This window comes from Pantoea eucrina (genome assembly GCF_002095385.1).
In the GTDB taxonomy this organism is placed as follows: domain Bacteria; phylum Pseudomonadota; class Gammaproteobacteria; order Enterobacterales; family Enterobacteriaceae; genus Pantoea; species Pantoea eucrina.
On sequence record NZ_MIPP01000035.1, the window covers coordinates 1 to 42153 of the forward strand.

Below are 42153 nucleotides of genomic sequence, written 5' to 3' on the forward strand. Positions count from 1 at the left end.
CCCCTACGGGGGCTAGGGGATGGGCGCATGAATGCGCCGCCTACGGGGGGCGGGGGATAAATGTAGGGGGCGCATTTATGCGCCCCTGACATACCTACGGGGCGTACCCTTGTGCGGGCAGAAGCTGACCATCCAGCCATGCTTTGCCTTCGCGCATCACCAGCCGGCCATCCATAAACCAGCTAATGGCCAGCGGATAGATGGCATGCTCCTGATGCTGCACGCGCGCCGTTATCTCGGCTTCATCATCACCGGGAAAAATCGGTACCCGCGCCTGCAGAACGACCGGACCACCATCCAGCTCATCGGTGACAAAATGCACCGACGTGCCGTGCTCTTTATCGCCGTTCTCCAGCGCCTGGCGATGGGTATGCAGGCCCGGATACTTTGGCAGCAGGGAAGGGTGGATATTCAGCAGGCGATCGTGATAGTGCGCAACAAAGGCGCTGCTGAGGATGCGCATATACCCTGCCAGCACCACCAGATCGGGCTCAAAGGCGTCGATCTCCTGCATCAGCTGGCGATCAAAAGTTTCGCGATCGGGGAAGTCGCCGGGCGACAACGCCAGGCCCGGCACGCTCGCCTGCTGCGCGCGCGTCAGGCCGTAAGCGCTCTCTTTATTACTGAAAACGGCAGCAACGCTGCCGTTGATCCGCCCGCTGGCGCAGGCGTCAAGGATGGACTGAAGATTGCTGCCGTTGCCGGAGATCAGTACAACCAGTTTTTTCATGAATTGATAACCACACGCTCTGCGGAATCAGACGCCTTAATAACGCCGATTTTCCACGCCTGCTCACCGGCATCCTGCATCAGCTGTACCGCTTTGTCTGCTTCATCCGGGCTGAGGGCAATCACCATGCCGACGCCGCAGTTAAAGGTGCGATACATCTCATGGCGGCTGACGTTCCCCGCCTGCTGCAGCCAGCTGAACACCGCCGGCCACTGCCAGCTCTGCTCATCCAGTACCGCCTGCGTATTGTCAGGCAGCACGCGCGGAATGTTTTCCCAGAAGCCGCCGCCGGTAAGGTGGGCAATGGCGTGCACATCAACCTGCTCAATCAGGCTCAGGATATTTTTTACATAGATGCGGGTCGGGGCCAGCAGGTGATCGGCCAGCGATTTACCTTCCAGCTGCTCGCGTTCCGGATCGGTGGCGCTGACTTCCAGAATCTTGCGTACCAGCGAATAGCCGTTGGAGTGCGGGCCGCTTGCCCCCAGGGCAATCAGGACGTCACCATCCTGAACTTTACTGCCGTCGATGATCTCCGATTTCTCCACCACGCCGACACAGAAGCCAGCGACATCATAATCTTCGCCGTGATACATGCCCGGCATTTCCGCCGTCTCTCCGCCTACCAGCGCACAGCCTGACTGCAGGCAGCCTTCGGCAATACCGGTGATCACCGCAGAGGCGGTATCAACGTCCAGTTTGCCGGTAGCGTAGTAGTCGAGGAAGAACAGCGGCTCGGCGCCCTGTACCACCAGATCGTTCACACACATCGCAACCAGATCGATGCCGATACTGTCGTGACGCTTAAGATCCATCGCCAGGCGCAATTTAGTACCGACGCCATCCGTTCCCGAAACCAGCACCGGCTCGCGATATTTCTGCGGCAGCGCACACAGCGCGCCAAAGCCGCCCAGTCCACCCATCACTTCCGGGCGGCGGGTTTTCTTTACTACGCCTTTAATACGGTCAACCAGATCGTTACCAGCATCAATATCAACACCGGCGTCTTTGTAGCTGAGAGAGGTTTTGTCGGTCACTGCGGAATCCCCACGCGATTGCGATTGGTGGCAAAAATTAAGCGCGGCAATTCTAACAGCGCAGGCAAACGTTTGCGAGTCTGATCTCACGCCCGATATTCGTTATGTCAGATTTTCGCGATTCCGCTATTCTCAGGACAGGCAGCCATCCCCCTGCGCAATCCGCTGTGGCGCAAAAGCAAAAAGGCGGTATAATCCGGCGATTTTTTTTTAGCTCAACTCAATTCCGGGAGAATAATCATGAAAATCGTGGAAGTCAGACACCCGCTGGTTAAACACAAACTGGGCCTGATGCGTGAGCATGATATCAGCACCAAACGCTTTCGCGAGCTGGCCTCGGAAGTGGGCAGCCTGCTGACCTATGAAGCCACCGCCGATCTTGAAACCGAACGCGTAACGATTGAAGGCTGGAACGGCCCGGTTGATGTTGATCAAATCAAAGGTAAAAAAATTACCGTCGTTCCTATTCTGCGTGCCGGTCTTGGCATGATGGAAGGGGTACTGGAGCACGTGCCGAGCGCGCGTATCAGCGTGGTGGGTGTCTACCGCGATGAAGAGACGCTGGAGCCGGTGCCCTATTTCCAGAAGCTGGTCTCTAACATCGAAGAGCGCATGGCGCTGGTCGTCGATCCGATGCTGGCGACCGGTGGCTCAATGATTGCCACCATCGACCTGCTGAAAAAAGCGGGCTGCAGCAGCATCAAGGTGCTGGTACTGGTAGCGGCCCCGGAAGGCATTGCCGCGCTGGAGAAAGCGCATCCGGACGTTGAGCTGTACACCGCGTCAGTCGATCAGGGGCTGAATGAGAAAGGCTATATCATTCCTGGTCTCGGCGATGCCGGCGATAAGATCTTCGGAACGAAATAATGTTTACTCCGGGCTATGTTGCTGGTCGCTCTGCCCCCGGGCAGTGCCCGAAACCATTGCCTGCGCCGGTACGCTCCGCGCTGGCTGCGAACCTATTGCCGCCAGCAACGCCCGGCCTGCACCTGCAGGCAGAATATGCATTAGCATTTTTTAAAAAATAGTATTTGAGCAGCCGACCAGAGAGTCGGCTTTTTTTTAACAAAAAAACAGTAATTAACCGCCTGTCATACAGGAAGGGAAGGGGATACGATGACGAGACGTGCCATTGGGGTGAGCGAACGCCCGCCGCTGCTGCAAACCATTCCACTCAGCCTGCAGCATCTGTTTGCGATGTTTGGTGCCACGGTGCTGGTGCCGATCCTGTTTCATATTAACCCGGCGACCGTGCTGCTGTTCAACGGCGCTGGTACGCTGCTCTATCTGTTTATCTGCAAAGGTAAAATTCCTGCCTATCTCGGCTCCAGCTTCGCCTTTATTTCACCGGTACTGCTGCTGCTGCCGCTGGGTTACGAAGTGGCGCTGGGCGGCTTTATCCTCTGCGGTCTGCTGTTCTGCATTGTGGCGCTGATTGTGAAAAAAGCGGGCACCGGCTGGCTGGACGTGATGTTTCCACCCGCCGCGATGGGCGCTATTGTCGCCGTGATCGGGCTGGAGCTGGCAGGCGTGGCGGCCAATATGGCGGGCCTGCTACCGGCGGAAGGTATGGCACCGGACAGCACCACCGTACTGATCTCCATGGTGACGCTGGCGGTTACGGTGTTCGGCTCCGTGCTGTTTCGCGGTTTTCTTGCCATCATCCCGATTCTGATTGGTGTGCTGGTGGGCTATGCGCTCTCATCGATGCTGGGCATTGTTGACTGGCGCAGCGTGGAAAACGCGCCCTGGTTTGCGCTGCCAACCTTCTACACGCCGCGCTTTGAGTGGGCGGCCATGCTGACCATTCTGCCTGCCGCGCTGGTGGTGATTGCCGAGCACGTCGGGCATCTGGTCGTGACGGCAAACATTGTGAAAAAAGATCTGATCCGCGATCCGGGGCTGCACCGCTCTATGTTCGCCAACGGCCTCTCAACCATGTTCTCCGGCTTTTTTGGATCAACGCCCAATACCACCTATGGCGAAAACATCGGCGTCATGGCGATCACCCGCGTTTACAGCACCTGGGTTATTGGCGGGGCAGCGATTTTTGCCATTCTGCTCTCCTGCGTGGGCAAGCTGGCGGCAGCGATTCAGGCGATCCCGGTGCCGGTGATGGGCGGCGTATCGCTGCTGCTGTATGGCGTGATCGGCGCCTCCGGTATTCGCGTGCTGATTGAATCAAAAGTGGACTACAACAAAGCGCAGAACCTGATCCTGACCTCGGTGATCCTGATCATCGGCGTGAGCGGTGCCAAAGTCCATATCGGTGCGGCAGAGCTGAAAGGCATGGCGCTGGCCACGCTGGTCGGCGTTGCGCTGGCGCTGATTTTCCGGGTTATCAATATCTTACGTCCGGAAGAGGTGGTGCTGGAGGCGCAGGAGCAGCAGGATCGCTAAGCGCGGTCGCCGGGCAGGGACGCCTGGTTCATCTCTGCAGAGGATCGTGATAAACTTGCGCCGTTTTCTGCCCGCTCACTTGCTGAGGTACTTCTGAACACGCCGGCACAGCTCTCACTGCCACTCTACTTACCTGATGATGAAACCTTTGCCAGCTTCTGGCCAGGGGACAATCCGTCGCTGCTTGCCGCACTGCGCGGCGCACTGGCGCAGCAACACGGCAGCTATCTCTACTTCTGGTCGCGCGAAGGCGGTGGACGCAGTCACCTGCTGCACGCGGCGTGCGCTGAAATGTCTGCCCGCGATGAAGCGGTAGGCTATGTGCCGCTGGATAAGCGGACCTGGTTTGTGCCGGAGGTGCTGGAAGGCATGGAGAATCTGGCGCTGGTTTGCATCGACAATATTGAGTGTATCGCCGGGGAAGCGGAGTGGGAGATGGCGATATTTGACCTCTATAACCGCATTCTGGAAACCGGTAAAACCCGCCTGCTTATCACCGGCGATCGACCGCCGCGCCAGCTCAGTCTTGGCCTGCCCGATCTGGCCTCCCGTCTCGACTGGGGACAAATCTATCGTCTGCAGCCGCTCTCAGATGAGGATAAATTACAGGCGCTGCAGCTGCGTGCCGGGCTGCGCGGTTTTGAACTGCCGGAAGATGTCGGGCGTTTTCTGCTGAAGCGTCTCGATCGTGAAATGCGCACGCTGTTTGAAACGCTGGATCGTCTCGATCGCGCCTCTATCAGTGCCCAGCGCAAACTGACGATCCCGTTTGTTAAAGAGACGCTCGGACTCTGACGTTATCCTTTCTGATACTGCCGGAAACGCCGCTGCAGCTCACGCAGCTGATCGATACGCGCGTCATAACGCGCCTGCTTCAGGCTGCCAAGCGGCACCTGTGCGCTGGCGCTCCCCAGTGCGGTAATGGCCTGATCGAGCTGGCCGCTGAGCGCCAGGCTCTCCGCCCGCGCTGACAGCTCTTCATCGCGTAATCCCTGCGCCGCCGACGCCTGCGCCAGCAGATCCCAGGCGTTAAGATCGTCCGGATGGGCAAAGGTATAGCGGTTAAGAATGCGGCTGGCGCTGGCGGGCTGTTTCGCTTCCACATAAGCGTTAGCCAGGTTGAGCTGCAGCACCGGATTAGTGCCGCCGCCGCGGGCGCTGCTCAGCATGGCGATCGCCTGCTGCGGCTGGTTGAGCCCCAGATCGATATCGGTCATCAGATCAAGGAACCAGACGTTGTCCGGCTGTTTCGCCAGCAGCGGCGCCAGCGTACGTTTAGCATTCGCAAAATCTTTGGCCTGCAGAAACTGCACCGCTTTGCCATACTGCGCGGCCTGCTGTTCACGCAGATTGCCTTTCGCATACTCATTCAGCAGATCGTCGGTGAGCTGATTGCGGCCGGTAGGATACATGCCAAGCACACGCACCTTCGCCATATAGAAATCCTGCGACGACTGTACCACCACCGGACGCATCTGGTTTGCGCGGTTGCGCGCGTCAGAGAGACGGCTGTCAGGCAGCGGGTGCGTCAGCAAAATTTCCGGCGGGCGGGAGGAGAAGCGCGTCTGGTCGGCAAGCTTTTCCAGGAAAGCGGGCATCGCCTGCGGATCAAAACCGGCACGCTGCAGCACCTGAATGCCGATGCGATCCGCCTCCTGCTCATTGCCCTGCGTAAAGCTGATAATGCCCTGCTGGGTGCCCGCCAGCGTACCGGTCAGCGCCGCCATTCCCGCCTGCGGATTTGCCATCGCCAGCAGAATAGAACCCAGCGCGCCAACCCAGGTCAGCGGCGCGCTGCGTTTCTGCTCCTCCATGGCGCGCGCCAGATGGCGCTGCGTCACGTGTGAAATCTCATGCGCCATCACCGAGGCGAGCTGGCTCTCATTATCGGTATAGCGGAACAGTGAGGCGTGCAGCACCACGTTGCCGCCAAAAAAGGCAAAGGCGTTAAGCTCGTCATTCTGGATCAGGAAAAAGTGAAACGGCGTGCGCACTGAACCGGCGTGCGCGACCAGACGCTGCCCCAGTTCATTAATGTACTGGTTCAGCAGCGGATCCTGAATCAGTGGCGCACTGGCCCGCAGCTGGCGCACGTAAAAATCGCCCATCTGCAGTTCCTGATTAATCGATAGCGTGGAACCCGCCGTCGTGCCGATATCGGGCAGATTATCACTGAGGTCGGCGCGTGCGCTGAAGGCGGGCGTCAGCAGCAGCGCAGGAATGAGGGTAGCCAGTACAGAGATACGCAGTCGGTTTAACATGCCTCGATCCTGATGATGCTCATCTGTCGCCGGACAGAAGAGAGGGTAAATGTTCGATGTGAATCGGGTTTTCTGCTCTGTCGCTATCTTAACCGCAGGCCGCCGGGTTGCAAAGAGAGCGGTCGCAGAAGCGCAAAACAGAGCGTGCAGAGCGATGAGTCGCTGATTTGCCGCAAAAAACTGAACAGTAATGCAGCGACAGGCATAAGGTTATGCTGCGATAAATTCAAAGTTACGTAAAGTTGCTCAAAAATATTGAATCTGGCATGGATTTTTCCAGGTATTCTCTGAAAAACAGGGCTGGCCTGGCCTTAACTATCACTCTGTTCCATCAGCTTTTTTTATCATCAGCGCGGGATAAAAACGGACCTTAACAGAAATTAATGGTCAGGATTGATCCGTTCGTCAACCCGTGCAGTAAGCATAAGTAAACCGATTTCCCGGCCAGCCTATTCTGCAGCGCTGCCGCGATGACCATCGAATTCCCTGTTTAATCAGCACTGCTAATTATGTTGCGCGCAACTAAAGCGTGATGACACCGCGCCGGTCAGTCACGCCGTTCCGCATGCGCTGTGGTATAGATAAGGCACTTTTTTTCCCCCTATGAACTGTTAATACACGTGCCGTGTATGCCGGAGAGTATGTATGCGTTCAGCAGTAAGCTATGCCCTGATTGCTGTTCTGGGAGGCGTGGTCGGAGCAGGAATAATTAAAGGAGACGACCTCTATCAGCGTGTAGCGAAACATTTTACCGCTGAGCCTGCCGATCCCGAAGGATTCTGGAGCACGCCCGCCATTGAAGGCTATGGCAAAATTCATTATGAAGCGGATGCCGCATTTAAGCCGGCGGCCGGCCTGAGCAATAAGGTGGTTTTCCAGCTCACCAAAAATGAGGGTGACATCAAACGTCCTAACCTCGGGCTGGAGCGGGTTGCGCGCGTGGTTAACCTCTACGTTGCCTCCGGCGTTCCTGTTGATCAGCTGGAATTTGTTGTCTCTATGACCGGTGATGCGACGCCTGCCACGCTGGATGACAGCCACTTCAGACAGTTTTATGGCGTCGATAACCCTAATCTGCCGCTGATCAATGCGCTGAATAAGCTGGGCGTAAAAGTGTCCGTATGCGATCAGTCTGTTGCCTTTCACCACTATCCCAACGCCTGGATCGATCGTTCCGTGATCCATGCGCTCTCCAGCCCGACTACGGTCTCCACGCTGGAAAATCAGGGCTATGCCCTTTTGCAGATGTAATCGTTTCGGTTAAGGAGAAACAGAATGCGTGTAGCGTCTTATATTGTTATCGCCGCGCTGGCAGGATTTGTCGGCGGCAATGTGTTACAGCTTCCTGAGCTGGTGGATAAGGTCAGCGGTAAATTCGCCGATAAAAAAGCGGAGCCTGCTGACTTCTGGAGCACGCCGGCAATCGCCGGCTATGGCAAAATTCACTTCGTGAATACGCCTGACTACAACCCGGCAACGACGCCGGGGCTGAGCAATAAAATTGTGTTTCAGATCAACCGCAGCGAAGGCGATATTCACCAGGCTAACCTGGGCCTGGAGCGCGTGGCACGCGTGACCAACCTCTATTATGCTGCGGGCGTGCCGCTTAATCAGCTAAACTTTGTGGTCTCTATCAACAGCGATGCCGTACCGGCTGCGCTGAACAACGAGCAGTTTCATAAGGCGTACGGTTTTGATAACCCGAACCTGAAACTGATCGATGAGCTGAAAAAAGCGGGCGTTAAAGTCACTATCTGCGACCAGTCCGTGGCGTTTCACCAGCTGCAGCGTGACTGGATCGATACCCGCGTGACCCATACGCTCTCCAGCGGCACGACGGTTGCTACGCTGCAGAATGAAGGATACGCCTTTTTGATGCTGTAACATGCGCTGACAGCGGTGCAGGCCGCTGTCACTTCTCTGCCTCCCTCCGTAAACCGATCCAGCGTAAAACAGAGTTCTGTTGCCAGAGCAGCAGGATGATCCGTGCTGAAACGACCTGAGCGGTGTACACTTATGTGTCTCTCATAACAACAAGTGACCCCCTCAATCACCACAGCGTCAGGCACGAAATCTATGAAGCAACCTATCCGCGCGGCAGCGTTATGCTGATGCGAATCCGGCCCAAAACTGACCTGCGGACGCTGATCGCGCTGCTGGCAATAATCAGTATTGTCATTACGCTGGCGAACACGCTTTATGCGACCTGGCGCGTGCAGCGTATGGTGCTGATTGAAACCACGCTGGAAGCCAATCGCGCCTATGCGACCAAGCTGGCGACCACCACGGAACTTTTCTTTCAGCAGGCACAGTCGCAGCTGCACTTCAGCGCTAATCTGCTGGGTCAGGCGTTTGATGATGAAGCACTTGCGCAGCAGGAAGTGAATCGCCTGCGCGAGCAGACCAGCAGTTTTAACTCCGTTGCGGTGGTGGACAGTAATGGCATCGTTAAAGCGATTTCACCGGAATCCCTGACGCTGAAAGGCATGCAGCTCACCAGTCAGGCGTCACGGGAAGCGCTGTCGCAGCGGCAGCCGCTGGTCAGCCGGGCAGTGATTTCAGCCGCAAACAACCTGATCGTGTTTGTTTCATGGCCGATCTGGAACAGCGAAGGGCGCTATCTGGGGTACGTGGGCGGCACGCTCTATCTGAAGAAAAAAAGCATCCTGAATGCGCTGCTGGGCGAGCAATATTATCGCGACGGGACGCAGGTCTTTGTTCTGGACCGCAATAATCAGGTGCTTTATCACCAGAACAGCCAGCTGGTGGGTAAAAGCGTGCCGGCGATTATCAGCGAACGCGAGCGGGCGGAGCGCAGCAGCGGTACCGCGCAGATCACAGAGAACAGCAGCAATAAGCTGATTGGCTACGCTGTGGTGCCCGGTACCGGCTGGATGGTCGTGGCGCTTAAGCCTGCGGCACTCACGCTGGCGCCGCTTTCCGGTCTGCTGCTGAACGTGCTGAAAAACTCGGTGCCGTTTGCGCTGCTGACGCTGCTGGTAGCGATTGTGCTGGCGCGGCTGATCGCGCTGCCGCTCTGGCAGCTGTCGCGGAAAGCCAGCCAGATGGATACGCAGGGGGTGTCGGCAGAGATCGGCGGCATCCGTGCGTGGTACTTTGAGGCGGCGCAGGTAAAGCGGGCGCTGCTGACCGGTATCGGACTGGTACAGGATAAAATCGGCCGGCTTAACTCAGAAGTACAAAGCGATCCTCTGACGCAGCTGCTCAACCGGCGGGGATTGCACGCCGTGCTCGACTATTTTGAGGCGATGCAGCAGCCATTTGCCGTGCTGGCGCTGGATATCGACCACTTTAAGCGGGTAAATGATAATTTTGGCCACGGCGCGGGTGATAACGTCATTAAGCAGGTGGCGCAGACGTTACGCAGTAACGCCCGTCAGACGGATGTGGTCTGCCGTAACGGCGGCGAAGAGTTTCTGATGCTGCTGCCGGCTACCACGGTCGAAGAGGCGCGGGTTATCGCCGAGCGGGTGCGCGTCAGCATTGCGGAGAGCTGGATCGATCCGCCCGGCCATATCACGCTCTCGGTGGGCATCGCCTGCTGGCAGCCGCAGCAGGGCACGCAGGAGGAGAGTCTCCGGCAGGCGGATGCGGCGCTCTATCAGGCCAAGCACGCCGGACGAAACTGTGTGATGATTGCCGGCCATAACGCACTGGTCAGCAGTATTATGCGCTGATGTGCGGATCGATAAGCGGGCGGCAGCGTGCCGTGCCGGGGCAGTAAAAGGATAAGGTTGATGTTGTCTCTGTTGTTTCATTGGTACAAGCGTCGCTTCAGCGATCCGCAGGCGATTGGCCTGCTGGCGATCCTGCTGGCGGCGTTCTGCATTCTGTTTTTCTTTAGCGGGCTGCTGGCGCCGCTGCTGGTGGCGCTGGTGCTGGCTTATCTGCTGGAGTGGCCCGTAGTGCGGCTGCAGCGTATCGGCTGCAGCCGCAGCTGGGCAACCAGCATCGTGTTAATACTCTTCGCCGGCATTCTGCTGATTATGGTACTGATAGTGGCGCCGGTTGCCTGGCAGCAGGGCATTAACCTGACGCGCGATCTGCCCAACATGCTCAATAAACTCTATGTCTCAGCGGCTGCACTGCCACAGCGTTTTCCGGCACTGGTAGATGCAGGCATTATCGATATCATCGTAGAGAATCTGCGCAGCCGCCTGACTGGCCTGGGTGAATCCCTGGTGCGCTATTCACTGGCCTCGCTGGTCGGTCTGATGACGCTGATGATCTATCTGGTGCTGGTCCCGCTGATGGTGTTTTTCCTGCTGAAAGATAAAGAGCAGATGCTGAACGCAGTACGGCGCGTGCTGCCGCGTAATCGCGGGCTGGCGGGCACGGTATGGAAAGAGATGAATCAGCAAATCACCAACTATATTCGCGGCAAAGTGCTGGAGATGGTGGTGACAGGCGTCGTCAGCTGGATCGCCTTTTTAGTGCTGGGGCTCAATTACGCGCTGCTGCTGGCGGTGCTGGTGGGCGTTTCGGTGCTGATCCCTTACGTGGGCGCGCTGGCCGTTACGCTGCCGGTCATTGGCGTCGGGCTGTTTCAGTGGGGGCTTAGCAGCGATTTCTGGACGCTGATGGTGGTGTATCTGGTGATCCAGGCGCTGGATGGCAACGTACTGGTGCCGGTGCTGTTTTCAGAAGCGGTAAATCTGCATCCGCTGGTGATTATTCTCTCCGTGGTCATTTTTGGCGGACTGTGGGGCTTCTGGGGCGTATTTTTTGCTATTCCGCTGGCCACGCTGGTAAAAGCGGTTGTACGCGCCTGGCCGGAAACCACGCCGGAACGGCAGATCGCAGAGTAAGAAATAGCGGGAAGCGGTGCGCAGCAAAGGCGCACCGCTTTTGATCAGGCAGACTTCACGTAATCAAGCACGATATCGTGATGGTCTGCGGTTTTAAAGCTGTCGAACACCTTTTCCACTTTACCATCCTGACCAATCAGGAAACTGATGCGGTGGATGCCGTCGTAGCTTTTGCCCATAAATGACTTCTCACCCCAGACGCCAAACTGCTCGCACACCTGGTGATCTTCATCAGAAAGCAGCGTGAAATTCAGCAGCTCTTTCTCAACAAAACGGGACAGTTTTTCCGGCTTGTCGGTGCTGATACCCAGTACCTCTACGCCCGCTTTTTTCAGCTCGTCCATGTTGTCACGCAGGCCGCAGGCTGAGTAGTACAGCCTGGCGTCATCGCTTTCGGGTAGAAATAGACCAGAACACGCTGTCCCTGGAAGTCGGCCAAATTTACTTGTTCGCCATCCTGATCGGGCAAGCTAAATTTCGGTGCGGTATCACCGGCTTTCAGTGGATTCATCACAACTCTCCGTTTTTTGTTCATGCTGCGGGTATGACACCCGGCAGTGCCTGCTGGCTGGCCGGACGTTTACCTCAGGGTTATTTCACAACACGTTATGCTGCTGCAACAGAGTGTGTGGCGAAATAACCCGGAGCCTGATTACAGGACATTGCTGCTGTCGTCGGTGACACTATAGAGGCGAATTGAGCCTTGTGCATGCAGTTCTTCACACAGCTGATTAAACGCCTGCTCTATCGGTGCGCTTACCCGGTTTGCCGGACTGTGTGCTGTCATCTGAATATAGAGTACCGGCTGTTCATTGTCCTGAGCCGGGTTAATACGCGACACCAGCTCAGCGATGTTCAGCTGATGTTTATCAAGCAGATCGGTAAAGCGCTCAATAATGCGTGGCGAATCGGGCACTTCTACCTGAATCCGGACCGTCACTGGCATCGGTGGCGTCGCGCGCGCGTTTGTCCGCTTCATTACGATCAGCAGCTCCAGCTCAGCGCCTTTCATCGGCAGCGTGGATTCAATCAGCGTAATGGCGTTCCAGCTGCCGGAAAGCAGCATAATAAAGGTGAACTCATCGCCGAGCATCGCCAGACGGCTATCTTCTATATTGCAGCCGCAACTGCTGACGTGGCGGGTAATGGCGTTAACGATACCCGGACGATCGACGCCAAGAGCAGTGATGACCAGATGATGCGGCTGTGGCTGCGACAAAATGAGTTTTCCTGTACGTTCGCTAATAACTATAAGGTAAACATAAAAAAAACTGCTGACAAGCGCGGGAATGGGCTGGCTCGCTTGCTTTTCTTTGAAGGTAAAACGTAACATGAGGCACTTGTTTGTCGAGGGGATAGCCCATGTTCACCGGAAGTATTGTTGCACTCATTACGCCTATGAATGACCAGGGCCAGGTTTGCCGCCCGAGTCTGAAAAAACTGATTGATTATCATGTCGCCAGCGGAACCGCAGCGATCGTTTCTGTTGGCACCACCGGCGAATCTGCAACGCTCAGCCATGAAGAGCATGGTGACGTGGTGATGCAAACCCTGGAGCTGGCCGATGGCCGTATTCCGGTTATCGCCGGAACGGGCGCTAACGCCACTGCCGAAGGGATCTCTCTGACAAAACGCTTTACCGGCACCGGCGTGGTCGGCTGCCTGACCGTGACGCCTTATTACAATCGTCCGACTCAGGAAGGGCTTTACCAGCACTTCAAAGCGATTGCGGAAAGCACCGATCTGCCGCAGATGCTCTATAACGTTCCGTCGCGTACCGGCTGCGATATGCTGCCGGAGACCGTGGCGCGCCTGGCTGAAATTAAAAATATTATCGGTATTAAAGAAGCGACCGGGAACTTATCGCGGGTTTCACAGATCCAACAGCTGGTTGGTGACGAGTTCATTATTGTCAGCGGCGATGATGCCACTGCGCTGGATTCCATGCAGCTGGGCGGCAAAGGCGTCATTTCTGTCACCGCTAACATTGCGGCGCGTGAAATGGCTGAACTCTGTGCGCTGGCGCAGGAAGCAAATTTGCCGAAGCGCGTCACCTGAATCAGCGTCTGATGCATCTGCACCAGACGCTTTTCTGTGAGCCCAATCCTATTCCGGTAAAATGGGCCGCAAAACAGCTGGGATTGATCGCGGATGACACGCTGCGCCTGCCAATGACGCCGCTGACCAGCGCGGGCCAGGAAAAAACGGCGCAGGCACTTATCAAAGCGGGTCTGCGTTAATTTAGGGAGAATCAATGAGTTTTTCAGTTAAGCGCTCGACGCTGGTAACGGTAGCAGGTCTCTCCACTCTGATGCTGCTGACAGCCTGTTCCAGCGATCAGCGTTACAAGCGCCAGGTAAGCGGCGATGAGTCCTATCTTCAGACGCCTGAACTGCGCGATCTGAACGCGCCGGCAGGGGCAATACTGCCGATACAGAACGGCGACTATGAGGTTCCGCATCGCGTAGCTAATGGCGCGCTGGGTAAAGCACTCGATATTCGTCCGCCGGCACAGCCGCTGGCGCTGATGAACGGTACGCGCGCGCAGTTCACCGGTAATACTGGCGTACTGGCGCTGGAAAGCAGTCGCGGTTCTATCTGGTCACAGGTGGTCAACGTGGTGCAATCCTACAAGTTCCCGATTGCCCAGCGTAACGATGCCGGGCAGCAGCTCACCACCGACTGGGTGCAGTGGAACCGCGCAGATGAAGATAATCAGTATCGCGGCCGCTATCAGATCAGCGTGCAGAATCAGGGGTATCAGCAGGTCCTGACGGTGCGTCTGCTTGAGCTGCAGCAGCAGGGTGAGACGGTAACGTCACCGGCACAGGTTCAGCGCTATACCGGCCAGATGCTCAACGATCTCAGTACCGGTCTGGATAAGATCGATACTGCCAGTCAGGATGCTGCCGCCGGACGTGCGACCGGACAGATCGACGTCCAGAGCGGTGCAGATGAAACCGGCCTGCCGCTGCTGATCCTGCGCTCGCCGTTTAACGTCACCTGGCAGCGACTGCCGGCGGCGCTGCAGCGTGCTGGCATGGAAGTGACGGATGACAACCGTTCGCAGGGCAGTCTGAAAGTGACCTATAAGCAGCCGGGCAGCAGCGCGTTTGACGCGATTGGCGCCAAAGATCCGGAGCTGCCGAACGGTGACTATAAGCTGCAGGTCGGCGACCTTGATAACCGCAGTAGTCTGCAGTTTATCGATCCTAAGGGTCACGTGCTGACCCAGGCGCAGAACGATGCGCTGGTGGCCGTCATGCAGGGCGCACTGAATAAATAATTGTGTAAAGGCCGGAGATTCTCCGGCCTTTTTGTTTTGATTTTGGCATAATGGCGCCCGGCGAGGTAAACGATTGCGTCACGCAGTCGTCGCGCGGTGGAACACCGCTGAACACGGGTTATTTCATGTCTGGAGTTAACAAGATGCAAAAGCGAGCTGAGTTGTATCGCGGTAAAGCGAAAACCGTATACAGTACCGACAATCCGGATTTGCTGGTACTTGAGTTCCGCAACGATACATCAGCAGGAGACGGGGCACGAATCGAACAGTTTGATCGTAAAGGCATGGTAAACAACAAGTTTAACCACTTTATTATGACCAGACTGCAGGAATCGGGCATTCCTACTCAGATGGAAGCGCTGCTGTCTGATAACGAAGCGCTGGTGAAAAAGCTGGAGATGGTGCCGGTAGAGTGCGTGATCCGCAACCGCGCGGCCGGATCGCTGGTCAAACGCCTTGGGGTGGAAGAGGGCATGCTGCTCAGTCCGCCGCTGTTTGATCTCTTCCTGAAAGATGACGCCAAACATGATCCCATGGTCAACGAGTCTTACTGCGAAACCTTTGGCTGGGTCAGTAAAGCGAACCTGGCGCGTATGCAGGAGCTGACGTATAAAGCCAACGAGGTGCTGAGCAAACTGTTTGATGATGCCGGTCTTATCCTGGTCGATTTCAAGCTGGAGTTTGGTCTGTTTAACGGCGAAGTCACGCTGGGCGACGAGTTCTCACCCGATGGCGCGCGTTTGTGGGACAAAGAGACCATGGACAAAATGGATAAAGACCGTTTCCGTCAGAGCCTTGGCGGCGTCGTGGAAGCGTATGAAGCTGTAGCACACCGCCTCGGGGTCAAACTCGACTAAACCGCATTACGCGGCAGGTGCTATCGGGTCGTCTCTGCAGACGGCCCTTTTTTATATCCGTCATCTGCCTGCCTGCAACGCTGGTGATTATGCCTGGCGCCATCTAAAATCATGCCTATCTGAAGATAAATAAACAGGAGCAGGCCATGCGCTGGCAAGGGCGTCGTGAAAGCGACAATGTGGAAGATCGTCGCGGCGAATCATCAGGTTTTGGCGGTGGCGGGCGACAGATCCGGCTGCCGCGCGGGAAAGGCGGCATTATCCTGCTGGTCGTTGTGGCGGTGGCCGGATATTACGGCTATGACCTTACCGGACTGCTGGGCGGCGGTGGCAGCGCACCGGTGCAGCAGCGCCAGGTGGACTCCGCGCAGGATAACGAGGCGGCGAAATTTACCTCGGTGATCCTCGCGACAACCGAAGATACCTGGGACAAGCTGTTTAAGCAGATGAACAAACAGTATGTGCCACCAAAACTGGTGATGTATCGCGGCGTGACGCGCACCCACTGCGGAACCGGCCAGGCGGCGATGGGGCCGTTTTACTGTCCGGCTGACCAGAGCGTCTATATCGACCTCTCTTTCTATGATGAGATGAAAACCAAACTCGGCGCAGGCGGCGACTTTGCGCAGGGCTACGTCATTGCGCATGAGGTGGGTCACCATGTGCAGAAGCTGCTGGGTATTGAGCCGAAAGTACGTGAAATGCAGCAGGGCGCCAGTGAGAAACAGGTGAATCAGCTGTCGGTGAAAATGGAGCTGCAGGCGGACTGCTTTGCCGGCGTCTGGGGCCACTATATGCAGCAGCAGAACATTCTGGAAGTGGGCGATCTGCAGGAAGCGCTTAACGCGGCCGAAGCGATTGGTGACGACCGCCTGCAGCAGCAGAGCCAGGGGCGCGTAGTGCCGGACAGCTTTACGCACGGCACATCTGAACAGCGCTATACCTGGTTTAAACGTGGTTATGACGGCGGCGATCCGGGCCAGTGCAACACCTTCGCCACTAACTGATGTCCTGTGCGGTTATCACGGCGGCGATGCAGCAGGCAGGCATCCGCCGCTTAGCGGTTATAGCAGGTGATGCAGAGTGGGCGCGCGAGCAGGCCGGTCTATGGCAGCAGGCGCTGCCGGGTGACTGGATCACGCTCAGCAGCGCCTGCGACCTGACGCCGCACGTTGCCCCGACAGCGCTGCGAACGCTGCTGGGACGTGAATTTACCCATGCGCTGTTCGATGCGCGGCACGGCTTTCACGCTGAGGCTTTTGCCGCGCTGGCCGGTACGCTGCGCGCCGGCAGCTGGCTGCTGCTGCTGACGCCGCCGTGGGAGAGCTGGGCGACAGTTGCCGATGCGGACAGCCTGCGCTGGGCCGATGTCGCAGAGCCCATCGCCACGCCCCGTTTTATACATCGCCTGCAGCAGCTGATGCTGAAAGATGACGAGGTGCTGCTGCAGCGCCAGCATCTGCCGGTACGTCAGCCGGCCGCAGGTGTCTGGCCGCGCTGGCAATGCCAGGCGCCACAGCAGCAGGCGGCTATTCTTGCTCAGCTGCAGGCGATCGCTTCCGGGGTGGCGGTGGTTACCGCACCGCGCGGGCGCGGCAAGTCGGCGCTGGCCGGCATGCTGGCACGTAATACAACGCACGCGCTGGTCACCGCTCCGGCGAAGGTGTCAACAGAGGTGCTGGCGCAGTTTGCCGGCGAGCAGTTTTCCTTTATGGCCCCTGATGCGATCCTGCAGCAGCCGATCGATCCGCTGCCTGCATGGCTGATCGTTGATGAGGCAGCCGCGATCCCGGCGCCGCTGCTGCAGCAGCTGGTTGCACGCTTTCCGCGTGTGCTGCTGACCACAACCGTGCAGGGGTACGAGGGCACCGGACGCGGTTTTTTGCTGCGCTTCTGCGCCACCCTGCCTGGCGTTCACTATTTCACGCTGGATGAGCCCCTGCGCTGGTGCGCTAAGGATCCACTGGAGCAGTGGCTCAACCGCGCGCTGCTGTTTGAAGAAGCGGACCGCGCCGCGCCGGCATCAGAAATCACGTTATACCGAGCGATGCCGGATGCGCACCCCGCCGCGCTGGAGGCGGGCTATCGTCTGCTGGCGAGCGCGCACTATCGCACTTCGCCGCTCGACCTGCGCCGCCTGCTGGACGCGCCGGGGATGCAGCTCTGGCTGGCTGGCGCAGCAGAGAGCGTGGCCGGTGCCTGTGGCTGGTTGAAGAGGGCGGACTGGATGCAGAACTGGCGCAGGCTGTCTGGGCCGGCACGCGTCGCCCGCGCGGTAATCTGGTCGCGCAGTCACTGGCGGCACACGCCGGTTTCAGCGCGGCGGCGACGCTGCGCTCTCTGCGTATCAGCCGCATTGCGGTGACGGCCGCCCGCCGTCAGCAGGGCATTGGCCGGGCGCTGGTTTCACAGGCGCGTCACCAGGCCGCCGGCTGTGATTTTCTCTCGGTGAGCTTTGGTTACACGGCGGCGCTGTGGCGCTTCTGGCACGCCTGCGGCTTTACGCTGGTGCGGGTCGGATCGCAGCGTGAAGCGAGCAGCGGCTGCTACGCCGCGATGGCCATCTGCGCACTGACGCCGGCCGGGAAACTGCTGCAGACGCAGGCGGCGCAGCGTCTGGCGCGCGATGCTGTCTGGCTGAACGATCTCATCGATTTACCGCTGCCGGACGGAGCGGGGCTGTCGCAGGATATTAATGAAGAGGATGTGGTGCTGCTGGCAGGTTTTGCCTGGGCACAGCGCCCGTTCGAGGCGAGCTATGCGGTGCTGCAGCGGCTGGTGCGCATACAACCACAGCCGTTAATGCAGGCCATACTGCTTCAGAAACAGACGCTGAGCGAGGCGGGCAGCAGCGCTGGTCTCAGCGGCCGCAGGGCGGTGGTACAGCGGCTGCGTCAGGAGACGGCTGAGGCGCTTGAACGGCTCGATCCGCAGGCAGCGCAGGCCTGGCAACAGCGGCTGACGTTGTTGCAATAAATCAGCGCTCTTGTTCAAATTTTCCCGGTATCACTCTGCTGGCTGCGGCGTATAGTGAATACAGGAGGTCAGTATGGCTTTACGATATGTAGTTGTTCAGCAGCCGGCGCAGGCTGCTCAGCTTTTTTTGCTTTACCACGGCGCTGATGATAACCCTGATGCGATGGCACAGATTGGCACCTGGTTTGCTCAGGCGTTTCCGGACGCGCAGGTGGTGTCAGTAGGTGCGCCTTATACCGGTAGTGTGCCGCAGGGCCGCCAGTGGTTTATGGACTATCCCGCTCAGGATCGCTCGCCGCAGCAGTGTGTCGATGCGGTCATGCCGCTATTTATCGAGTCTGTCCGGCACTGGCAGCGTACTGCTGGCGTCCGGCCCGAAGCGACGGCGCTGGTCGGGTTCTCGCAGGGCAGCACCATGGTTCTGGAGGGCGTAAAAGCGCAGCCGGAGCTGGCGGGACGGGTGGTGGCGTTTAGCGGGCGCTATACCACGCTGCCGGAACGCGCCAGCAGGCGTAATACCATTCATCTTATTCACGGCGATGATGACGAACAGGTACCGCTACAGCATGCTGAAGCGGCGAACCAGCGTCTGACCGAGCTGGGCGGCGATGTGACGCTGGATGTGGTGAACGATCTGCCGCATGCGATAGATGAACGCAGCATGGCGCGGGCGCTGCATCATCTGCGCTATACCATACCGCGCCGCTATTTTGATGAAGCATTGAGCGGCGCCAAACCCAACGACGACGACGTTGTGATGTTTTTATAGGGGGCGGGTGGCATTAATGCCGCCCCTACAATTTCGTAGGGGGCGCATTTATGCGCCCCTGGGTATTTACGCGTCCATCGCCCATTTGCGGCCAGGGCGGCATGAATGCCGCCCCTACAATAACCCGTAGGGGGCGCATTTATGCGCCCCTGGTGTATTCATGCGCCCCTGATGTTTTTACGCGCCCCTGGCCTATTTTTTCTTTGGCCAGTCATCTTCATCATCCCACTTATCGTTGAAATCACGATGCGGGGGTAAATCCGGCCGGTTATCCATATATTTCTTATGATCGATGCGCTTGAGATCTTTATAGACGTTCATCAGTACGCCCACCATCAGCACAATCACCAGGATCCACCAGTACTCTTTTAACCACTCCATGCCCCGTCTCCTTGTTTATATGCGGTCAGGCGATCAGCTGCTCCATAATGCGCTGATACATGCGGCTCAGCAGCTGCAGATCTGACGCTTTGACGCACTCATTGATTTTATGAATTGTGGCGTTAACCGGGCCAAGCTCCACTACCTGCGCTCCCATACGGGCAATAAAGCGTCCGTCAGAAGTGCCGCCCGTGGTCAACAGCTGCGGCTTAATTTCATTATAGTGCGTTACGGCGTTTACCACGGCATCGACCAGCCTGCCGCGTGACGTCAGGAAGGGCTGTCCGGAAACGGTCCACTCCAGCGTATAGCGCAGCTGATGGCGGTCCAGCAGTTCTGTCACGCGATCTTTAATCATCTGATCGGTCAGCTCGGTGCTGAAGCGAAAGTTAAACTGGACAAAAAATTCGCCAGGAATAACGTTATTGCTGCCGGTACCCGCCTGCACATTCGCAATCTGCATGCTGGTTGGCGGAAAGAATGCGTTGCCCTGATCCCACTCGGTGGCCACCAGCTCATTCAGCGCCGGCATGGCACGGTGTACCGGATTATCCGCCAGGTGCGGGTAGGCGACATGGCCCTGCACGCCGTGCAGCGTCAGGTTTGCGGTCATTGAACCGCGCCGGCCATTTTTCACCACATCCCCGACGATCTCTGTACTGGAGGGCTCACCCACCAGGCAGTAATCCAGGCGTTCATGACGCGCCATCAGGCGCTCCACCACTTTGACCGTGCCGTTGACCGCGCTGGCCTCTTCATCGGAGGTGATCAGAAACGCCAGGCGGCCCTTGTGCTGCGGATGCGCAGCGACAAAACGTTCAGCGGCGACCACCATCGCTGCCAGCGAGCCCTTCATATCGGCGGCACCGCGCCCAAACAGCATGCCATCGCGGATAGTGGGCTCAAACGGCGGGTTGATCCAGCGGTTTGCATCACCGGGCGGAACGACATCAGTGTGTCCGGCAAACGCCAGGGTTTCACCGTGACCGCGCGTGGCCCAGACGTTCAGCGTGTCATTAATATGCATCTGCTCAATCTGAAAACCGATCGCCTCCAGGCGGGCGATCAGCAAGGCCTGACAGCCCGCATCATCCGGACTTAGCGAAGGGCGACGGATGAGCTGCTGAGCCAGCTCAATAACCGGACAGAACATGTTATGACTTCTCCTGAATAAAAGCGTGGTAAAGATCGGCGCTGTAGCCCGGCAGCAGGCTGCCATCGGGGGCGGCAAGCAGCGGACGTTTAATGATGGCAGGCTGTGCCAGCATCACGGCGCTGGCGCTGGCGGCATCCTTAATCTCGGCACGTTCTGCTTCCGGCAGCCTGCGCCAGGTGGTACCGCGCGTATTCAGCAGGGCTTCATAGCCAAGCCGATCGATAAAGTGCTGCAGCAGCGCGGCATCCAGTCCATCCGCGCGATAATCGTGAAACCGGTAGTCGATGCCGGACACGGTTAGTGCATTGCGCGCTTTTTTTACGGTGTCGCAATTTTTGATTCCGTACATCACCCACTGCGCTGTCATAGCTGTTTCCCGTTCTGCAAAAAAATCTGCGCGCGAGTTTACCACAGCGGGGTGCGCGCGGTGAGCGTCAGTGGATATTGCCTGCATTTTTCATCATCTGCGGCCTTTAATCGAAAACGCTAATCAGGACCAGTAAGCGCTTTCATTCTGAGCGCAAACTGCCCGCTGTCTTATTATCAGGCCGGTAAGGATTATCTTAATCACGGAATTGTGCTACAGGATGAAAAAACATTATTTTTCATTCTGAACAGAAGCTTGCAGAAATGTGCGTTACGGCACAAAAAAGAAAAATTGCAGCTTTTCCCCGCGTCTGCCGATAGTGATAAGAGGTGGAAACGTATTCACCTGCAGAAAAAAGCGGCGTACAATTGCCATCACAATAAGAGAGGTTGTTATGGTTGAATATGAACTGGGGAACTGGAAAGAATTTATCGAAGCGATGTTACGTAAGTAACGCGTGACGAGGAAAGCAGGGCGTTTCCCCCCTTGCTGCGATTCTGACCACACACATCAATAGAGCCGCCGGGAGCCTCTCCCGGCGGCTTTTTTCATGCCGGCTAAACGTGCGATTTCTCACGCAGCGGAAAGCGACGCCGGACCAGCACAAAGAACAGAGGTACAAAGAAAATAGCCAGCAGCGTGGCTGTCAGCATACCGCCCAGAACGCCAGTCCCTACCGCATGCTGACTGCCTGAACCCGCGCCGCTGCTGATCGCCATCGGCAGAACGCCAAACATAAAGGCAAGCGAAGTCATTAATATCGGACGCAGGCGCTGACGCGAGGCTTCCAGAGTGGCCTCCTTTAACTCACGGCCTTTGCTGTTGATCTCATTCGCAAACTCCACGATCAGAATCGCGTTTTTCGCCGAAAGCCCGATCACCGTCAGCAGCCCGACCTGAAAATAGACATCGTTTTCCAGTCCGCGCAGCCATGTTGCCAGCAGAGCACCGACAACACCCAGCGGCACAACCAGCATCACCGAAAAGGGAATAGACCAGCTTTCATAGAGCGCAGCGAGACACAAAAACACCACCAGCAGCGAAATAGCATAGAGCGCCGGGGCCTGCGCGCCGGATAATCGTTCCTGATAAGATGCGCCGGTCCACTGGAAGCCTACCCCGAGCGGCAGCTGCGCCACCAGCTTCTCCATCTCATCCATGGCGGTTCCGCTGCTGACGCCGCTGGCCGCTTCGCCAACAATTTCCAGCGAGGCGTAGCCGTTATAGCGCTCCAGGCGCGGTGAGCCGGTTTCCCAGCGGCTGGTGGCAAACGCAGAGAAGGGCACCATGCCGCCGCTGCTGTTGCGCACGTACCATTTATTGATATCGCCGGGCAGCATACGAAACTCCGGTGCCGACTGCACATAGACCTTTTTAACCCGGCCGCGATCGAGAAAATCATTCACATAGGTCGATCCCCAGGCGGTAGAGAGGGTCTGGTTGATGGTGTCCAGCGAGACGCCGAGCGCCTGCGCTTTGCGCTGGTCGATATCGATCTGCAGCTGCGGCGTATCGTCCAGGCCATTATGCCGCACGCGCGACAGCGCCGGATCGGCTGACGCCAGCGCCAGCAGCTTATCGCGCATCGCCATCATCTGCGTGTGCCCGATACCGCTGTGATCCTGCAGCTGCAGATCAAAGCCCGAGGAGCTGCCCATGCCGCTGATGGCCGGGGGGCTGCTGGCGACCACGCGTGCTTCAGCAATCGCGGCAAATGCGCGGGTAGCGCGCTCAATAATGGCAAAAGAGGTGCGGTCGTCACCGGGACGTTGATCCCAGGGCGTGAGGCGGACAAACAGCCGCGCCACGTTCTGACCGTTGCCGCCAGGCCCGGATCCAATGGTGGCAAACACGGACGTGACGTTCTCTTTTTCCGCCGTAAGGTAGTAACGTTCAACTTTCTCAACCACGCGGGAGGTCTGCTGCAGCGTTGAACCCGGCGGCAGCTGAATCTGCGTCATAAATACGCCGCGATCTTCCAGCGGCAGAAAAGAGGTCGGCAGACGCAAAAAGAGAAAAGCCATCAGGCCGATCAGCGCGGCATAGAGCAGCATCCAGCGGCCACTCTGGCGCAGCAGTCGCGCAACGCCCCGTTCGTAGCGCTGAGTGCTGGCGTTAAACGCGCGGTTAAACCAGCCGAAAAATCCGCGCTGACCGTGATGTTCACCCTGTTTCAGCGGCTTAAGCAGCGTGGCGCAGAGGGCGGGCGTCAGGATCATCGCCACCAGTACTGACAGCACCATAGCGGAGACAATCGTAATGGAGAACTGGCGATAAATGGCACCCACCGTGCCACCAAAAAAGGCCATCGGGACAAAGACCGCGGAGAGAACCAGCGCAATGCCCACCAGCGCCCCCTGTATCTGCCCCATCGATTTGCGCGTGGCGGCCCGTGGCGATAACCCTTCCTCGCTCATGATGCGCTCAACGTTTTCCACGACCACGATCGCATCATCAACCAGCAGGCCAATGGCCAGCACGACGGCAAACATGGTCAGGGTATTAATACTGAAGCCGCAGATATAGAGCACGGTAAACGTACCCAGCAGCACCACCGGCACCGCGATAGTGGGGATCAGCGTGGCGCGAAAATTCTGCAGAAAGAGATACATCACCAGAAACACCAGCAGGATCGCTTCCAGCAGCGTTTTGACGACATCTTTTATTGAGGCCTTAACAAAAGGCGTGGTTTCAAATGCGATTTTCGCTTCAAGGCCGGGGGGAAAATAGTGCGCCAGCTCCGCGACGCGGGCGCGGACCAGCCGGTCAGTATTCATCTCATTCGCGCCGGAAGCCAGCTTTACACCCAGACCTGATGCGGGCTGACCGTTATAGCGACTCAGGTAGTCATATTTCTCTGCGCCCATGGCGATGCTGGCAACATCACCCAGCGTGACAACTGCACCGCTGCCGCTGCTTTTTAAGGTAATGGCGCGAAACTGCTCCGGCGTCTGCAGCATGGACTGCGCGTTGACCGTGGCATTCAGCGCCTGCTTCTCTACCGACGGCAATCCGCCGACCTGGCCAACGGCGACCTGGGTATTTTGTGACTCAATCGCCTGAATGATATCGGCGGTCGTAAGCGCATAGCGCGTCAGTTTGACGGGATCGAGCCAGATGCGCATAGCGTACTGTGACCCATAGGCATCCACCTGACCGACGCCATCGATGCGGCTGAGCGGATCCTGGATGTTACTGGCAACGTAATCAGCAATATCCTGCTTATCCATGCTGCCATCGGTGGAGACAAACGCAATCATCAGAATGTTGCTGTCGCCGGTTTTATTAACGTTAACCCCCTGCGCCTGAACGGCGGCCGGAAGTTTGCGCAGCGCGCTCTGCAGCTGGTTCTGCACCTGCTGACGCGCCTCATCGGGATCGGTACCGGCGAGAAAGGTCAGCGTAATCTGCACCTGGCCGGTATTGCTGCTGTTGGAGGACATATACATCAGGTTATCGATGCCGGTCATATTCTGTTCGATAACCTGCGTAACGGTATTCTCCAGCGTCTGGGCAGAGGCGCCGGGATAATTGGCCGTGATGCGGACATTGGGCGGAGCAAGATCCGGATACTGTTCAACCGGAAGCGAGGTGATAGCCAGCGTGCCGCACAGACAGAGTAAAATCGCCAGAACCCAGGCAAATACCGGGCGGTCGATAAAAAAGTCCGACATAACTCTGTTACTCCTCAGCGGCAGCTTGTCATTATTATATGAGCAGCGCACGGCTGGCGCGCTGGCAGGCTAGGCGGGCACACTCTGCAGGCGCCTGCCCGCTTTACTTTACGCGGTGTAAATCAGAGAAACGTGGAGTAATTATGGAAGAAATGTAAATGTTGCGTGGCCGGACGGCTCAACCGGTGCCGTACTGCTTTACCTTTCCCGGCAATACAGACATTAATCTGGCTAAACATTAAACAGATTTACCGACCGCCTGGCCTGGTTTGCACAGGCTTGCCAATACTTCTCCTGTCACCCGCTATTTTCTGCCACTCAGGAGATCCTTATGAAACGAGCTACTACCCTCTTTGGTGCGGCCCTGCTTGCCACCGCAAGTTTTTCCACGCTGGCTGCTACGCCGCTGAGCGAGGCGGATGCCCAAAACATGCAGCCTGCAGGCACCATATCGGTCAGCGGCGTGCGCGGCACGCTGGATGACGCCACCCGCCAGCTGTCGCAAAAAGCGGAAGAGATGGGCGCCACACACTTTCGCGTCATTGGCGCGCAGAATCCTGGCGACTCCAGCCTCTGGAACGGCAGCGCTGAAATCTATCGCTAATGCGTTACCCGGGAGCTGCGCAACCGGGCATTTCCCGGCCCGATTTTCTGCTTTTCTGACGCCATCCTGACCGGTCACGCTGCTGACCGGTTTTTTTTGTGCGTCACGACCGATTCTTACAAATCAGATCGTGCGTCCAGCCAGTATATTTTGCTTCGTTCATGCAGAACGGGTAGGATTCATCGCCGTAATTTCCCGGGTCGCCACGCGCATCGTTCCACTGCTCAGGCACCGGTTTTTTACTCCATTTCGCACCGCAGGCGCAAACGATTGGTCAGCCGGTGATTGATGGTCAGGACAAACAGGAAAGCTATGAAACATACTAAAAAAACGCCCGACGAACAGCGTGCTGCGAGAAGGCGCTGGCTGAACTCTCACGATACCGGTTACCACAAAGCGATGGGTAACCGACAGGTACAAATGATCGCCATCGGCGGTGCTATCGGCACCGGTCTGTTCCTCGGCGCAGGCGCACGCCTGCAGCTGGCAGGTCCGGCGCTGGCACTGGTCTATCTGGTGTGCGGCATCTTCTCTTTCTTTATTCTCCGTGCGCTGGGCGAGCTGGTACTGCATCGCCCCTCAAGCGGCAGCTTTGTCTCCTATGCGCGTGAATTCCTCGGGGAAAAAGCGTCTTATGTAGCGGGCTGGATGTATTTCGTTAACTGGGCGATGACCGGGATTGTCGATATCACCGCCGTGGCGCTTTATATGCATTACTGGGGCGCGTTTGGCGACGTACCGCAGTGGGTATTTGCGCTCGGCGCGCTGGCCATTGTCGGCACCATGAACATGATTGGCGTTAAGTGGTTCGCCGAAATGGAGTTCTGGTTTGCGCTGGTCAAAGTGCTGGCAATTGTGATCTTCCTGATTGTTGGCGTGGTGTTTCTCGGTACCGGCAAACCGCTCGACGGCAACGCGACCGGCTTCCATCTGATCACCGATAACGGCGGTCTCTTCCCGCATGGCCTGATGGCCGCGCTGGTGCTGGTGCAGGGAGTGGTATTTGCCTTTGCCTCGATTGAGCTGGTAGGAACCGCGGCCGGCGAGTGCAAAGATCCTAAAACCATGCTGCCCAAAGCGATCAACAGCGTGATCTGGCGTATTGGCCTGTTTTATGTGGGTTCCGTGGTGCTGCTGGTGCTGCTGCTGCCGTGGAATGCCTACCAGGCGGGACAGAGTCCGTTTGTGACCTTCTTCTCGAAGCTGGGCGTTCCCTATGTCGGCAGTATTATGAACATTGTGGTACTGAGCGCGGCGCTCTCCAGCCTTAACTCCGGTCTCTATTCAACCGGCCGTATTCTGCGATCCATGTCGATGGGCGGCTCAGCGCCGCAGTTTATGTCGAAGATGAGCAAGCAGCAGGTGCCGTATGCCGGTATCCTGGTCACGGTTGCGGTTTACATCGTTGGCGTGGTGCTGAACTACTACGTGCCGTCGCAGGTGTTTGAGATTGTCCTGAACGTTGCCTCGCTGGGGATCATCTCTTCCTGGGGCTTTATCGTGGTCTGCCAGATGCGTCTGCGCAAAGCGATCAAAGAGGGCAAGGCTGAGGATGTCAGCTTTAAGCTGCCGTGGGCGCCGTTCACCTCCTGGCTGACGCTGCTGTTCCTGCTCAGCGTGCTGGTGCTGATGGCGTTTGACTACCCTAACGGCACCTACACCATTGCATCCATTCCTCTGATCGCCGTACTGCTGGTACTGGGCTGGTTTGGCGTACGCAAGCGCGTCCAGGCAGAGGCGATGAAAGAGCATGAGGTGCACGCGGATGAGAGCAGCGATGCGTCACCGCAGCTGGCGGACGAAAGCGGACGCTAAACCTTTCTCTGTAGCGTAACGGGAGCCTGGCTCCCGTTTTTTTTACCCGCCGCTGCGCAGGTAATTCAGATAGTTTTCCCCGCCGCTGCCGCCTATCATTTCAGCCTCTCTCAGCAAAGCAGCGGAGCGCTCATGGCATTCACTATCAACGTCATTAAAAATAAAATCCTGTCTGAAAACTGGTTTGTGCTGCGCAATTACACCTACGAGCTGACGCGCAGTAATGGCGAGGTGGTGCGGCACAAACGTGAAGTCTACGATCGCGGTAACGGCGCAACCATCCTGCTCTACAATCGTGAAAAAAACAGCGTGGTGCTGACCCGGCAGTTTCGCATCGCCACTTACGTTAACGGCAACGAAAGCGGTGAGCTGATTGAAGCCTGCGCCGGGCTGCTGGACGACGACACGCCTGAAGATTGCATCCGTAAAGAGGCGATTGAGGAGACGGGCTATCAGGTGGGGAAGGTTGAGAAACTCTTTGCTGCCTACATGTCACCCGGCGGCGTTACGGAACTGATCCACTTCTTTGCTGCAGAATATAGTGAAGCGATGCGTGCCAGCAGCGGCGGTGGCGTTGAAGATGAAGCGATAACCGTGCTGGAGCTGTCGTTCCCGCAGGCGCTGGCGAGGGTAAAAGATGGGCGCATCTGTGACGGTAAAACCATTATGCTGCTGCAGCATGCGCAGCTTGCCGGATGGCTGAAGCCGTAATCAGGGCGCAGTGATGCGCCCCCGCGGCGAGCCTGCATGGCTGAATATCTGTGCCTGAAGCTCAGTTACGCCACCGCGTTCTCTATCTCCCCGACCACGCACTCCGGATGCGCCTGCAGTCGTGCCAGCGCCTCGGCATAGGAGGGCATTGAGTCGGCTGCGCCAGCGCGCTCAACGCAGAGCGAGGCAAACGCTGCGGCAAACCGCGCCGCCTGCGGCAGATCGTCGCCTGAGGCGAGACGCGCGGCAAGCGCACCGTTAAATGCGTCACCCGCGCCGGTGGTATCGCGCGGCTGCGCCGGAAAGAGCGGAATACGCTGCTGCCGGTCAGGCGTGGAGAGCAGGGCTCCCGCCATGCCCAGCGTAATAATGACCTGGCGCGCGCCTTTGCGGTGCAGCACGTCGGCGGCACGGCGCGCGCTGGCGAAATCGGTTACCGTTACGCCGCTGAGCTGGGTCGCTTCGGTGCTGTTCGGCGTCAGCAGATCGACCTTTGCCAGCAGCGCATCGCCAATCTTCTGCCACGGTGCCGGGTTAAGGATGACAAAGGTGCCGCTGGCGCGGGCGTTGTCGATCATACGCTGGATAGCGCTGAGATTATTCTCCAGCTGCACCAGCAGAATATCGGCAGCGGCGACCGTAGGCTGGCAGCGCGTCACCTCGGCTGCGGTCACGGTGGTATTAGCGCCCGGATAGACTGAAATCATATTCTCCGCGTCGTCGCCCGCGACGTAAATCAGCGCATTGCCGGTTGGCTTCTCTTTACAGGTAAACAGCGTAATGGCATCGAACCCGGTTTTTTCCAGATGACGGCGGGCAAACAGGCCAAAATCGTCATTGCCTACTTTGCCGATGTAGTGCACCCGCGCACCTGCGCGCAGCGCCGCCGTGGCCTGATTAGCCCCTTTGCCGCCTGCGCCCATCATACTGTGATGCGCCGTCAGCGACTCACCCGGCAGCGGAAAGCGGCGCATCACCGCCACAATGTCGAGATTAAAGGAACCAAATACACACACTTTTCCTTTCATCATACGCTCCTGAACAGGCGTTCGGCGGCCAGACAGGCACCGCGGCAGCCCGTGTAGTCGGTTGAGTGGCTGAAGATAATCTTCAGATTTTCACGGGTAACCGGCGGCCGCAGATGCTGCTGGATCTGGCTGCGCAGCTGCGCCAGCGGAAAATCAGCCATCGCCAGTACGCCGCCCCCGAGGATCAGGTACTCCGGATCGAGAATATTCATTTCGGTCGCGATAAGTTCAGCCAGCCGCCGGACAAACGCCTGCAGTTCCGGCTGTTCGCCGTGGCGGGTAAACAGCGCCGGCATCGGCGTATCGGCGGCGTTTTGTGCGGCCCAGCGGCTCAGCCAGTGGCCCGACGTCAGCGTTTCTGCACAGCCGTGGTTACCGCACGGGCAGGGCAGGGTGTTGCCCGCCACCGGAATATGCCCCAGCTCGCCGGCACCACCATGCTCGCCGTGATAAAAGCCACCGTTGAGCCACAGGCTGTTGCCCATGCCAGTGCCGGGATAGAGACCCACGGCGTTGTCCGGCAGCTGCTCCAGCTGCAGCAGATCCCACAGCATCAGATGGTTCACATCTTTGTCCATCGCCACCGGCACGCCAAGCAGCGCGGTGAGGCGCGACGCGACCGGCTGGCCATCCAGCGCCTGAATAAAGGGCAGCGAAATCACCAGCTGCCGGTCGCGGCTGAGAATACCCGGCAGACCCAGCATAATGCCGCTTACCGGCTGCTGCTCCAGCGTGTCGCGGATGAGCTGAGCAAGCGCCAGCAGCGCGTCGGGCTGCTGCGCCCAGCTGGCGGTGGCGACTTTGCGAAAGCTGCTCCAGACGCCATCCTCTTCCATCAGCTGCAGCCGCGTACCGGTGCCGCCGATGTCAATACCGAGCCAGCGTGGTTTCATGCGGACACCTGCGTCAGCCCCTGGGCTTCATCAATGCTGTCGCGCATCATCTCCCACGCGGTCGCCAAATCATCATGAATATTGAACAGGCCGGATGTGCCGACAATCAGCACTTCTGCACCGGCCCCAATCAGCTGGTTATAGGTGCGGGTGTTGCAGGAGCCGTCGATCTCAACCAGATAATGATAACCGTGCTGCTGTTTAAGCGTTTTCAGCTCGCGCACTTTCTCCACCATCTCCGGAATAAAGGGCTGACCGGCGTAGCCAGGGTCCACCGTCATCACGGTGATTTTATCCAGCAGGTGAATATAGTGCTGGATAAAGGAGACCGGCGTGGCGGGATTCAGCACAACACCCACTTTTTTACCAAAGCTGCGGATCAGATTGATCACGCGGAAGGCGTCGCGGTTAATAGTTTCTGCATGCGGGCAGATGTAGTCAGCCCCCGCTCTGGCGACCGCCTCGATAAAGTCGGTCGGCTCTTCCACCATCAGATGCACATCAATGGCCACGCGGGTATAGGGCCGGATCTGTTCAATAAAGAAAGGGGAGAGCGTGATGTTTTTAACGTAGTGACCATCCATGATATCTACGTGAAGAAAGTCAGCGCGCGAATCGAGAACCTGCAGCTGGTGCTTGATCTCCATCAGGTTCATACACATCAGTGACGGGGAGATTTGAATACGCATCATACTTCCTTCTTTTCAGTCAGAGGATTAAGCACCGCGGCCAGCTTGCTGAGCTTTACCGCACGGTGTTCGTTGAGTCGGGTTTTGAGTTGTTTAAAGGCGAGTACCACAATCAGCACCGCACCCCACATCGCCAGACTGACGTGCTGGCTGATATTCATCAGGTTGAAGCCGGTTGAGAGCACCTGCAGCGCAATCAGCGCCAGCACGACGCCGGTGACGCGACCAAAGCCGCCGTTGGGATCGGTGCCGCCGAGGATAATCGCCAGTACCGTCAGCAGCAGGTAGGCGTCGCCGTAGCCCATGCGCGCGGAGTTAAAGCGCGCCATCATAATCAGGCCCGCGAGCACGCAGAGCAGGCTGGAGATCACGTAAACCAGCATCACCATGCGGTGGGTGTTAATGCCGCTAAACCAGGTTGCGTTGATGTTGCTGCCGCCCATATAGATACATTTGCCGGCCCGGGTTTTACCGAGAAACAGCGCCAGCAGCGCGGCGGCGATGAGGAACACCCAGAGCGGCAGCGGCATCCCCAGCAGCGTATCAGCGCCCAGCGCCTGCACCACCGGCGGCATGCCGCTGACGGCTGCGCCTTTGGTCAGCCAGATACCGATCCCGTTCAGCGTCATCATCGTAGCCAGCGTCACCAGAATCGGATGCGCGCCGATGCGCGTGACCATCAGGCCGGTGATGACGCCGATGGCGGCGGCAATCAGCATGGCGCCGATAATGGCGATAACCAGCCACAGCAGCTGCAGCGCCATCCCGGCACCGGCAGGCAGGGCGCTCATCAGCGTCCAGGCGATAAACAGCGCGGTCAGGTTGGCGGTGGCAATAATGGCGAGATTCAGGCCGCCGCTGAGAATGGCGATAAACATCGCCAGAGTCAGTAATCCCAGTTCCGGCAGCTGAAACGCCATGCTCATAAAGGTGGAGTCGGTCAGGAAGCGACCCGGCAGCATCAGCGTAAAGGTCGCCAGCGCCAGCGCGATCAGCAGCATCAGACCAAGGTTGGTGCCGTCAGGGCGCAGTGCAGTCAGTGATTTCATCATCAATGCCCTCAGTCACACGAAACTGACATCAGTTTCTTTGCGTTTTTTGTAGTGCGTTACGGCGATCGCAATCATGATGACGCCGCCTACCACGATGTTCATGAAGTAGTTCGACACGCCTACCAGGTTAAGACCGTTCTTCAGGATGGCGATCAGAAAGACCCCCATTAGCGTGCCGCTGACCGTGCCTTTACCGCCCATCAGACTGGCGCCGCCCAGCACCGTTGCCGCCAGCACATCAAGCTCGCCGCCGACCAGTGCATTAGGCACCACTTCGCCCATGCGATAGACCTGTACCAGGCCGCCAACCGCCGCCATTGCGCCCAGCCAGCCGTAGGCAAAAACGTGGATCAGGCCGACGCGGATGCCGATACGTCGCGCAGACTCTGCGTCGCCACCCACCGCATAAAGCTGGCGCCCGAGGTTGGTTTTGTTCAGCAGCAGTGCCGTCGCCGCTGCAATGATCAGCATGGTGGCCAGCGGTAAACCGACCTGAAAGCTCTCGCCCTGCCAGCTGAACGGCAGCACGTTACGCAGGGTGATCCACCACTCCGGCAGCGAATAGAGGCTGCGGCCGCCGGTCACCCACATCAGCAGGCCGAACAGCAGCGACTGCATGCTGATAGTGATGATGATGGAGACCACCCGCAGCGTGGTGATCAGCAGCGCATTGATCACGCCAAACAGCGTGCCGCACACGATCGCCAGCACAATGCTGAGCAGCGCGTTATCAAACTGAAACTGCACAAACAGGGACGCAAGCAGGTACTGCACCACTGAGGCAACGGCGGCAAAAGAGATATCGATCCCGCCGGTCACCAGCACTACAAACAGGCCCAGCGCAAAGATGCCGGTGACCGCGTAGCTCTCCGCCAGATCCAGCAGGTTCTGTACGGTAAGAAACTGATCGCTGGTCACAGAGAAAAACAGAATGAACGCCAGCAGCACCCAGGCGAGCCAGCCCTGGCTGGAGTGCGGACGTAAACGGGAAAAATCAGGCATTGATCACCTCCGCCAGCTGCTGCTGCTCGACGCTATCGGGTTGATATTCGGCATGAATGGTGCCATCGCGGAAGTGCAGGATACGGTCGCAGTTGTACCAGACCTCCGGCACCTCATCAGAGATCAGGATGATCGACAGGCCCTCTTTCGCCAGCTCATGGATCAGCTGATAGATGCTGGCTTTGGCACCGACGTCCACGCCAACGGTAGGCGAGTCGAGGATCAGAATACGCGGCTGCGTCAGAACCCACTTTGCCAGCACAATTTTTTGCTGATTACCGCCGGAGAGGGTAGATATGGCGAGATTCGGGTCGGCGACGCGCACGCCGAGCTGCTGGATCCACTGCAGGATCAGTTTGTTTTTACGGTACTCATCGATCAGGTGAAAGCGGTTCTGCAGTTTGTCGAGGATCGGCAGCACCATGTTGTCGGCCACCGACTGCTGCTGCACCAGCCCCAGCGTCAGGCGATCTTCTGACACATAGCCAATGCCGGCTTTGATCGCATCTTCATGACCGCGAAAGCGGACCGGTTTGCTGTCGAGCCAGATTTTGCCGCTGTCGGGACGCGTCATGCCAAACAGCGACAGCGCCAGCTCGGTACGTCCGGAGCCAAGCAGACCGCACAGCCCCAGTACTTCGCCCTCATAAAGTTTAAAGCTGACGTCACGGTACTGACCGGCACGGGTAAGATTATCTATCTCCAGGATCACGCGCTCGCTATTACGCGTCGGCGCTTTCAGCTGGTAGTCGAGCTTCAGGCCGGTCATCAGCTCGGTCAGATGATGCGGCGTCATCTCCCGGGCGGGCCAGCAGCCCATTTTGCGGCCGTCGCGGATCACCGTGACGCGGTCGGAGATCTCCAGCACCTCATCAAGCCGGTGGCTGACAAAGACCACGCAGATATTTTTATCTTTCAGATAGCGCACGGTGCGCAGCAGCTGATTGACCTCGGTACGGGTCAGCGAGGCGGTTGGCTCATCCATGATCACCAGGCGCGCATCGGCGACCAGCGCGCGGCAGATCGCGACCTGCTGGCGCTGGGCAATCGAAAGCGCCGCGACTTTCGCATCCAGATCGAGGTCAAATTTCAGCTCGGTTATAATGCTGCGCGCGCTTTCACGCAGGCGCGCGCTGCGGTGCCAGCGCAGCAGACCATTGAGGTTATGCTCAAACGCAATATTCTCCGCCACGCTCAGGTTGGGGAACAGCGAGAGGTCCTGATAGATGACCTGAATACCGAAATCACGCGCCTGTTGCGTGGTCAGGCGCGGCAGTGCCGGGCCATCGCCCAGCGTAATATGGCTGCCGCTGTCCGGGGCGTGCACCCCGGAAATGACTTTGATCAGGGTGCTCTTGCCACAGCCGTTGGTGCCAGCGAGACAGTGCACTTCGCCTGCCAGCAAGGTCAGGGAGATATCGCTCAGCGCGCGGTTGCCACCAAATGTTTTCGACAGATTCTCGAGCGCAATTAGCGTCTGTGGAATGACCTCTTGCATATCAGAGCCCCATTTTTACCAGTTTTGGCAGGTTGTCTTTATCCAGACTCTCTGTGTTGTTGCCGAGAATGGTATGCGTCGCTTCATCCACTTTGACTTTGCCCAGTCCTTCAATCGTCATACCGTCGGTGATCGGCTCTTTCTTCTGCATCATGTCGGCGATACGCACAAAGACTTCACCTGCGGTTTCCGGATTCCAGATGTAGCCGCCTTTGATGGCGTTACGCTGCACCAGCGAGGCGCCCTGACCCGGACTGAAGGAGCCAATGACGCAAACCTGGTCAATTTTTTTGCGGTTCATGACGGCGCGCCCGGCACCAATCGGCCCCTGTGAACCAAACGCCATAATGCCTTTCAGATCGGGATATTTAGACATCAGCTCGTTGGTGGTACGGATGGAGTCATCCAGCGATTCGCCGACGCCAAATTTGTCGGTGACCAGCTGCATGTTGGGATAGTGCTCTTTCTGATAATTGAGCGCGGCATCGGTCCACTGCTGATGCAGCGGTACGGTGAGGCTGCCCACGTACATGGCGTATTTGCCCTCGTCGTGCATGCACTTCGCCAGCGCTTTCATGTGATTGATTCCGTGGGTTGCAGCGTCAACCAACTCAAAATCCCAGTTGGCACCCTGCTGGCCGGGTGACTCATGCGTAATCACTTCGATACCGGCGTCCCGCGCCCGTTTCAGTACCGGCTCCAGCACTTTCGGATCGTTGGGTACCACGCCGATGATGTCGACTTTCTGCGCAATCAAATCTTCAATGGCGCGCACCTGCAGCGCCGGATCGGCTGCGGTAGGGCCGACCATCCATGCATCAATGCCGCGCTTCGCCGCCTCGCTTTTAATGCCCGCTTCCATGGCGTTAAACCAGGGAATACCCCCGATTTTAACGACGATACCCATGCGTAATTTATCAGCGGCCTGCGCGCCGGTGGCGGCAAACAGGGCAAGCAGAGAACAGGCGATAAGATGTTTTTTCATACAGACTCCTGGTTAATTTTTAATTAGCTGCATGGACTGATGACGCTGAGAACAGACAATGACGTTAACGCCATTCCACGCCAGTTCCTGCTCCAGCTCTTTATCTTTTAATTGGTCAGTTATCAGAAAATCGACATCACGGTAGTGACAAACACGGGCAAAAGAGGGGCGCATAAATTTACTGCCATCCAGTAACAGATGTTTTCTTTCAGCGGCCAGTAACATTTGTTGTTTTAAATGCGCGTTATTCTCATTGCCTTCACGTAAATATCCGTCATTACCTAAACTGCTACAGGAAAAAAAGATCTTATTAATCTGAAATTCACGCAGCGGCTGCTCAGCCACCACGCCGTGAAAATCCTCATCGCGGTCAGAATATTCTCCGCCGAGGCAGATAGTGCGAATGCTGCCGCGCGCCGCCAGCGTCTGCACGATGCGTAGCGAATTGGTTAGCACGGTTAACTCGATATCGGGCAACTGCCGCGCCAGATACCAGCAGGTGGTACTGCTATCGAGCAAAATACAGTCACCCGGCGTGATAAAATCGAGCGCGCGCTTGGCAATGCTCATTTTTGCATCGACATGCTCATTAATACGCTGCCGAAAAGATAATTCGTTTTCTCTGACAGCTCTGTTATTTCCCTGAATGCTGGCGTTCTGTTTTTTTACCGGAACAGCACCACCATGACTGCGCTGTAATAATCCTCTTTTTTCCAGCTGGCTTAAATCACGCCGTATGGTTTCCTGCGAAACCTGGCATAGCGTGACCAGCTCTGAGACAATTACGCGGCCATTTATATTAAGTTCGTTAATAATTCTTTGCTGTCTCTCAATCGGCAACATACTTATCCTCCGATGGCTATAAATTACTGGAAGCGGGCACGGGAAAATGTGGACTGGGCAGGAGTCCACGGTGGTAAAAAAAGAGGCCCGTTATTGAGTGATATAAGTTCAGTTATTAATGTAATGCTTAACGCTTATTTGCACGTAATGTTGATGTGGCTCACATAATTAACCCCTGAAGCGTCACTGTTAAAACAGATCCGATCGCCAGCTTATTAATCCATAGCTACCATAGCATGACTGTTTATGACCGTTTATGCGGGATTGACCGTTTCAGACTGCGCCCTGATAGTCAGGGGAATCTGATTGAGCCGCCGTCAGGCGCAGTGGATGATGGGACCGCAGCGTACAACCTGTCCGTACGATGATGAATCGCTGATTTAATAAGCAGTTAATTCTGCTTTTCAGGCCGCTTCACACTTCCAGCCTGCTGATAACGCACGCAGTGCGCTATGATTTTCTTTCCAGAAATTCGGGGACCGGGTTGTTAATGTCGTATTGGATAAAGTCACTGCTCTTGAGCTCTCTGGCAGCCAGCGCCAGCGTGCAGGCTGAACCTCTGCAGAAGTCTTTTTCTGACTGGCAGCTCACCTGTAACAATGCGGCTTTTTGCGTGGCGCGCAGCTTTCCCGGCGACAATGGTCTGGTGATGACGCTGTCGCGCCACGCCGGCGTCGACGATCGTCCGCTGCTGCGTATCGACTACGGCAGCGCCTATACCGGCGCGCTGCCGGGCGGCCCGCTGAAAGATAATCTGCTGCTGGATCAGCGTCGCCTGAAGCCCGACCTTAAACACTGGACGGTTGAGCCGCACCATCTTGCTACCAGCAACGCTATCGCGATTGATGAGTTTCTGGGACAGACGCTGGACGCGAGCACACTGCAGCTGACGTACCAGGCCAAAGCGGTGGTTCCGCTGCGTGGCCTGAAAGCTGCGCTGCTGCTGATGGATGATGTGCAGGGGCGCGTAAACGGGACCAGCGCATGGGTCAGGCGTGGGGCGCAGTGGGATCTCCCGCCACCGCCGTCGCTGCCATCGCTGCCGTCATCAGCACCGCCGCCCGCGCCGCTGACGCAGGAGGAGACCAGCGGATTGATCGACTATGGAACCTGGCGCATCACCACCGATAGCTGCTCACTGGATCCGCTGCGGCGCGAGGTGAGCGTCGCGCCGCTGACCGACAGCAAAGCGCTGCTGCTGGTCAGCTGTGAAACCGGTGCCTACAACGTTATCGATCTGGCGTTTGAAGTGACGCGCAGCCAGCCCTACGTATCACGCGGGCTGACGCTGAATCTGCCTTTTGTTCCCCCGACGCGCAGCGACACGCAGCTGGAGCTGGTAAACGCAGAGTTTGATGCCAGTAATGGCCTGCTCTATACCTTCAGTAAAAATCGCGGGCTGGGTGATTGCGGTACGGCAACACGCTGGCAGTTTGATGGCAGCGCGTTTGTTCTGGCGGAATATGCGGAAGAGCAGATCTGCGACGCCTGGCACAGCAGCGACGACTGGCCCACGCTGTGGGTAAGCCAGCCGGCGCGCTGAGCGACTTTCCGGGTGTCAGGGGATCGCGCCGATCATCATCGGCGAACCCGTCTTATTGCCCGCCAGCTCTGTCAGCAGATTATTCACGCCGTCGCTCATGGGCGTAAAGCGGCTGAGCGGTGAGCGGGTGACGACCACAAACACGCCAAGGTTATGCTGCGGAATCATCGCCATATAAGTAATGAAGCCGCCGGCACCGCCGGTTTTCTGAATGATACCGGGCCGGCCCGCTTTGGGGGCCATATAGACCCAGCCCATACCCAGCGCATCGGCACGTCCGGGTACATCCATCCCTTCAACTTTAGTCAGCTGATCGCGCCGGTAGATCAGCGTCTGCAGGCGATCGATCTGCGGCGTGCGGTGGCTTACCGCTGAGTCGAGGAACTGCTGCATCCAGCGCGCCATATCATCAGGGGTAGAGTAGACGCCGCCGCTGCCGATCGCCGCCAGAGTATTATTACAGGGGCTGGCCCCTTTTTCCGGCACCATCAGGCGCTGGCACTGGTCCGGTGAGGGTGTAAAGGTGGTGTCCTTCATCCCCAGCGGGCGCGTGACTAACCGCTGCAGCAGCGCCGGATAGGGCGTGCCGCCCGCTTTCGCCAGCGCGTCAGCCAGCAGGTCAAACCCGAGGTTGGAGTAGGCCGCCTGAGTGCCGGGCGCGGCTTTCAGCGTGGCGTTGCCCAGCCACTGCCAGCGATCGCTTTTGGTTGGCCAGACAAACACCGGACGGTGCGGTTTACCGCCGGGCTGTTCGCGCGGCAGCGAGCCGGTGTGGGTGGCGAGGTTGATCAGGCGGATCGTCTGGCCGTTATAGGCCGGAACGCGCGCCCCCGGCGGGGCGTAGCGGCTGAGCGGGTCATCCAGGCGGATCTGCCCACGCTCGGCCATTTTCACCATCACTTCGCTGGTCATCAGCTTGCTGAGTGACGCGATGCGGATAACGGAATCCTGCTGCGGCCGGACATTATTACCGGGACGGGTTTCACCAAAGCTGGTAAAGACGCGCTGATTGCCGTCGATGGCGACCAGCGCCATGCCGGTTGCGCCGCTGGCGTAAAAAATATGTTCGGCATAGCGATCAACAATCTGCGATGCCAGCAAAGGATTAGGTGAGACCTGTGCCATACCGCTGACAGGCAGCACGGAGACCATCAGGGCCAGTAAAAATGAAGTCGGTTTTTTCAACGGGAGTGCGTCCGCTATCAGAATCGGAAGAAAACCTATAGTAATCAGTTTGCGCAGAGCGGGAAGGGGAAAACGCGATTTTTTTTGTATAGAAAGTGCTAAAAAACGGCCCTCACCGTTATCGGGTGAGGGCCGCGGGGCTTATGCCGGTTTCAGCAGCGATTCCGCCTGGCTTACCACGTTTTCAACGGTAAAGCCGAAGGCCGGGAACAGCTTGCCGGCCGGCGCGGATTCACCAAAGGTGGTCATGCCGACGATTTTGCCGTCGATACCGACATATTTGTACCAGTAGTCGGCGATACCTGCCTCAACCGCAACGCGGGCGCGTACGGTAGTAGGCAGTACAGATTCGCGGTAGGCGCTATCCTGCTTGTCGAACACATCGGTGCTGGGCAGTGACACGACCCGGACCTTGTGGCCATCCGCGCTGAGTTTCGCTTCCGCTCCCAGCGTGATCTCCACTTCTGAACCGGTGGCGATCAGAATCACATCCGGCGTGCCGTCGCAATCCTTCAGGATATAGCCGCCGCGCGCGATGTTTTCGACCTGCGCCTGGCTGCGCTCGGGCTGCAGCAGGTTCTGACGGGAGAGGATCAGCGCGGTCGGGCCGTGATGACGCTCCACGGCTGCTTTCCATGCCACCGCGGTTTCGACCTGATCGCACGGACGCCAGGTGCTGAAGTTAGGCGTCAGACGCAGGCTCGCCAGCTGCTCGACCGGCTGATGCGTCGGACCATCTTCGCCCAGACCGATAGAGTCATGGGTGTAGACCATGATCTGGCGCGCTTTCATCAGCGCAGCCATACGGGCGGCGTTACGCGCGTACTCAACAAACATCAGGAAGGTTGCGGTGTAAGGAACAAAGCCGCCATGATGCGCGATGCCGTTTGCAATCGCGGTCATCCCGAACTCACGCACGCCGTAGTGAATATAGTTCCCGGCCGCATCCTCTTTGATCGATTTTGAACCTGACCAGATGGTGAGGTTACTCGGTGCCAGGTCAGCCGATCCGCCCAGGAATTCCGGCAGCAGTTTGCCAAAGGCTTCCAGTGTATTCTGTGACGCCTTGCGGCTGGCGATTTTCTGCGGATTCGCCTGCAGGTCGCGGATAAAGTCAGCGGTTTGGCTTTCCCACTCCGCCGGCATTTCGCCGTTAAGACGACGGCTAAACTCCTGCGCCAGCTGCGGATGCGCCTGCTGGTAAGCGGCAAACTTCTCATCCCAGGCTTTTTCGTGCGCGGAACCCGCTTCTTTTGCATCCCACTGCTGGTAGATATCCTGCGGGATTTCAAACGGCGCGTAATTCCAGCCGAGCTGCTTACGCGTCAGCGCAATCTCTTCGTCGCCCAGCGCCGCACCATGTGACTCCTCTTTGCCCGCCTTGTTTGGCGAACCAAAGCCGATAGTAGTGCGGCAGATAATCAGCGACGGCTTATCGGTGACGCTCTGCGCCTCTTTAATCGCGGCGGCCACGGCGTCGGCGTCGTGACCATCAATGCCTTCAGCGCTGCCGATCACGTGCCAGTTATAGGACTCAAAGCGTTTGTGCGTATCATCGGTAAACCAGCCTTCGGTTTCACCATCGATAGAAATGCCGTTGTGATCGTAAAAGCCGATCAGCTTGCCGAGGCCCAGCGTACCCGCCAGCGAACAGACTTCGTGTGAGATGCCTTCCATCAGGCAGCCGTCACCCATGAACACATAGGTGAAGTGGTCGACAATATCGTGTCCTGGCTGGTTGAACTGCGCGGCCAGCGTACGCTCAGCAATCGCCAGACCCACCGCATTCGCCAGACCCTGGCCGAGCGGGCCGGTGGTGGTTTCGACGCCTGGCGTATAGCCAATTTCCGGATGTCCCGGCGTTTTTGAATGCAGCTGACGGAAGTTTTTCAGCTCTTCCATTGGCAGATCGTAACCGCTGAGATGCAGCAGGCTATAGAGCAGCATTGAGCCGTGGCCGTTAGAAAGGATAAAGCGGTCACGATCGGCCCAGGCCGGGTTAGTGGGGTTATGTTTCAGGAAGTCGCGCCATAACACTTCCGCGATATCGGCCATGCCCATCGGCATACCTGGGTGACCGGAATTTGCTTTCTGTACCGCATCCATACTCAACGCGCGAATCGCGTTAGCCAACTCTCTGCGTGAAGACATAGGGTTCTCCCTTGTAGTGAAGCATCAGCGGGTCCGCCTCGGCTCGCCCGCACTCAACGGTGGTGCAATCAGAGGCGTGCAGCCAGCACATCTTCCAGTTTCTGCTGGTCAACGGCGAACTGGCGGATACCTTCAGAGAGTTTTTCAACCGCCATCGGATCCTGGTTGTGCTCCCAGCGGAACTCCGCTTCTGACAGCGAGGCTGGCTGATGGAAACCTTCGGTAGAAGGCTCCAGCTTGCGCTCAACCGGCGCGTCGCTGTTCGCCAGCTCTTCCAGCAGGTTAGGGGAGAGGGTCAGACGATCGCAGCCCGCCAGTGCCAGAATCTGCTCAACTTTGCGGAAGCTGGCGCCCATGATCACCGTGCTGTAGCGATGCTTTTTGTAGTAGTCATAGATGCGACGCACAGATTTCACGCCCGGATCTTCATCCACAACATAGGGGTCCATTGGCTTACGCGTGTTGTACCAGTCATAAATGCGGCCCACAAAAGGTGAGATCAGATAGACGCCCGCTTCTGCACAGGCGCGCGCCTGCGCAAAGGAGAACAGCAGCGTCAGGTTGCACTTAATGCCGTTTTTCTCCAGCTCTTCAGCCGCTTTGATCCCTTCCCAGGTTGAGGCGAGCTTGATAAGAATACGTGAGCGGTCGATACCGTGCTCTTCATACAGGCGTACCAGCTTTTCTGCTTTGGTCACGCACATACCGCGATCGAAAGAGAGGCGGGCGTCAACTTCAGTTGAAACGCGGCCCGGCACGCTTTTCAGGATTTCCATGCCGAGGTTGACAGCCACTTTGTCGCTGGCGTTGATAATCTGCGTTTCTTTGCTGCCACCCTGCTTTTTCGCATAGTCGATGGCGTCATCAATCAGGTGTTTATAAGCGTCAAGACCGGCAGCTTTCAGGATCAGAGAAGGGTTGGTAGTGGCATCTTCCGGATTATAATGACGAATGGATTCGATATCGCCACTGTCCGCCACCACGGTGGTGAACTGTTTTAGTGCGTCTAGCTGGTTCATCGCTTAACTCCTTGATTAGCAATATTGTGGGCAAAAGAATGCCGGGCAACCGTCGCCTTGTCTGCGCCCTTTGCTGGGGATAGTGGTTCCACACAGTGCTACAGACGCCCGCTGATTAAAATGCGTTTTCTCTGATTATGGCGTGGCGGAGAGAGAGGCGGCGTAATCGGTTCAGCCATGTTTTGCCATCTTCAAGCATAGCAGCTTGCGCCAGAGATGCAGGCGAGGCGGTAAGTTTGCCGTCAGCTGCGGCGGTAGCCTGTGCTCCGGCACGGCGATCGGGCAGAGGACGCCTGGCCGCGTCCTCTGTACTCCCCGATTTAGCGCCAGCTGCGTGCTGCTGCGCCGGGGCGCATGTTAAGCGCTGGTTCCGTTCGCCGTCAGCTGCGGCGGCAGCTTTTGCTCCGGCGCG

General features: G+C 57.6%; 35 protein-coding genes and 3 pseudogenes. 18 read left to right on the top strand and 20 right to left on the bottom strand.

The features are described from left to right. Positions 1-94: 94 nt before the first annotated feature. Positions 95-730: a phosphoribosylglycinamide formyltransferase gene (gene purN / locus HA43_RS14165; protein ID WP_094111934.1), complete on the bottom strand. Its 636-nt coding sequence runs from the start codon at positions 728-730 to the stop codon at positions 95-97. Next, positions 727-1767, bottom strand: a complete 1041-nt coding sequence (gene purM / locus HA43_RS14170) for a phosphoribosylformylglycinamidine cyclo-ligase (protein WP_039379553.1) — start codon at positions 1765-1767, stop codon at positions 727-729. Before purM ends, purN begins: the two co-directional genes overlap by 4 nt. Before the next feature lie 240 nt (positions 1768-2007). Between purM and upp the strand changes: the two genes are divergently transcribed. The 3 genes from upp (at position 2008) to hda (ending at position 4962) form a co-directional block, all read left to right on the top strand. Further along, positions 2008-2634, top strand: a complete 627-nt coding sequence (gene upp / locus HA43_RS14175; RefSeq protein WP_039379551.1) for a uracil phosphoribosyltransferase — start codon at positions 2008-2010, stop codon at positions 2632-2634. A gap of 249 nt (positions 2635-2883) precedes the next feature. After that, the gene (gene uraA, locus HA43_RS14180) at positions 2884-4167 is read left to right on the top strand and encodes a uracil permease (RefSeq protein ID WP_094111935.1); all 1284 of its coding nucleotides are present in this window, start codon (positions 2884-2886) and stop codon (positions 4165-4167) included. A 93-nt stretch (positions 4168-4260) separates the two neighbouring features. Beyond that, entirely contained in the window at positions 4261-4962 is a 702-nt protein-coding gene (hda, locus tag HA43_RS14185) for a DnaA inactivator Hda (protein WP_211049497.1), read from the top strand. A gap of 2 nt (positions 4963-4964) precedes the next feature. Here hda and bepA read toward each other — a convergent pair whose 3' ends face one another. Then, positions 4965-6428 (bottom strand): beta-barrel assembly-enhancing protease, encoded by a 1464-nt coding sequence (bepA, locus tag HA43_RS14190; RefSeq protein ID WP_094111936.1) that lies wholly within the window; start codon positions 6426-6428, stop codon positions 4965-4967. Positions 6429-7073: 645 nt separating this feature from the next. Here bepA and HA43_RS14195 point away from each other — a divergent pair. From HA43_RS14195 to HA43_RS14210, 4 genes are all read left to right on the top strand, one after another. Beyond that, positions 7074-7679 (top strand): DsrE family protein, encoded by a 606-nt coding sequence (locus HA43_RS14195; RefSeq protein WP_094111937.1) that lies wholly within the window; start codon positions 7074-7076, stop codon positions 7677-7679. Between the two features lie 24 nt (positions 7680-7703). Continuing rightward, the gene (locus HA43_RS14200; RefSeq protein WP_094111938.1) at positions 7704-8312 is read left to right on the top strand and encodes a DsrE family protein; all 609 of its coding nucleotides are present in this window, start codon (positions 7704-7706) and stop codon (positions 8310-8312) included. 221 nt (positions 8313-8533) lie between these two features. Then, positions 8534-10126, top strand: coding sequence for a sensor domain-containing diguanylate cyclase (locus HA43_RS14205; protein ID WP_094111939.1), 1593 nt, complete (start codon positions 8534-8536; stop codon positions 10124-10126). 60 nt (positions 10127-10186) lie between these two features. Next, the gene (locus HA43_RS14210) at positions 10187-11257 is read left to right on the top strand and encodes an AI-2E family transporter (protein ID WP_094111940.1); all 1071 of its coding nucleotides are present in this window, start codon (positions 10187-10189) and stop codon (positions 11255-11257) included. A 44-nt stretch (positions 11258-11301) separates the two neighbouring features. Here the strand turns inward: HA43_RS14210 and bcp are convergent. Both bcp and HA43_RS14220 read right to left on the bottom strand, forming a co-directional pair. Continuing rightward, positions 11302-11768, bottom strand: a pseudogene (gene bcp / locus HA43_RS14215) (thioredoxin-dependent thiol peroxidase). A gap of 141 nt (positions 11769-11909) precedes the next feature. Next, positions 11910-12476 carry a glycine cleavage system transcriptional repressor gene (locus HA43_RS14220; RefSeq protein ID WP_039379528.1) on the bottom strand — a complete coding sequence of 189 codons (567 nt, stop codon included), beginning with the start codon at positions 12474-12476 and terminating at the stop codon, positions 11910-11912. A 143-nt stretch (positions 12477-12619) separates the two neighbouring features. On the opposite strand from HA43_RS14220, the pseudogene dapA reads away from it, so the two are divergent. From dapA to ypfH, 6 genes and pseudogenes are all read left to right on the top strand, one after another. Next, a pseudogene (dapA, locus tag HA43_RS14225) lies at positions 12620-13497 on the top strand (4-hydroxy-tetrahydrodipicolinate synthase). A gap of 14 nt (positions 13498-13511) precedes the next feature. Next, entirely contained in the window at positions 13512-14543 is a 1032-nt protein-coding gene (bamC, locus tag HA43_RS14230; protein WP_071667912.1) for an outer membrane protein assembly factor BamC, read from the top strand. A 143-nt stretch (positions 14544-14686) separates the two neighbouring features. Then, positions 14687-15400 carry a phosphoribosylaminoimidazolesuccinocarboxamide synthase gene (gene purC / locus HA43_RS14235; RefSeq protein WP_094111947.1) on the top strand — a complete coding sequence of 238 codons (714 nt, stop codon included), beginning with the start codon at positions 14687-14689 and terminating at the stop codon, positions 15398-15400. Between the two features lie 146 nt (positions 15401-15546). Next, positions 15547-16407 (top strand): KPN_02809 family neutral zinc metallopeptidase, encoded by an 861-nt coding sequence (ypfJ, locus tag HA43_RS14240; RefSeq protein WP_039379523.1) that lies wholly within the window; start codon positions 15547-15549, stop codon positions 16405-16407. Next, positions 16407-18376: pseudogene (locus tag HA43_RS14245) on the top strand (tRNA(Met) cytidine acetyltransferase TmcA). The gene ypfJ and the pseudogene HA43_RS14245 overlap by 1 nt, the downstream one beginning before the upstream one ends. A 73-nt stretch (positions 18377-18449) precedes the next feature. After that, positions 18450-19145: an esterase gene (gene ypfH / locus HA43_RS14250; RefSeq protein WP_094111941.1), complete on the top strand. Its 696-nt coding sequence runs from the start codon at positions 18450-18452 to the stop codon at positions 19143-19145. Between the two features lie 192 nt (positions 19146-19337). Here the strand turns inward: ypfH and HA43_RS14255 are convergent, their stop codons facing one another. From HA43_RS14255 to HA43_RS14265, 3 genes are read right to left on the bottom strand one after another with little or no spacing between them, the layout of a single operon-like run. Next, entirely contained in the window at positions 19338-19526 is a 189-nt protein-coding gene (locus HA43_RS14255) for a YpfN family protein (RefSeq protein ID WP_039379517.1), read from the bottom strand. A gap of 25 nt (positions 19527-19551) precedes the next feature. After that, entirely contained in the window at positions 19552-20679 is a 1128-nt protein-coding gene (gene dapE / locus HA43_RS14260; protein ID WP_039379515.1) for a succinyl-diaminopimelate desuccinylase, read from the bottom strand. Between the two features lies 1 nt (position 20680). After that, a complete protein-coding gene (locus tag HA43_RS14265) occupies positions 20681-21049 on the bottom strand; it encodes an ArsC family reductase (RefSeq protein WP_094111948.1) in 369 nt (122 codons plus the stop codon). 394 nt (positions 21050-21443) lie between these two features. Between HA43_RS14265 and ypfM the strand changes: the two genes are divergently transcribed. Then, a complete protein-coding gene (gene ypfM / locus HA43_RS19450; RefSeq protein ID WP_113655867.1) occupies positions 21444-21503 on the top strand; it encodes a protein YpfM in 60 nt (19 codons plus the stop codon). Between the two features lie 103 nt (positions 21504-21606). Here the strand turns inward: ypfM and acrD are convergent, their stop codons facing one another. Then, the gene (gene acrD, locus HA43_RS14275; protein ID WP_094111942.1) at positions 21607-24723 is read right to left on the bottom strand and encodes a multidrug efflux RND transporter permease AcrD; all 3117 of its coding nucleotides are present in this window, start codon (positions 24721-24723) and stop codon (positions 21607-21609) included. A 331-nt stretch (positions 24724-25054) separates the two neighbouring features. Here acrD and HA43_RS14280 point away from each other — a divergent pair, with 331 nt between their 5' ends. The 3 genes from HA43_RS14280 (at position 25055) to nudK (ending at position 27853) form a co-directional block, all read left to right on the top strand. After that, the gene (locus HA43_RS14280; RefSeq protein ID WP_071667916.1) at positions 25055-25327 is read left to right on the top strand and encodes a YdgH/BhsA/McbA family protein; all 273 of its coding nucleotides are present in this window, start codon (positions 25055-25057) and stop codon (positions 25325-25327) included. Between the two features lie 312 nt (positions 25328-25639). Further along, entirely contained in the window at positions 25640-27142 is a 1503-nt protein-coding gene (gene ansP, locus HA43_RS14285) for an L-asparagine permease (RefSeq protein ID WP_039379509.1), read from the top strand. A 132-nt stretch (positions 27143-27274) separates the two neighbouring features. Continuing rightward, positions 27275-27853, top strand: coding sequence for a GDP-mannose pyrophosphatase NudK (gene nudK, locus HA43_RS14290; protein ID WP_039379507.1), 579 nt, complete (start codon positions 27275-27277; stop codon positions 27851-27853). A gap of 65 nt (positions 27854-27918) precedes the next feature. Here the strand turns inward: nudK and HA43_RS14295 are convergent, their stop codons facing one another. Genes HA43_RS14295 through HA43_RS14330 form a run of 8 tightly spaced genes read right to left on the bottom strand, consistent with a single transcriptional unit; the run spans position 27919 to position 35843 of the window. Continuing rightward, on the bottom strand, positions 27919-28881 hold the full coding sequence (locus tag HA43_RS14295) for a ribokinase (RefSeq protein ID WP_039379505.1): 963 nt from the start codon (positions 28879-28881) through the stop codon (positions 27919-27921). Then, on the bottom strand, positions 28881-29774 hold the full coding sequence (gene alsK, locus HA43_RS14300; protein WP_094111943.1) for an allose kinase: 894 nt from the start codon (positions 29772-29774) through the stop codon (positions 28881-28883). The genes HA43_RS14295 and alsK overlap by 1 nt, the downstream gene beginning before the upstream one ends. After that, entirely contained in the window at positions 29771-30463 is a 693-nt protein-coding gene (gene alsE, locus HA43_RS14305; protein ID WP_065648729.1) for a D-allulose 6-phosphate 3-epimerase, read from the bottom strand. Before alsE ends, alsK begins: the two co-directional genes overlap by 4 nt. Next, on the bottom strand, positions 30463-31512 hold the full coding sequence (locus tag HA43_RS14310) for an ABC transporter permease (RefSeq protein WP_039385603.1): 1050 nt from the start codon (positions 31510-31512) through the stop codon (positions 30463-30465). The genes alsE and HA43_RS14310 overlap by 1 nt, the downstream gene beginning before the upstream one ends. A 15-nt stretch (positions 31513-31527) precedes the next feature. Continuing rightward, a complete protein-coding gene (locus HA43_RS14315; RefSeq protein WP_039379498.1) occupies positions 31528-32517 on the bottom strand; it encodes an ABC transporter permease in 990 nt (329 codons plus the stop codon). Continuing rightward, a complete protein-coding gene (locus tag HA43_RS14320) occupies positions 32510-34015 on the bottom strand; it encodes a sugar ABC transporter ATP-binding protein (protein ID WP_039379496.1) in 1506 nt (501 codons plus the stop codon). The genes HA43_RS14315 and HA43_RS14320 overlap by 8 nt, the downstream gene beginning before the upstream one ends. A gap of 1 nt (position 34016) precedes the next feature. Then, on the bottom strand, positions 34017-35000 hold the full coding sequence (locus tag HA43_RS14325; RefSeq protein WP_039379493.1) for a substrate-binding domain-containing protein: 984 nt from the start codon (positions 34998-35000) through the stop codon (positions 34017-34019). 12 nt (positions 35001-35012) lie between these two features. Continuing rightward, entirely contained in the window at positions 35013-35843 is an 831-nt protein-coding gene (locus HA43_RS14330; protein WP_094111944.1) for a DeoR/GlpR family DNA-binding transcription regulator, read from the bottom strand. Positions 35844-36333: 490 nt separating this feature from the next. Between HA43_RS14330 and HA43_RS14335 the strand changes: the two genes are divergently transcribed. After that, positions 36334-37386, top strand: a complete 1053-nt coding sequence (locus HA43_RS14335; protein WP_094111945.1) for a DUF1176 domain-containing protein — start codon at positions 36334-36336, stop codon at positions 37384-37386. A gap of 15 nt (positions 37387-37401) precedes the next feature. Here the strand turns inward: HA43_RS14335 and ampH are convergent, their stop codons facing one another. From ampH to tal, 3 genes are all read right to left on the bottom strand, one after another. Beyond that, positions 37402-38571: a D-alanyl-D-alanine-carboxypeptidase/endopeptidase AmpH gene (gene ampH, locus HA43_RS14340; RefSeq protein WP_039379485.1), complete on the bottom strand. Its 1170-nt coding sequence runs from the start codon at positions 38569-38571 to the stop codon at positions 37402-37404. 141 nt (positions 38572-38712) lie between these two features. Then, on the bottom strand, positions 38713-40722 hold the full coding sequence (tkt, locus tag HA43_RS14345) for a transketolase (protein WP_039379483.1): 2010 nt from the start codon (positions 40720-40722) through the stop codon (positions 38713-38715). A gap of 68 nt (positions 40723-40790) precedes the next feature. Then, the gene (tal, locus tag HA43_RS14350; RefSeq protein WP_094111946.1) at positions 40791-41741 is read right to left on the bottom strand and encodes a transaldolase; all 951 of its coding nucleotides are present in this window, start codon (positions 41739-41741) and stop codon (positions 40791-40793) included. Between the last annotated feature and the right edge of the window lie 412 nt (positions 41742-42153).

What these genes read in the sequence shown, in the direction of transcription:
- alsE (WP_065648729.1), bottom strand. Translation starts at nt 30,463, where the DNA reads ATGCGTATTCAAATCTCCCCGTCACTGATGTGTATGAACCTGATGGAG.
- HA43_RS14205 (WP_094111939.1), top strand. Translation starts at nt 8,534, where the DNA reads ATGCTGATGCGAATCCGGCCCAAAACTGACCTGCGGACGCTGATCGCG.
- HA43_RS14320 (WP_039379496.1), bottom strand. Translation starts at nt 34,015, where the DNA reads ATGCAAGAGGTCATTCCACAGACGCTAATTGCGCTCGAGAATCTGTCG.
- HA43_RS14265 (WP_094111948.1), bottom strand. Translation starts at nt 21,049, where the DNA reads ATGACAGCGCAGTGGGTGATGTACGGAATCAAAAATTGCGACACCGTA.
- bamC (WP_071667912.1), top strand. Translation starts at nt 13,512, where the DNA reads ATGAGTTTTTCAGTTAAGCGCTCGACGCTGGTAACGGTAGCAGGTCTC.
- upp (WP_039379551.1), top strand. Translation starts at nt 2,008, where the DNA reads ATGAAAATCGTGGAAGTCAGACACCCGCTGGTTAAACACAAACTGGGC.
- HA43_RS14295 (WP_039379505.1), bottom strand. Translation starts at nt 28,881, where the DNA reads ATGAAAGGAAAAGTGTGTGTATTTGGTTCCTTTAATCTCGACATTGTG.
- HA43_RS14315 (WP_039379498.1), bottom strand. Translation starts at nt 32,517, where the DNA reads ATGCCTGATTTTTCCCGTTTACGTCCGCACTCCAGCCAGGGCTGGCTC.
- uraA (WP_094111935.1), top strand. Translation starts at nt 2,884, where the DNA reads ATGACGAGACGTGCCATTGGGGTGAGCGAACGCCCGCCGCTGCTGCAA.
- purC (WP_094111947.1), top strand. Translation starts at nt 14,687, where the DNA reads ATGCAAAAGCGAGCTGAGTTGTATCGCGGTAAAGCGAAAACCGTATAC.
- ypfH (WP_094111941.1), top strand. Translation starts at nt 18,450, where the DNA reads ATGGCTTTACGATATGTAGTTGTTCAGCAGCCGGCGCAGGCTGCTCAG.
- nudK (WP_039379507.1), top strand. Translation starts at nt 27,275, where the DNA reads ATGGCATTCACTATCAACGTCATTAAAAATAAAATCCTGTCTGAAAAC.
- ansP (WP_039379509.1), top strand. Translation starts at nt 25,640, where the DNA reads ATGAAACATACTAAAAAAACGCCCGACGAACAGCGTGCTGCGAGAAGG.
- dapE (WP_039379515.1), bottom strand. Translation starts at nt 20,679, where the DNA reads ATGTTCTGTCCGGTTATTGAGCTGGCTCAGCAGCTCATCCGTCGCCCT.
- HA43_RS14335 (WP_094111945.1), top strand. Translation starts at nt 36,334, where the DNA reads ATGTCGTATTGGATAAAGTCACTGCTCTTGAGCTCTCTGGCAGCCAGC.
- HA43_RS14330 (WP_094111944.1), bottom strand. Translation starts at nt 35,843, where the DNA reads ATGTTGCCGATTGAGAGACAGCAAAGAATTATTAACGAACTTAATATA.
- tkt (WP_039379483.1), bottom strand. Translation starts at nt 40,722, where the DNA reads ATGTCTTCACGCAGAGAGTTGGCTAACGCGATTCGCGCGTTGAGTATG.
- HA43_RS14195 (WP_094111937.1), top strand. Translation starts at nt 7,074, where the DNA reads ATGCGTTCAGCAGTAAGCTATGCCCTGATTGCTGTTCTGGGAGGCGTG.
- HA43_RS14255 (WP_039379517.1), bottom strand. Translation starts at nt 19,526, where the DNA reads ATGGAGTGGTTAAAAGAGTACTGGTGGATCCTGGTGATTGTGCTGATG.
- HA43_RS14280 (WP_071667916.1), top strand. Translation starts at nt 25,055, where the DNA reads ATGAAACGAGCTACTACCCTCTTTGGTGCGGCCCTGCTTGCCACCGCA.
- HA43_RS14325 (WP_039379493.1), bottom strand. Translation starts at nt 35,000, where the DNA reads ATGAAAAAACATCTTATCGCCTGTTCTCTGCTTGCCCTGTTTGCCGCC.
- purN (WP_094111934.1), bottom strand. Translation starts at nt 730, where the DNA reads ATGAAAAAACTGGTTGTACTGATCTCCGGCAACGGCAGCAATCTTCAG.
- HA43_RS14310 (WP_039385603.1), bottom strand. Translation starts at nt 31,512, where the DNA reads ATGAAATCACTGACTGCACTGCGCCCTGACGGCACCAACCTTGGTCTG.
- alsK (WP_094111943.1), bottom strand. Translation starts at nt 29,774, where the DNA reads ATGAAACCACGCTGGCTCGGTATTGACATCGGCGGCACCGGTACGCGG.
- HA43_RS14200 (WP_094111938.1), top strand. Translation starts at nt 7,704, where the DNA reads ATGCGTGTAGCGTCTTATATTGTTATCGCCGCGCTGGCAGGATTTGTC.
- acrD (WP_094111942.1), bottom strand. Translation starts at nt 24,723, where the DNA reads ATGTCGGACTTTTTTATCGACCGCCCGGTATTTGCCTGGGTTCTGGCG.
- HA43_RS14210 (WP_094111940.1), top strand. Translation starts at nt 10,187, where the DNA reads ATGTTGTCTCTGTTGTTTCATTGGTACAAGCGTCGCTTCAGCGATCCG.
- bepA (WP_094111936.1), bottom strand. Translation starts at nt 6,428, where the DNA reads ATGTTAAACCGACTGCGTATCTCTGTACTGGCTACCCTCATTCCTGCG.
- tal (WP_094111946.1), bottom strand. Translation starts at nt 41,741, where the DNA reads ATGAACCAGCTAGACGCACTAAAACAGTTCACCACCGTGGTGGCGGAC.
- ypfJ (WP_039379523.1), top strand. Translation starts at nt 15,547, where the DNA reads ATGCGCTGGCAAGGGCGTCGTGAAAGCGACAATGTGGAAGATCGTCGC.